Raw genomic sequence first — 57105 nt, forward strand, 5'->3', positions numbered from 1 at the left:
GGCGCCAAGCGTCGGCGGGTGGTACGCCGGCAGGAACAGCTCCGGCAGCACCACGACGCGGGCGCCGGCGCGCCCGACCAGGCGCGCGGCGGTGCGGGCGTTGCCGGCGACGTCGCCGGGCACGGGTTCGGCCTGCACGGCGGCGACGGTCAGCGGACGGGAGGGGAGCGACACGACCGGGATGTTAGCGAACCCTCTCCCAAGCCGTACGTACGGTTTGCGTCGACCGTCTCCACCTGCGACGATCGTTCCCGTGCCCAGAGTAAGTCAGGACCAGCTCGACGCGCGCCGACAGGAGATCCTGGGCGCCGCGCGGGCGTGTTTCGCCCGGCACGGCTACGAGGGCGCGACCGTGCGACGGCTGGAGGAGGCCACCGGCCTGTCCCGGGGCGCGATCTTCCACCACTTCCGGGACAAGGACTCGCTCTTCCTCGCCGTGGCCGAGGACGACGCCGCCGCCATGGTCGAGACCGTCGCGCGCAACGGCCTGGTCCAGGTGATGCGCGACCTGCTCGCCCGGGCCGTCTCCCCGGACACCACCGGCTGGCTCGGCAGCCAGTTGGAGGTCTCCCGCCGCCTGCGCACCGACCCGGCCTTCGCCCGGCGCTGGGCGGAACGCTCGGCCGCCATCGCCGAGGCGACCCGGGAACGCCTGCTCCGCCAGCGCGAGGCCGGCGTGCTCCGCGACGACGTGCCGATCGACGTGCTGGCCCAGTTCCTGGAGCTGGCCTACGACGGGCTGGTGCTGCACCTGGCGATGGGCCGCCCGGCCGGCGACCTGAGCCGGGTGCTCGACCTGGTCGAGGAGGCCGTCCGCCGGCACTAAGTCTCGGTCCGGTAACTCGGCCCTCCGCGGAGATCGACACTGGCGCTCCTGCTCCACAATGAGCCGCGACCCCCTCGCGACAGGAGCAGCCCATGACCGTCCTCGCGGCCGACACCTGGGGCATTCCCGGTCCCGTCTTCCTGCGCTGGTACCTCGTGGCCGCCGTCGTCCTGGTCGTGGGCACGGCGGTGTACCGGTTCCGGGCGCTCGCCGGCACCCCGGTCACCGACCACGGCGCGCTCGGACCGCAGCAGGTCGCGTACCTCAACGGCGGCGACCAGCTCGCGATCTGGACCTCGCTCGGCGGGCTGCGCCGGGCCGGCGCGGTTGGCGCGCACCCGGACCGGCGGCTCGCCCCCGGTGGGCCGCTGCCGGCCGGCGTCACCCCGCTCGACCAGGCCGTCCACCACGCCGCCACCCGTGGCCTGCGCACCCGCGAGCTGGCTCGCGACGAGTGGGTCCGGCGCGCGCTCGACGAGCTGCGCGACGGCCTGGTCCGCCGGGGCCTGGCCCTGGACCCGGACCGACGCCGGGCACTGCGGCGCGGCGCCGTGCTGATCGGCGTCCTGCTCGCGATCGGCTTCCTGCGCGCCTTCGTCGGGCTCTCCCACAGCCGGCCCGCCGGCTTCCTGATGCTCGCCCTGGTCCCGCTGTTCATCGCGTTCCTTCTGTTCAACCGCGTGCCCTGGCGCACCCGGGCGGCCACCGCCGCGCTGCGCGACCTGCGTCGCCGGCACGCCTGGCTGCGGCCCGCCGCCGCACCGGCGTACGCGACGTACGGCCCGTCGGACGCGGCCCTGGGCGTGGCCCTGTTCGGCACCGCCACGCTCTGGACGATGGACCCGGGCTTCGCCGAGCAGGCCGAGATCCAGCGACAGGCGATGGGCTCGGCGGGCAGCACGGGCACCTCGTGCGGCGGCGGCAGCTCCTGCTCCGGGGGCGGCTCCTCCTGCTCCGGCGGCAGCTCCTGCGGTGGCGGCGGGGGTTGCGGCGGCGGTGGGGGGTGCGGCGGATGAGCGGCCCGTCCGGGGTCGGCATCGGCTGGCGTCCCGAGATCGCCGGCTTCGTCGCCGGGCTGCCGGGGCTGCGCTTCGTCGAGGTGGTCGCGGAGGCGGTCGCCCCGACCGGTCCGCTCCCGGCCGGCCTGGCCGAGCTGCGCGAACGCGGCGTCACCGTCGTACCGCACGGGGTGCGGCTGTCCCTCGGCGGCGCGGAACCCGTCGACCCGGCCCGGGTGGCGCACCTGGCCCGGGTGGCGGCGGCGCTGGAGGCGCCGCTGGTCAGCGAGCACATCGCGTTCGTGCGCGCCGGCGGGTTGGAGGCCGGACACCTGCTGCCGCTGCCGCGCAGCCGGGAGGCGGTGGCCGCGGTGGTGGCCAACGTGCGGCGGGCGCAGGCGGAGCTGCCGGTGCCGCTGGCGCTGGAGCCGATCGCGGCGCTCTTCGACTGGCCCGACGACGAGCTGGACGAGGCCGACTTCCTCACCGAGATCCTCGCCGCCACCGACGCGCTGCTGCTGCTCGACGTCGCCAACGTGCACGCCAACGCCCGCAACCGGGCCGGCGACCCGACCGCCCTGCTCGACCGGCTGCCGCTGGACCGGATCGCCTACGTGCACGTGGCCGGCGGCGCCGAGGCCGGCGGCTTCTACCACGACACGCACACCGACCCGGTCCCCGCCGAGGTGCTCGACCTGGTCCGTGAGCTGTGCGCCCGACGCCGCCCGCCGGCGCTGCTGCTGGAACGCGACGGCCACTACCCGCCCGCCGCCGAGCTGCGCGGCGAGCTGGACGCGCTCGCCACCGCCTCCGGGTATCCGGTGGTCACGTGAGCGGCGACCTGGCGGCCCGACAGGCCGAGCTGGTGGCGGCGCTGGTCGCGGGCGGGCCGCTGCCGCCCGGCTTCGCCCCGACGCCGGTCGACGCCGCGCGCCGGGCGCTGCTGCGCAAGCGGGCCGGCGACGTGGCCCGGCACTGGCCGTTGCTCGCCGCCGGCCTCGGCGCCGACTGGCCGGCCACGTTCACCGGCTGGGCGGACGGCCGGCCCACCAACGGCTCGCTGCGCGACGGCTGGGACGTGGCCCGCGAGCTGCGCGACCGGGGCGCCCTGCCGCCGCTCGGCGCGGAGGAGCTGGCCGCGCGCGAGGCGGCCAGCCGCTACGACGGCCGCACCGCGCCCCGGCCCCGCCGCCTCCCGGCCGTCGCCCGGGCCGGCGGCGCCGTCGCCGCCCAGCTCGCCGGCCGGGTACGCCTGCTGCGAGCCGCCCCGCGCTGACACGCGCCCTGCGGTACGGCAGGATCGCAGGCATGGATCTCGGACTCGCCGACCGGGTGTACGTGCTCACCGGCGCCTCCGGCGGCCTCGGCTTCGCCACCGCCGAACAGCTCGTCGCCGACGGCGCCCGCGTGGTGATCTCCGCTCGCGCCCCGGAACGGGTGGCCGCCGCGATCGACGCGCTCGGTGACCCGGAGCGGGCGATCGGGCTGACCGCCGACCTCACCGACCCGGGCACCCCGGAGCGGCTCGTCGCGGCGGCCCGGGAGCACTTCGGCCGGCTCGACGGCGCGCTGGTCTCGGTCGGCGGCCCGCCCCGGGGCACCGCCGCCGAGATCACCGACGCGCAGTGGCGGGAGTCCTTCGAGACGGTCTTCCTGGGCAGCGTCCGGGTCGCGCGCACGGTGGCCGGCGCGCTCGGCGACGGCGGCGCGATCGGGCTGGTGCTCTCCACCTCGGTCCGGGGCCCGCTGCCCGGCCTCGGCATCTCCAACGGCCTGCGGCCCGGCCTGGCCGGCGTGGCCAAGGACATGGCCGACGAGTACGGCCCACGCGGCGTGCGGGTGTTCAGCCTGCTGCCGGGGCGGATCATGACGGACCGCAACCGGGAGCTGCTGGCCGCCGCCGGCAACGCCGACCGGGCCCGCGCCGAGGCCGAGGCGGCGATCCCGCTGCGCCGCATCGGCGACCCGGCCGAGTTCGGCCGGGTGGCCGCGTTCCTGCTCTCCCCCGCCGCCGGCTACGTCACCGGGGTGAGCGTCCCGGTCGACGGCGGCGCCCTGCGCGGCCTGTGAGGGCGTCCGGGGTGGCCTCGCGACCGGTGGGGGCGGTTCGGTGAGCGATCGACGCCGTCCGGCCGGCGGCCGGCCGGAACCCGCGCCCGGTCCGGGCACGCCGGCCCGGCGCCACCCCCGACCCAGCCGGGAACAGCTCGCCGCCGCGGCCGACCGGCTGCTGCCCGACGTGATCGCGCCCGGGCTGGACGTGCTCTTCGTCGGCATCAACCCCGGCCTGTGGTCGGCGGCCACCGGCTGGCACTTCGCCCGCCCCGGCAACCGGTTCTGGCCGGCGCTGCACCGCGGCGGCTTCACCCCGCGCCAACTGCACCCCAGCGAGCAGGACACGCTGCCCGCCCTGGGACTGGGCATCACGAACATGGTGGCCCGGGCCAGCGCCCGCGCCGACGAGCTGACCGCCGATGAGCTGGTCGACGGCGCCCGCGCGCTGACCGCGAAGGTCGAGCGCTACCGGCCACGCTGGGTGGCGGTGGTCGGGGTGACCGCGTACCGGATCGGGTTCGTCCGGCCGAAGGCCGGGTTCGGGCCGCAGCCGGAACCGCTCGGGCCCGCCCGGCTCTGGGTGCTGCCCAACCCGAGCGGGCTGAACGCCCACTTCACCCCGGAGACGCTCGGCGCCGCCTTCGGCGAGCTGCGCGCCGCGGTCGCCGGCGGATAGCCGGGAACGGCGACTATGCCAGCCGTTCCATGCGGTTCCAGCCGGACCAGCCGCGCTCGCGCATCAGCTCCACCAGACGCCGCACGCGCGGATCGGATTCGACGGCGAGCGCGTCCAGGAGATCGTGCGGCATGTCCTCGTAGTCGGCGTGGACCTCGCCGCCGGTGTCGGCCTGCTCGGCCAGGCAGGCCATGACGTCGGCGGCCTCCGCCAACCGCGGATCGTCGCCGTCCCCGTCACCGTCGAAGACCTCCGACAGGATCCGGTAGAGCCGGACGACGTGCGGGTCGTCCAGCTGCGCGATCTTGCCGGGGATGAACTCGCGGACGCGATCGGGCCAGCGGGCCGCGAGCAGGATCCACCCGTCCCGCTCGCCCTTCAGCACCCGCTCCGACACTCCGATCTCCCGCAGCCGATCGAGATAGGCGGTCACCTCCGCCGGGAGTGCCAGCGCGTCCCCGGCGGCGAGTCGGGCGATCTGCCGGCGGCTGGTTTCGAGCCGTTCGATCTGGTCGCGGAGGTGGCTGTCGATCCGGTGGATCCCTTCGGTGAATGTCGGCTCGTCGGCGTCGAGCAGCCGGCCGACCTCCGACAGCGGCACCCCGGCACTGGCGAGCGTGCGGATCTTGATGAGCGACACCACCGCCGTCGGGCCGTACCGCCGGTAGCCGGAAGCGTCCCGTTCCGGCTCGGGCAGCAGCCCGACCTGGTGGTAGTGCCGCACCGTCCGCACCGTGACGCCGGCGTACGCCGCGAGTTGCCCGATCGTCAACATGCTCTGATCCTGCCCTCGACGTGCCCGGCCCCGTCGCCTCGACTCAGGAGGTCCGCCGACGGTAGGAGACGGTGGCGGACACGTAGGCCACGAGCAGGAGGCCGACGCACCAGGCGAGGGCGGTCCAGATGCCGGAGCCTACCGGCCGTTGGTCGAACAGGGCCCGGATCGTGTCGACGATGGAGGTCACCGGCTGGTTCTCGGCGAACGTGCGGACCGGGGCGGGCATGGTGTCGGTCGGCACGAACGCCGAGCTGACGAACGGCAGGAGGATCAGCGGGTAGGAGAACGCGCTCGCACCGTCCACGGATTTCGCGGCCAGGCCGGGCAGCACGGCGAGCCAGGTCAGCGCCAGGGTGAACAGGGCCAGGATGCCGGCGACCGCGAGCCACCCCCGCACATCCGCCCCGGTGCGGAAGCCCATCACCAGGGCGACGAGGACGACCACCGCGATCGAGACCAGGTTCGCGACCAGCGAGGTCAGGACGTGCGCCCACAGGATGGCCGACCGTGCGATCGGCATGGACCGGAACCGGTCCACGAGACCGCCCCGCAGGTCGAGGAAGATCCGGAACGCGGTGTACGAGATGCCCGACGCGATCGTGATGAGCAGGATGCCGGGCAGCAGGTAGTTCACGTACGAGTCGGTGCCGGTGTCGATCGCGCCGCCGAAGACGTAGACGAACAGCAGCATGAAGGCGATCGGCATGATCGCGGTCGTGATGATCGTGTCCGGGCTGCGGGCGATGTGGCGCAGCGACCGTCCCAGGAGAACGGCGGTGTCACCGAGCACGTGCCTGTTCATCGCTGTGCCCCCTGGGCGTCGGCACCGACCAGGGCGAGGAAGACGTCCTCGAGGGTCGGCTGCTTCTCGACGTACCGGACCTCGGTGGGTGGGAGGAGCCGCTTGAGTTCGGGCACGGTGCCGTCGACGATGATCCGGCCCTCGTGGAGGATCGCGACCCGGTCGGCGAGTTGCTCGGCCTCGTCGAGGTACTGCGTGGTGAGCAGCACCGTGGTGCCCCGCGCCGCCAGGTCCTTGACCGCCTGCCACACCTCGATGCGGGCCTCGGGGTCCAACCCGGTCGTCGGCTCGTCGAGGAAGATGACCGGTGGATCCCCGATGAGACTCATCGCGATGTCCAGACGGCGGCGCATCCCACCGGAGTACGTCGCCACCCTCCGCGCGCCCGCCTCGGTCAGCGCGAAACGCCGCAGCAGGTCGTCCGCGATCGCGCCGGGTTCCCTGAGGTGTCGCAGCCGGGCGACCAGGACCAGGTTCTCCCGCCCGGTGAGGACCTCGTCGACCGCGGCGAACTGCCCGGTGAGACTGATGGACTCCCGTACGTCGGCGGCTCGCGTCCCGACGTCGAAGCCGTTGACCCGGGCGGTCCCCGCGTCGGCCCGCAGCAGCGTGGCGAGGATCCTCACCAGCGTGGTCTTGCCCGCCCCGTTCGAGCCGAGCAGCGCGAAGATGCTGCCCGGCGCCACGTCGAAGTCCACGCCGCGCAGCACCGTGACCTGCGCGAACGACTTCTCCAGGCCCCGGACCTCAACGGCGGGGCGTTCCGTCTGGTTGCTCATGACGCTCAGCATGAGCGGTTGACGCTGCGTCAGGGTCAAGCCCGCGAAGCGGACGGTCCGACGGCAGCCAGTGCGGTGAACCGGGCCTCGATGCGGTTGAGCCAAGAGCTGTTTGGTCGGGGTGTACGCCGGCTCGACGTCGTTGGCGGCGGCCCGGTCGCCCACCCGGGGTTGTCCCGCATGCCCTGCGCGCAGGGCAGCACCATCTGGGCCCGCCGTCACGTCACCACCGACCCGGGGCCGCTGCGGTCGATCCGCAGCAGGCGCTGCCCCTCGTCGTCGATCTCCCGAACCTGGACGTGGTCGGCCACGCCGACCAGTGTTCGCTGAACGCGCCGATCGGGAGCTGATCCCGATCGGCGCGTCGCGGGCTGCGGGTGGCGGTATCAGCGGAGGTGCCGGGCGAAGAACCGTAGCGTGCTGTCCAGCTCGAATGCCGGGATCTCCCCGTGCTTGCCCGGGTTGGCGTGCAGCGTCTTCTCGGCTGAGGCCAAGGCGTCGAACAACGCCAGGCCCTGGGCCTGCGGCACCCGCTCATCGTCCCACTGCAGCAGGAACTCCACCGGGACCGTGATCCGCGCGGCGGCCTCGGCTGAGGCCAGCGCCCCGCCCAGGCCCAGCACTGCCGCGCGGACCCGGGGTTCGGCGGCAACGAATGGAACGCCGAGTCCGCAACCCAACGACACGCCCCAGTAGCCCACCGCGCCAGCACCGACGTGCTCGAGTTGCTGGACCGCATCGAGGACCGCCCGCCATTCCGGGACGGTCTGGCGGGCTACGAGCGCCTGGAAACCAGCGATCAGCGGAGCCAACTCTTCCCCGGCATCCACGCGAGCCTGGTTCTCGGTGGCGATCCGGTTGTACTCCTCGACCTTCGGCCGGTCGCCGTGGCCGGGCACGTCGACGGCCGCCACCGCGAAGTCGCACTCGGCCACGAAGCGGCGCGCACGGGCCACGATGCCAGGGTCCTTCTTGTGTTGACCGCCGCCGTGTCCCATGAGGACAAGAGGGCGAGTACCGGCGGCACCTTCCGGCGTCCACAGCACGCCGGGAATCTCACCGAGGACAAAGAGCTGTTCGGAGACACCGTCGGACGACGTCTCAGAGGTGAAGCGCATAGCGTTCAAGCCTTCCGGAATGCCTTCTGCGGGCACTCCCTAGGCCGTGCGAGGGAGGGAGGCCCGACCTGTCATAGCGTTGATCGGTCTCACCTCCTCAGTTCGCGCAGCAGCGCACAGCGAGGGCGAACGTACCACAGAGGGCTTCACCCATGTCTGGGCAAGGATGTCGCCAGGGCGAACGTCGCCGGAGGCGGCACTAGTTCGCGGTGGCGGGCGGCATGCTCTCCTGGGCGACGTAGGTGCCCATCGGCACCGTGGTCACCACCGGCTCGGGCTGCTCCGGCTCGGCGTAGGGCGCCGGCGAGTCGGCGACCGCGAACTGGGTGCGGTAGAGCTCGGCGTAGAGACCGCCGACCGCCACCAGCTCGTCGTGCCGGCCACGCTCGACGATGCGCCCCTCGTCGAGCACCAGGATCTGGTCGGCGTCGCGCACGGTGGAGAGCCGGTGCGCGATCACCAGCGCGGTGCGCCCGGTCAGCGCCACCGACAGGGCCCGCTGCACCGCCGCCTCGCTCTCCGAGTCGAGGTGCGCGGTGGCCTCGTCGAGGATCACGATCGACGGGGCCTTCAGCAGCAGGCGGGCGATCGCGATGCGCTGCTTCTCGCCGCCGGAGAAGCGGTAGCCCCGCTCGCCGACGGTGGTGTCGAGCCCGTCGGGCAGCGCCCGCACCAGGTCGGCGACCTGCGCGCCGGCAAGGGCCGCCCAGATCTCGTCGTCGGTGGCGTCGGGCTTGGCGTAGCGCAGGTTCTCCCGGATCGTCTCGTGGAACAGGTGCGAATCCTGCGTCACCACACCGATCTCGTCGCGCAGCGAGGCGAGCGTCGCGTCGCGCACGTCGACGCCGCCGACCAGCACCTGGCCGTCGGTGACGTCGTAGATCCGGGAGATCAGCATGGACAGCGTCGACTTGCCGGCGCCGGACGGGCCGACCAGGGCCACCATCTGCCCCGGCTCGACGGCGAACGAGACGCCCTTGAGCACCGGCTCGTTGACCGTGCGGTCGAGCGTGGTGACCTCCTCCAGCGAGGCCAGTGACACCTCGGCGGCGGTCGGGTAGCGGAAGCGCACGTCGCGGAACTCGACCCGACCGTTGCGGGGCGGGACCGGCACCGCATCCGGCTTCTCCTCGATGCCGGGGCGCAGGTCGAGCACCTCGAAGACGCGGTCGAAGGAGACCAACGCGCTCATCACGTCGACCCGGACGTTGGACAGCGCGGTGAGTGGACCGTAGAGACGGGTGAGCAGCAGGGCCAGCTTGACGACGGTGCCCGCGCTGACCGCGCCGGCGACCGCGAGCCAGCCGCCCACACCGTAGGTCAGCGCCTGGGCCAGCGAGGCCACCAGCAGCATCGCCACGAAGAACGTGCGCGAGTACATCGCGGACTGGATGCCGATGTCACGGACCCGTTCGGCCCGGCGGGCGAACCGGTCGGCCTCCACCTCGGGCGCGCCGAACAGCTTGACCAGCAGGGCCCCCGCGACGCCGAACCGCTCGGTCATGGTGGCGTTCATCTTGGCGTCGAGGTTGTAGGACTCGCGGGTGATCTCGGCCAGCCGCCGGCCGACCCGGCGGGCCGGAATGATGAAGATCGGCAGCAGCACCAGCGCCAGCACGGTGATCTGCCAGGACAGCACGAGCATCGCCCCGGCCGTGAGCACGAGCTGGATGACGTTGCTGACCACCCCGGACAGCGTCGAGGTGAACGCCCGCTGGGCGCCGAGCACGTCGTTGTTGAGCCGACTGACCAGCGCACCGGTCTGGGTGCGGGTGAAGAACTGCAACGGCATCCGTTGGACGTGGTCGTAGACCCGGGTGCGCAGGTCGAGGATGATGCCCTCGCCGATGCGGGCGGAATACCACCGCTGGGCCAGGGAGAAGAGCGCGTCGGCCACGGCCAGCACGGCGATGATCAGGGCGAGCCGGACGACGGTGGACTGGGCGGCCGGGCCGCCGCCGGCGATCGCGTCGATGACGTCACCGGCGAGCAGCGGGGTGGCCACGCCGATCACGGCGGCCACGATCACGGTGAGCAGGAAGACGACGATGTCGCGCCGGTAGGGCCCGGCGAAGGCGACGATCCGCCGGGCGGTGCCGCGCTTGAGCTGGTGGGCGGAGACCTCGTCGCGGTTGCGCAGCGACCGGAGCATGCTCCAGCCGCCCATGCCGCCGCCGGCCATGTGGTTGGACATCCGTCACCTCCGGGTCGTCGGGCAGCATGAACCGTCGGGTTCAATTCTCCCGACGCCTGTGACAACCTCGCGAGTAACCCGGATCTTCCCGAACGGTCCTTACTATTCGCCCCGCCCGGCCAGGTCCCGGATCCGCCGCGTCTGCGCCTCCCGCTCGGCCCGCTGCTGCTCGGCGTGCGAGCGTCCGACCGCGCCGGCGAGCAACGCCTTGATCTCCACGATCGCGTCCCGGTTGTTGGCCAGCAGCCCGGCCGACAGGTCGCGGACGGCGGCGTCCAGCTCGTCGTTGGGCACCACCAGGGTGGCCAGGCCGATCCGGTCCGCCTCGGCGGCGTCCATCCGGCGGCCGGTGGCGCAGATCTCCAGCGCGCGGGAATAGCCGACCAGCTCGACCAGGCGGCGGGTGCCGGCCAGGTCGGGGACCAGACCGAGGGTCACCTCGGCCATGGACAGCTTGGCGTCGGCGGCGAGCACGCGCAGGTCGCAGGCGAGGGCGAGCTGGAAGCCCGCGCCGATGGCGTGGCCCTGCACGGCGGCGATCGAGATGACGTCCGGCCGGTGCAGCCAGGTGAAGCCGCCCTGGTAGTCGGCGATCCGGTCGGCGCACTCCGCCTCGGACAGCGTGGCCAGCTCGGCGAAGGAACCGGGCCCGGTGGCGCCGGCGACCGCCAGGTCCAGGCCCGCGGAGAACGCCCGGCCCTCCCCGCGTACGACGACGACGCGGACGTCGCCGGGCAGGTCCCGGGAGAAGTCGCTCATCGCGCGCCACATCGCCGGGGTCTGGGCGTTGAGAACGTCGGGCCGGCACAACGTCACCGTCGCGACCGGCCCGTCGCAGTCGAGTCGCACTCCGGTCGTCTCGGCGGTCACCGGACCACCCGGAGCGCGGCGCTGATGGACGACGCTGGGGGGCGGGTCACGCCTTCTTGCGGCGCCGGGCGCCGCCGCGCTGCCGCAGCTGCACCCCGGACTCGGTGAGCACCCGGTGGATGAACCCGTAGGAACGGCCGGTCGAGGCCGCCAGAGCACGGATGCTCTCTCCGCCGGTGTACCGCTTTACCAGGTCTTTGGCGAGCGTCTGACGCTCGGCCCCGACGATCCGGCGACCCTTCTCAGTGCTGGTGGCTGTGCCGGTGGCTGCCATGCTGATTCCTCACGTCCCAGACTGTGCGGTTCGGATACGGTCCCACCTATTAGACCGCCTCGGACGATCATGCGCCAGATATCAACTATTCGCCAACCGACACGCTACGCAATGTCAGCTTCCCGATAGAGTGATCCTTCCGACCGGCTGATCCGTACCGACCCCGAGCGGAACGGACGTGGCGGGGGCTCAGGCCAGCTCGACCAGTTCCAGCAGGTCGTCGGACCAGGCGTCCTCGTCGCCGTCGGGCAGCAGGATGGCGCGGTCCGGCTTGAGCGCGGTGACCGCGCCCGGATCGTGGGTGACCAGCACGATCGCGCCCGGGTAGCGGGCGATGGCGTCGAGCACCTGCTCCCGGCTGACCGGGTCGAGGTTGTTCGTCGGCTCGTCGAGCAGCAGCACGTTGGCGCCCGAGCAGACCAGCGTGGCCAGCGCCAGCCGGGTCTTCTCCCCGCCGGAGAGGACACCCGCCGGCTTGTCCACGTCCTCGCCGGAGAACAGGAACGCACCGAGGATCTTCCGCAGGTCGGTGTCGGTCTGGTCCGAGGCCGCGCTGCGCATGTGCTCCAGGATCGTCCGGTCCACGTCCAGCGTCTCGTGCTCCTGGGCGTAGTAGCCCAGCCGCAGCCCGTGCCCGGGGCGCACCTCGCCGGTGTCCGACTCCAGCAGGCCGCCGAGCATCCGCAGCAGGGTGGTCTTGCCGGCGCCGTTGAGGCCGAGGATGGCCACCCGGGAACCCCGGTCCACCGCCACGTTCACGTCGGTGAAGATCTCCAACGACCCGTACGACTTGGACAGGCCGGTGGCGGTCAGCGGCGTCTTGCCGCACGGCGCCGGGTTGGGGAACCGGACCTTGGCCACCTTGTCGGCGTGGCGTACCTCCTCCAGCCCGGAGATCAGCTTCTCGGCCCGGCGGGCCATGTTCTGCGCGGCGACGGTCTTCGTGGCCTTGGCCCGCATCTTGTCCGCCTGCGCCATCAGCGCGCCGGCCTTCTTCTCCGCGTTGGCCCGCTCCCGGCGGCGGCGCCGCTCGTCGGTCTCGCGCGCCTCCAGGTACGCCTTCCAGCCGAGGTTGTAGGTGTCGACCACGGACCGGGTGGCGTCCAGGAACCACACCTTGTTGACCACGGACTCCAGCAGCGACCCGTCGTGGGAGATCACGATCAGGCCGCCCTTGTGGTTGGCGAGGAAGCCGCGCAGCCAGGTGATCGAGTCGGCGTCGAGGTGGTTGGTGGGCTCGTCGAGCAGCAGGATGCCGCCGCCGTTCTCGCCGGCGTCGCGGAACAGGATCCGGGCCAGCTCGATGCGGCGGCGCTGACCGCCGGAGAGCGTGCCGATGGTCTGCGCCAGGGCACGGTCGGGCAGGCCGAGGTTGGCGCAGATCCGGGCCGCCTCGGCCTCGGCCGCGTAGCCGCCGAGAGAGGCGAACTGGTCCTCCAGCGCGCCGTAGCGGCGGACCAACCGCTCGTCGTCGGCGCCCTCGGCGAGCTTGTTCTCCAGCTCCTTCATCTGCGCCATGAGGACGTCCAGCCCGCGCGCGGAGAGCACCCGGTCGCGGCCGGTGACGTCGAGGTCGCCGGTACGGGGGTCCTGCGGCAGGTAGCCGATGGCGCTGCGCCGGTCGATCTGCCCGGCGTACGGCTGCCCCTCCCCCGCGAGCACCTTGAGGGTGGTCGTCTTGCCGGCGCCGTTGCGGCCGACCAGGCCGATCCGGTCGCCCGGCTGCACGCGCAGGGTGGTGTCGGACAGCAGGATCCGGGAACCGGCGCGCAGTTCCAGGCCGGTGGCAGTGATCATTTCGGAGTACTCGCTCTCGGGTCCGGAAGGGCTGACTCAGGGCACGCGAAAGCGCCGGCGGGTGGTGATTTCCCGTCGGCGCGGGGCCGTTCAGCCTTCGCAGCGCAGCACGGGGCCAAGTGTACCGGGCGGCCGGTGCCCACTCCGTCGGATTACCGGGCAAGATCATCGGGTACCGAATCCGCCGTCCGGACCCGGTCCGGTACCGCAACCACCACACACGGACACATCGGTGATCGGGGTCAACATGGAGCTGAATGAGAACGCGCGGGTCGACACCAGTCAGGTGGACGACCGGCGAGGGTCCGGCGGCGGAGGCGGCGGGATGGGCATCCCGATCCCCGGCGGCGGCGGCCGGGGCGGGATCGTGGGCATCATCATCGCCGTACTGGTCGCCCTGGTGGGCGGCGGCTTCGGCCTGAACGCCGCCACCAACGGCGGCGGCTCCGAGCAGGGCGACAACACCTCCCTGGAGCAGAAGTGCTCGGCCGAGGACGCGCTGAAGCAGCTCGACTGCCGCAACACGCTGTACGTCAACTCGATCCAGGCCTACTGGCGCACCGCCATGCCGGAGGTCTTCGGCGAGCAGTACCAGCCGTCCAAGACGGTCTTCTTCAGCCAGAACGTCAGTACCGGCTGCGGCGCCGCCGACTCCGGGGTGGGCCCGTTCTACTGCCCCGCCGACGACCTGGTCTACATCGACCTCACGTTCTACCGGCTGCTCGCCGACCAGCTCGGCGCCGAGGGCGAGTTCGCCCAGCCGTACGTGCTGGCCCACGAGTACGGCCACCACGTGCAGGACCTGCTCGGCACCGAGGCGCAGATGCGCCGCCAGCAGCAGCGCGACCCGCAGAACGCCAACGCGCTGTCGGTCAAGCTGGAGCTGCAGGCCGACTGCTACGCCGGCGCCTGGGCGAAGAACGCCACCGGCACCGCCGACGAGGGCGGCCAGAAGATCTTCAAGAGCATCACCGACCAGGACATCCAGCAGGCGATCGACACCGCCGAGAAGATCGGCGACGACGCCATCCAGCAGCGTTCGGGTCGGCCGGTGAACCCGGACGAGTTCACCCACGGCTCGTCCGAGCAGCGCAAGCAGTGGTTCACCAAGGGCTTCTCCACCGGTGACCCGAAGTCCTGCGACACCTTCGGCTCCAGCCAGTGACGCCGGACGCCTGACCGGCTCCACGCCCGGGCCGCCGGCCCGCACCGCTGACCTCGACAGCGGGCGGGCGGCGGCCCGGCTCGTGCCCCGACCGGTCAGGCCGGCACTGCCACCTGCGCCGGGGTGGACCGCTCGACGGTGGTCCCGTCGCCCAGCTGCCCGCCGCTGTTGTCGCCCCAGCACCACAGGCCGCCGTCGGTACGGATCCCGCACGCGTGGTCGGCCACCGCGAGGCCGCCGGTCCAGGTGGTGGCGTCACCGACGCGGGTCGGTGCGGACCGGTGGGTGGTGGTGCCGTCGCCCACCTGACCGGTCGTGTTCTTGCCCCAGCACCACAGGCTGCCGTCGGCGCGGGACGCGCACGTCGCGTCGCCGCTCGCCGCGACCGTGCTCCAGGTGGTGGTCGTGCCGACCTGGACCGGCGCGGTCTGGAAGGTGCCGCTCACGCCCAGCTGCCCGTACCCGTTCTCGCCCCAGCACCACAGCGCGCCGGACCGGATGCCGCAGGTGTGTGCGTACCCGGCGGTGACGCCGGTCCAGGTGGTCGCGGCGCCGACCTGCGCGGGCGTCGTCTGGGAGCCCAGGAAGCCGAGGCCGAGCTGCCCGTCCGAGCTGAGACCCCAGCACCAGAGCGTGCCGTCGGTGCGGACGCCACAGGTGTGCCCGAAGCCGGTCGAGACGCTCGCCCAGGTGGTCGCGGTGCCGACCTGCAGCGGGGTGTTCGCGACCCACGGCGAGGTGCCGACGCCCAGCTGCGAGGTCCGGTTGAAGCCCCAGCACCAGAGCGTGCCGTCGGTCCGCACGGCGCAGGTGTGCTGCGGGCCGGCGCTGACCCGGGCCCAGGTGGTGGCGGTGCCGACCCGCACCGGCGCGCTCCGGCTGGTGGTGGTCCCGTCACCGAGCTGGCCCCGGAAGTTCGAGCCCCAGCACCACAGCGTGCCGTCGGTCCGGATCCCGCAGGTGTGGCCGGAGCCACCGTCGACGGCGGCCCAGGTGGCGGTGTCGACCCGCGCCGGTGCGCCCCGGTTCGTGGTGGTCCCGTCACCGAGCTGGCCGGCGTAGTTCGAGCCCCAGCACCACAGGCCCCCGTCGGCGCCGATCGCACACGTGTGCGCGCCGCCCGCGGTGACGGTGGTGACCGTCGGCGCGGCCGACGCGGCGGTGCCGGCACCCGCGGCGGCCGGGCCCGCCGTGAACATGACGCCCGCGGCGCACATCGCCGCCACGGCGGCGAGGAGCCGCGTCGCACGGTGGCGCCACCGGGCGTTTCGATATCCGCTCATGAAGTTCCTGTCTCCCAACGATGTCGGTGCCTGACTGGCGGAGGTGACGCTGCCCTGGCGGGTCGCCCGGAGACCCGCCACGTCACGACACCGACCCTATGCATCGTCGTCGTTCGATGCACCGCTGGTGACGTCGATTGACCGCACTTGATGCGATCTTTCCCGTTCAGCGGACCAGGATGTGGACCGCCCGGGCGGCGGAGACGGCCGCGACCAGCACCGCGTGGCGGGGCTCCGGCACGTCGAGCAGCCGCTCCGCCCGCAGCGCCGCGAGCGGCGCCAGCCGCCGGTCGGCCAGCACCGTGTCCACCGCCCGCCGGTCACCGCCGCACACCAACGCCGCGAGCGTCCCGACCGCCGGCAACAGCAGGCGTACGGCGAGATCGGCCGCGTCGCCCAACGCCGCCTTCGCCTGGTTGTCCCGCCGCCGGGCGAACCGCTGCTGGGACCAGCCCCCCGCGGCGGTGCGCCCCTGCACGTAGCGGGTGTCCACCTTGGAGACCACCAGCTCGGTGCCGTCGGCCACCCCGACCGCCACCGCGCCCTTGCGGGCCAGCAGCAGCCCGAGCCGGCGGGGCGCGGCGGCCACTCCGGCGAACGCCGCCAGGTCCGGCGCGGGGCGCGCGCCGGGCGGGGTGTGCAGCTCGGCGGTGGCCCCGTCCGGGGCGGTGAGCAGCAACCCGTACCCCAGGGCGGTGGTGGTGGGCGGCCCGTGCCGCTCGGCGAAGCCCTCGACCCAGCGCACGACGCGGGCCGGGTCGACCTCCACCCACCGGCCACCTCCGGCTGCGGGTCGGCTGCTCATGGCACCGACCCTACCCAGCGGTGGAACTCAGCCGGCGACGTCCACCGTCACCCACGGCCCGTCCTCACCGGTGGCGGTGCGGCAGGCGTACGTGAGCGCGGGCGCGTCCGCCGGGAGCAGACCGGGCGGCACCAGGAAGATGCCGTCGGAGACGTCCTCGACAACCGTCCGCCGAGCGGCGTCCCCGACCGCCACGGAAGGCGCGCCCGAACAGCCGGTGACCACCACGACGACGCCCAGCACGCGGGAGGCCGCCGTCGCGGGCAGGCCGTGGCACGCGCTGACCGCTCCCGTCTCCGTGCCGTCGGACCGGACCTCACTGACCCGCCAGCAGCCCGGCGCGCCGGTGCGCAGCGCCACCGTGTGTCCGGTGAGAGCGGACACGGTCGTCACCGGGGTCGACCAGTCCACAGCGACGTCGTCGACCCGGGCGTCGCCCCGGCCGCGCCCGTCGTCACAGGCCACGAGCAGGCCGAGCACCAGCGCGAATCCCGCGGTCAGAACTCGGGTGCCCCCCATCGCACACCTCCTCGCCCTCCACAGGCTAGTCAGCCGGGCCGCAGCGTGGTGACCGCGAGGGCGGCGATCAGGGCGCTGGAGACCAGCCCGGTGACCAGGCGACCACGGGGACCGGACAACGCGCGCCCCACCACGGAACCGCCGCCGGCGACCAGCAGCTGCCAGCTCGCCGAGGCCAGGAACGCCCCGGCGACGAACAGCGCGGCGGCTGCCGGGTCCGGGTCGGCGGCATCACGGCGGCCCAGCACCAGCGCGGCGAAGTAGAGCACCGTCGCCGGGTTGAGCAGGGTCAGACCGAGCACCGCCGCGTACGCCCGGGTCGGCGTGTGCAGCCCGCGCCCGACCGGGGCCCTCGCCACCTCCCGCCGCGCGGACCAGGCCCGCCACAGGCCGTGCGCGGCGATGCCGAGCAGCACCAGCGCCGCGACCACCCGCAGCGGCCCGGCGGCCGGGGCCAGGAAACCGGCCAGCCCGGCGCCGCCGAGCGCGGCGGCCGCGGCGTAGAGCCCGTCGGCGGTGGCCACGGCCAGCGCCGCGGCCGCCCCGACCCGGAACCCGGCGCGGGCGCTCAGCCCGAGAATGAGGATCGCGATCGCGCCGACCGGGATGGCGACGCCGTAGCCGGCGACCAGCCCGGCGAGGAACGCGCTGGTCACGAGGGCGGGCGACCGGTCGAGGCGGCCGGCAGGTCACGCTGTCGACGCGCGGCGGTGGCCGCACGGACAGGAGCCTGCTTCGGGTACGCCTCGATCACCCGCTCATCCTGCAACCCCGCTCCCCCGCCCCGCCATCGGATTTCCCCCCGTGTCCGCCCGGCTCGCGCCCAGCTTGCCGGCGTCACTCGGCTCGGCTCGGCTCGGAGATCTTGGTAGGAAATGGCCCCTATAGGGGCCGTTTCCTACCAAGATCTACTGCTGTCCTGACTGGCGGTCGCGGGCTCCCGGATTTCGGGACGTGGGGGGCGACGAGGTGAGTGGAGTGGGGCGCGCGGCAGACCAGGCCGACGCGGAAGGGGCCGGAGCGAGGCGAAACGCTAGCCGGGGGGACAACGAGCCGGGCGCGCCACCCCGGAAGGGGTGACGCGCCCGGAACCGTGACCGTGGAGCGGTCAGACGTTGAAGCCGAGGGAGCGGAGCTGGTCGCGCCCCTCGTCGGTGATCTTGTCGGGGCCCCACGGCGGCAGCCAGACCCAGTTGATCCGGATGTCGTTGACCAGGCCGCCGCCGGGACCGGTGGTCAGCGCCTGCCGGGCCTGGTCCTCGATCACGTCGGTCAGCGGGCAGGCCGCCGAGGTCAGCGTCATGTCCAGCGTGGCGACGTTCTCGTCGTCCACGTGCACGCCGTACACCAGGCCCAGGTCGACCACGTTGATGCCCAGCTCGGGGTCGACGACGTCCTTCATCGCCTCCTCGATGTCACCGATCGCGGCCTTGCCGCCGGCCGGCGCCGCCGCACCCGCGGCCGCACCGTCGGCAACAGCCCCGTTGACGGCAGTGCCGTCCGTCGCCACCGCGCCGGCCTCGGGGGTCATGTTCTCGTCGCTCATGCCTTCACCTCCGGGCTCACGCCCACCCCGGCGCGTGCCGCGGCGTCCTTGAACGCCATCCACGACAGCAGCGCGCACTTGACCCGGGCCGGGTAGCGCGCGACACCCGCGAACGCCACCCCGTCTCCGAGCACGTCCTCGTCCGGCGTGACCTGGCCACGCCCGGACATCAACTCGACGAACGCCTCGTGCACCACGGCGGCGTCCTGTGCGGCCCGGCCGCGCAGCAACTCGTGCAGGATGCTCGCCGACGCCTGGCTGATCGAGCAGCCCATCCCGTCGTACGAGATGTCGGTGAACACGCTGCCGTCGGTCGCCACCCGCACGGTGATCTCGTCACCGCAGGTCGGGTTGACGTGGTGCGCCTCGCCGACCTGGGCCGCCGGGTCCGCCTCCCGCAGGCCACGGCCGTGCGGATGCTTGTAGTGGTCCAGGATGATCTCCTGGTAGAGCGACTCAAGCTGCATCAGTTGAAGACCTTCCGCACCTTGTCCAGGCCCGCCACCAGGGCGTCGATCTCCGCCGTGGTGGTGTAGAGGTAGAAGGACGCCCGCGTCATCGCCGGCACCCCGAAGCGGGCGCACACCGGCTTGGCGCAGTGGTGCCCCACCCGCACCTGCACACCGAGCGAGTCGAGCACCTGCCCGACGTCGTGCGGGTGCACGTCACCGAGGGCGAAGGAGATCGTCCCGCCCCGGCCGACCGGCACGGTCGGGCCGAAGATCCGCAGCCCCGGCACGGTGGCGAGGGCGTCCAGCGCGTACGCCGTCAGCTCCTTCTCGTGCCACTGGATGGCCGGCATGCCGATGCCGGTGAGGTAGTCCACCGCCGCGCCCAGCGCGACCGCCTCGGCGATCGGCGGGGTGCCCGCCTCGAACCGGGCCGGCGGCGCGGCGAACGTCGAGCCGGCCATCGTCACCGTCTCGATCATCGAGCCGCCGCCCATCACCGGGGGCATCGCGGCGAGCAGCTCGCCCCGGCCCCAGAGCACGCCGATGCCGGTCGGGCCGCACATCTTGTGCCCGGTGAAGACGATGAAGTCGGCGTCGAAGTCGACCACGTCCATCGGCAGGTGCGGCGCCGACTGCGAGCAGTCGAGCAGCAGCAGCGCGCCGACCTCGCGGACCCGCGCGGTGATCCGCGAGGTGGCGTTGACGGTGCCGAGGATGTTCGACATGTGCACCAGCGAGACGATCTTCGTCCGCTCGGTGACCAGGTCGTCCAGGCCGGACTCGTCGAGCCGGCCGTGGTCGGTGACCGGGAACCAGCGCAGCGTCGCGCCGGTGCGCTCCGCGAGCAGCTGCCACGGGACGATGTTCGAGTGGTGCTCCATCTCGGAGATCACGATCTCGTCGCCGGGCCCCAGCCGGAACCGGGGGTCGGCGTCCGCGCGCAGCGAGGCGTTGGAGAACGCGTACGCCACCAGGTTGATCGCCTCGGTGGAGTTCTTGGTGAACACCACCTCGTCGACGCTGGGGGCGTTGATGAACGCGGCGATCTTCGCCCGCGCGCCCTCGTACGCGTCGGTCGCCTCGGTGCCCAGCGTGTGCACCGAGCGCGACACGTTGGCGTTGTGCCTCGCGTAGTGCTCGGCGAGCACGTCCAGCACCTGCCGCGGCTTGTGCGAGGTGTTCGCGCTGTCCAGGTAGACCAGCGGGTGGCCGTTGACCTCCCGGTCCAGGATCGGGAAGTCGGCCCGCACCGTCGCCACGTCGAAGCGGGGCACGTCGTCGTACTGCGGCATGCCCGCCGGGATCGCGATCGAGGTCATGTCAGGTCAGGCCCGCGCCGCGCCGGCCCCGGCGACGTACCGCTCGTAGCCCTCTTCCTCGAGCTTGTCGGCCAGCTCACGGCCGCCCTGCTCGACGATCCGGCCGGCCACGAAGACGTGCACGAAGTCCGGCTTGATGTAGCGCAGGATCCGGGTGTAGTGGGTGATCAGCAGCATCCCCGTGTCGCCGGTGTCGCGGACCCGGTTCACGCCCTCGCTGACCACGCGCAGCGCGTCCACGTCGAGACCGGAGTCGGTCTCGTCCAGGATGGCGATCTTCGGCTTGAGCAGCTCCAGCTGCACGATCTCGTGCCGCTTCTTCTCGCCGCCGGAGAAGCCCTCGTTGACGTTGCGCTGGGCGAACGCCGGGTCCATCTGGAGCTTCTCCATGGCGCCGCGCAGCTCGCCGGCCCAGGTGCGCAGCTTCGGCGCCTCGCCGTCGATGGCGGTCTTGGCGGTACGCAGGAAGTTGGCCACCGACACGCCGGGGACCTCGACCGGGTACTGCATGGCCAGGAAGAGGCCGGCGCGGGCGCGCTCGTCGACGGACATGGAGAGCACGTCGGAGCCGTCGAGGGTGACCTCGCCGCCGGTGATCTCGTACTTCGGGTGGCCGGCGATCGAGTAGGCGAGCGTCGACTTGCCGGAGCCGTTCGGGCCCATGATGGCGTGCGTCTCGCCGGAGCGCACGGTCAGGTCGACCCCGTGCAGGATCGGCTTGAGCTCACCCTCGGGCAGCTTGACCGACACCTTCAGGTCGCGGATCTCCAGGGTGCTCATCGGGTCACTCCATTGCTCGGCGTCATGCTGACGTAGATCTCGCCGTCGCGGACTTCGACGGGGTAGACGGGTACGGGTTCGGTCGCGGGCAGCCCGGTGGGCTCACCGGTACGCAGGTCGAAACGGGATCCGTGCAGCCAGCATTCCAGCGTGCAGCCCTCGACCTCGCCCTCGGAGAGCGCGACGGCGGCGTGCGAGCACTCGTCGCGCACGGCGTAGAACGCGTCGTCCTCGCCGTGCACGACCGCGATCTGCACGCCGTCCACGTCGGCGCTGATCGCGGTGCCCTTCGGCACGTCCTCGGTCGAACAGATCCTGATCATCAGGCCCCGGCCTTCGCCAGGCGCGCCTCGATCGCGTCGCCGAGCCGCTCGCGCAGGTCCTCGACCGGGATCTTGTTGATCATCTCGGCGAAGAAGCCACGCACCACCAGGCGCCGGGCCTCGGCCTCCGGGATGCCCCGGGCCATCAGGTAGAACAGCTGCTCGTCGTCGAACCGGCCGGTCGCGCTGGCGTGCCCGGCGCCGGCGATCTCGCCGGTCTCGATCTCCAGGTTGGGCACGGAGTCGGCCCGGGCGCCGTCGCTGAGCAGCAGGTTCCGGTTGATCTCGTACGTGTCGGTGCCGGTCGCCTCGGCCCGGATCAGCACGTCGCCCACCCAGACGGTGTGCGCGTCGTCGCCCTGCAGCGCGCCGCGGTAGCCGACGTTGCTGCGGCAGTCCGGCACGGTGTGGTCGACCAGCTGCCGGTGCTCCAGGTGCTGGCCCGAGTCGGCGAAGTAGAGGCCGTACAGCTCGGCCTCGCCGCCGCGCTGCGTGTACTCCACCGAGGTGTACTGCCGGACCAGGTCGCCGCCGAGGCTGACCTGCACGTGCACGATCTTGGCGTCGCGACCCAGCTTGACCCTGAGGTGCTGGGCCTGGACCGCGTCGTCGGCCCAGTCGGCGACCGTGACCAGGGTCAGCTTCGCCCCGTCCGCCACGGTCACCTCGACGTTGTCGGCGAGCGTGGCCGAGCCGACCTGCTCCAGCACCACGGTCACCTCGGCGAAGCGGCCCACCTCGAGGAACGTGTGGCCGAACGCGAGCGCCTCGGCGGTCTCGCCGACCACCCGCAGGCGCACCGGCTCCGCCACCACGGCGTCCCGGGCGACCTGCACCAGCAGCGCGCCGTCGGCCCCGCCGTACGCCAGCGCGCTGACCCGGTCGAACGGGGTGAGCACGCTGCCCACCCGCGGGTCGTCCCGGCCGATCCGGTCGACGGTGACGCCCTCGGGCAGGTCACCGTGCTCGTGCCGGACCGCGCCGGTGGCGACCTGGGCCGACGAGGCCAGCCCACGCAGGCGCTTGAGCGGGGTGAAGCGCCACTCCTCCTCCAGGCCGGTCAGGGCCGGGAAGTCGGCGACGTCGTACGAGCGGAGCGCCTGCGACTTGGTCGTGGGCGGCGCGGAAGCCTGGGTAGTCATCTCTTCCTTGGTCTGTTCTGCGACGACGGTGTCAGTGGATGCGGAGGGCCGCGGTCAGCCGACCGCACCTTCCATCTGCAGCTCGATCAGGCGGTTGAGCTCCAGCGCGTATTCCATCGGGAGCTCCTTGGCGATCGGCTCGATGAAGCCGCGCACGATCATCGCCATCGCCTCGTCCTCGCTCAGGCCCCGGCTCATCAGGTAGAAGAGCTGGTCGTCGCTGACCTTGGAGACGGTCGCCTCGTGCCCCATCGACACGTCGTCCTCACGGATGTCGACGTACGGGTAGGTGTCGGAGCGGGAGATGGTGTCGACCAGGAGCGCGTCGCACTTGACCGTGCTCCTGCTGCTGGTCGAACCCTCCAGCACCTGCACCAGGCCCCGGTAGGAGGTGCGGCCGCCGCCCCGGGCGATCGACTTCGACACGATGGTCGAGGAGGTGTGCGGCGCGGCGTGCACCATCTTGGCGCCGGCGTCCTGGTGCTGGCCCTCGCCGGCCATGGCCACCGAGAGCACCTCGCCCTTGGCGTGCTCGCCGGTCATGTAGACCGCCGGGTACTTCATGGTGACCTTGGAGCCGATGTTGCCGTCGACCCACTCCATGGTCGCGCCCTCGTGGCACACGGCGCGCTTGGTGACCAGGTTGTAGACGTTGTTCGACCAGTTCTGGATGGTCGTGTAGCGGCAGCGCGCGTTCTTCTTCACGATGATCTCCACGACCGCGCTGTGCAGCGAGTCGGAGGAGTAGAGCGGCGCGGTGCAACCCTCGACGTAGTGCACGTACGCGCCCTCGTCGACGATGATCAGGGTCCGCTCGAACTGGCCCATGTTCTCCGTGTTGATCCGGAAGTAGGCCTGCAGCGGGATCTCCACGTGCACGCCCTTCGGCACGTAGATGAACGAGCCGCCGGACCAGACGGAGGTGTTCAGCGCGGCGAACTTGTTGTCGCCGACCGGGATGACCGTGCCGAAGTACTCCTTGAAGATGTCCTCGTGCTCGCGCAGCGCGGTGTCGGTGTCGAGGAAGACGACGCCCTGCTCCTCGAGGTCCTCACGGATCTTGTGGTAGACCACCTCGGACTCGTACTGCGCCGCGACGCCGGCGACCAGCCGCTGCTTCTCCGCCTCCGGGATGCCCAGCCGGTCGTAGGTGTTCTTGATGTCCTCCGGCAGGTCCTCCCAGCTGGTGGCCTGCTTCTCGGTGGACCGGACGAAGTACTTGATGTTGTCGAAGTCGATCCCGGTGAGGTCGGCGCCCCAGGCCGGCATCGGCTTGCGGTCGAACAGCCGCAGGCCCTTCAGGCGCAGGTCGAGCATCCAGGCCGGCTCGTTCTTCTTGGCCGAGATGTCCCGGACCACCGCCTCGTTGAGGCCGCGCTGGGCGGACGCCCCGGCGACGTCGGGGTCGGCCCAGCCGTACTCGTAACGACCGAGGGCAGCGAGCTGCTCCTCCTGGGTCAGGGGCTGGACGATCTGCTCGGTCATCTATCTGTCCTCACAGTGGTGACGGTGGAACCGGACTGGGCGGGAATGTGCGTGGTGCACACGCCGTCGCCGTGCGCGATGGTGGCCAGGCGCTGCACGTGGGTGCCGACCAGACGGGAGATCACCGCGGTCTCGGCCTCGCACAGCTGGGGAAACTCGGCGGCCACGTGCGCCACCGGGCAGTGGTGCTGGCAGAGCTGGCCGCCGGACGCGATCGTGGACGCGTTCGCAGCGTAGCCCTCGGCGGTGAGCGCCTCGGCGAGCGCCTCGGCCCGCGCGAGCGGGGCGTCGCCGTCGGCGTCCTCCACGGCCGCCCGGCAGCGGGCCTCCAGCGCGGCGACCTGCTCGGCCGCGAACGCCGCGACGGCCTCGGCGCCGCCGGTGCGGGCGATCCACCGCAGCGCCGCGGTGGCCATGTTGTCGTAGTGGTGGGTGCCGCAGCGCACCCGGGCCGCGTCGGTCAGCACGAACACCTTGGCCGGCCGGCCCCGCCCCCGGCTGCCCCGCACGGTCTGCTCACGGGCGACGACGTCACCGTCGGCGAGCATGGCGTCGAGGTGCCGGCGGATCGCGGCCGGGCTCAGGCCCAGCGCGGAGCCGAGCTGCGCGGCCGTGGTGGCGCCCCGCTCCAGCAGGAGCTGGGTCACCCGATCCCGCGTCGACAGGTCGGCGGACGCCGTCGCGCTGGTGACCGAACTGGTCACCGGCTCTCCGGACAGCGCTGCCGCGTTTTTCACAACGGCAACGTTACGTAATTCGTCGGAGCCCCGCAAACCCGGGGTCCGGTGATTCCGACCACCGGGTCGGCGGAGTCACCCGATCGGGATCAACTACGGTGCGTAGGATTCGCTCCGTGAAGCGTTCCGTCCGGTTCCCGGTCTCCCCCACGCTGCTGCGCCGCCTCGCGTTCGCCTCGATCATCGCGAACGTCGCGATCGTGGTCACCGGCGGGGCCGTCCGACTCACCGCGTCCGGCCTCGGCTGCCCCACCTGGCCCCGGTGCACCGACGAGTCGTACACCACCACGTCGGAGATGGGCGTGCACGGGGTGATCGAGTTCGGCAACCGGCTGCTCACCTTCGCCGTCGGGATCATCGCGCTGGCCGTGGTGCTGGCCGTGCTGGCCCAGGTGCCCCGCCGTCGCGGGCTGCTGCCGCTGGCGGTCGGCGTGCTGTTCGGCATCCCGGCGCAGGCCGTCATCGGCGGCGTCACCGTGCTCACCAACCTCAACCCGTGGGTGGTCGGGCTGCACTTCCTCGCCTCGATGGTGGTGATCGCCGCCGCGTACGCACTCTGGCGGCGCACCGGCGAGCCGGACGGGCCGGTCACCCCGACCGTGCCGACGCCGCTGCGTACCCTCGCCCGGATCACCACGGTGGTGAGTGCCTCGGTGCTGGTGGTCGGCACCTGGGTGACCGGCAGCGGCCCGCACGCCGGCGACCAGGGCGCGGCCCGCAACGGCCTGGACCCGGAGTCGATCTCCCAGGTGCACGCCGACGGCGTGTTCCTGCTGATCGGCCTGTCCGTGGCGTTGTTCTTCGCGTTCCGGGCGGTCGGCGCGTCGCGCGCCGCGCGGGCCGCCGGGGTGCTCCTCGCGGTCGAGCTGGGTCAGGGCCTGATCGGCTTCGTCCAGTACTTCACCCACCTGCCCGCCGTGCTCGTCGCGGCCCACATGCTCGGGTCCTGCCTGGTGCTGCTGGCCACGCTGGGCGTGCTCTGGGCCACCCGGGAGCGCCAGCCGGTCAGCCCGCCGGCCCCGGCCGCGCCCGTCGCCGAACCGGTGGGCGCCGCGGCCTGACCCGGGCGTTACCGCCCGGCGGGAGCGGGAAAGCGGTCCGGACCACGGACCGTACGCCCGAGGGGAGCTCCCGGTGTCGCGCAAGGGCCTTGCCACGACCACCCCGCAGCGGATGACCCCGGTGGCCGGCGCCCCGCTGTGGTGCGACGCCCGCGAGTTCGGGCTCACCGGCGACGGGGTGACCAACGACCAGCCGGCCCTGGCCGCGCTGGTCGACCGCCTCGGCGCCGGCTACGACGCCGACGGCCGGGCCCGGGTGATCTACTGCCCGCCGGGCCTCTACTCGATCCGCGACGCCGGCACCGTCTGGCGCAGCGGAGTCTCCCTGATCGGCGCCGGCTCGGCGGCCACCCGGTTCCTGCTCAGCAACGAGGGCGACCGGGCCGCCCCGGTGCCGCTCGCCTACTGGACCACCGTGCAGCACGGCGCGGACCGGGACCGGCACATCGCGGACTGCACCTTCGCCGACTTCGAGATCGACGGTTCCGGGGTGGCCCAGACCGCGTACGACTACCTGGCCAAGGGCCTCGGCCTGCAGTACGTCGTCCGTGGCGTGTTCCGCAACCTCTACATCCACCACACCGGGGCCACCGGCCTGGGCTGCGACTTCCTCCAGGACAGCCTGATCGACGGGGTGGTCGTGGTGGGTTGCGGCCGACTGGACAACGGCCAGCAGTGGGGCGGCGCCGGGATCGGCGTCGGCATCGGCGGGTGGGGCGACGTGGAGCGGCTCACCATCGCCAACTGCACCACGCTCGGCAACGGCACCAACGGAATCTTCCTGGAGCTGCAGAAGGACTACTGGGAGCCGCCGCGCGGCATCCGCATCATCGGCTGCCACAGCCAGGCCAACCGGTTCGGCATCTCGGACTGGGGCGCGGACGGCCTGATCGTCTCCGGCTGCACCATGACCAACAACCTGGAGGCGGGCTTCGACGTCTCGGCCAACGGCACCGCCGGCATCGCCGGACGCGGCGGCCTGCTCACCGGCAACGTGATCGACTGCAACGTCGGCGACGGCATCAGCATGGGCAACACCCCCGGGCCGTACGCGGTGCAGGGCAACCGGATCAGCAACAACGGCGGGTACGGCTACCACGAGCACGACCTGGGCCACGGCTACCGGGGCGCGGCCGCGGACGTGGTGATCGAGGGCAACGACATCCGGGAGAACGCGCTGGACGGGATCCGGATCGACCGGCCGATGCTCGACGCGTCGATCGTGGGCAACCGCATCCGGGACAACGGCCGCCGCTCCGCGCCGGCCCATCGGGGCTCCGGCGACGCGGTGCGCTACGGCCCGCGCGAGGTCACCGACGGCGCGGCGGACTGGCCGGCCGGCGGCCACCGGGGCAAGGTCGTCCGGGTCGACTCCCGCGACGCGGTGGTGGCCGACAACACCGGCAACCGGCTCTCCCTGGCCGAGGTACGGCCGGACGGCATGACCGGGTGGAACGAGGCGATCCCGGAGCCCGGCGCGGCGTACGAGCTGCCCGACGGGCCGCCCGCCTGCGCCGGGATCACCATCGCCGCCCCGTTCGACTCCGCCACCGTGCGGAACAACCGGATCTGGCACCGGGACGCCGACAGCCAGACCTACGGGCTGTGGGTCACCGAGGCGGGCAGTTGCGTCTCCTGCGCCGTCGAGGACAACGACCTCGCCGGGACCCGGGCCGCCCTGCGGTTGGACACGCCGCCGATCGGCGGTCGGTGGGACCGGAACCACACCGACCGCGACTGACGGCCCTCGGGCGGCGGATCAGGGTCGGCGGGCGAGGTGGGCGACGACCGCCTCGGCGAGTCGCTCCGGCGCGCCGTCGGCGTGGCCGACGAACAGGCTGGGCTCGGTCAGCTCCAGCTCCACCAGCACGGGCGTGCCGGCCGGGCCGGGGATCAGGTCGACCCGGGCGTAGAGCAGCCGGTCGGCGCCGCCGGGGACGGCGGCCAGGACCTTCTCGGCGACCGCGCGCTGCTCCGGCGTGGCGGTGCGGGCGTCGATCCGCTCCTCCTTGTAGAGCGCGGCCTCGCCGAGGTCGGGGCCGGTCAACATCGGGCCCTTGCGGATCGCGTGGCTGAACGCGAGGCCGTCGGGGCCGGCCAGGAAGAGCAGCGCCGTCTCGCCGGCGGTGTCCACCGCGTCCAGGTAGGGCTGGACCATGGCGACCCGCCCGGCGTCGCCGAGACGCCGCACGTGCGCCGAGGCCAGCTCCCGGTGTTCCGGGTCGGTCAGGTCGTAGCGCCCGGTGTCCTGGCTGCCCGCGCTGACTGCCGGTTTGATCACGTGCTCGCCGTCGGCGGGCGGCGTCCAGCTCTCCCCCGGCGCCACCCAGGCGGTCGGCACGGTGGGCGCACCGGCGGCGGACAGCTCGGCCAGGTAGCGCTTGTCGGTGTTCCAGGCGACCACGTCGGCCGGGTTGGCCAGGGCCGGGACGGTGCGGGCCCAGGCCACGAACTCGTCCCGGCGCAGCGCGTAGTCCCACGGCGAGCGGAGGACGACCAGGTCGTAGCCGGTCCAGTCGACGGTCGGGTCGTCCCAGACCGCGATCTCCGCGGTGACGCCGCGGGCGCCGAGCGGGGCGAGCGCGAGCCGGTCGTCCGGGTCGAGGTCGGGCAGCGCGGCACAGGTGACGAGAGCGACCCGGGGTTTCCCCCGGGTCGACTGGTGGTGTGCGGTCATGCGGTTATGTCAACGGGCCATCGTGCGCCGGGCCATCGACCGCCAGAGGTCGTTGCTCGGACGCATCTGGTCCATCAGCTCACGCTCCCAGGCGTTCTCGACGTCGACTCCGGCCTTGGCGCAGGCCTGCCGCGCGACGTCCGTGCCGTCGGCGAACTGGTCGGCCCACACCCCGTCGGAACCCACGAGGACGATCCGTGCGCCGCGCTTGCCGACGTACTCGATGACCGCCTTCGCGCCGCCGTGTCCGGCGGCGAACGACTTGATGCCCGCGACCAGGCCGTTGGGGGCCTGCTCCGCGGTCTTGTCAGCCGTCAGCGTCGTATCGGAACCATCTGCCATGACGCGAAGCCTAAGCAGAGTTCCACCCGGATGTGCGAGAACGATGAACTGAATGTGATGCCAATTACCCATTGGTTTAAGGAGAACCACAGGTAATTTGAGCACTCTTGTCGCCTATATCCGGGCAAAACCGGCGGGCGAGATAGTCACACTCTGTCCCGGTTGGCCCCGTCCGGTGGACTCGGAAAAAATTTCTGATGAACCGCCTCACGTGCGGAAACCATCCACCCGGGTCAAAGAGCCGGACCCGTGCGGTGATCACGCGGTAAGGGTGGTGTCCCCAGCGGGACGAGAAGACGTGCCGGAAGCGCCGGGTCAGAGCAGGGCGTCGAGGGCCACGGCGGCGAAGAGGATGGTGAGGTAGGTGGTCGACCAGTGGAACAGCCGCATCGGCTTGACCGCCTCGCCGCGCGTCGCGCGCCGGCACAGCTTGTGCGCCTCGACCACGAAGATCCCGCCGACGACCAGCGCGGTCACGCCGTAGATCGGGCTCATGCCGAGCGGCCACACCGCCAGCGAGGAGAGCAGCGTCAGCCAGGAGAACCCGATGATCTCGGCGTTGACCCGCCGGACCGACGCGACCACCGGCAGCATCGGGATGCCGGCCCGCGCGTAGTCGTCCTTGTACTTGATGGCCAGCGCGTAGAAGTGCGGCATCTGCCAGAAGAAGACCACCGCGAACAGGCCCCAGGCGGCCGGGGACAGCGAGCCGGTGACCGCGGCCCAGCCGATCAGCACCGGCGCGGCCCCGCAGACGCCGCCCCAGAACGTGTTGGCGGCCGTCGTCCGCTTCAGCCAGAGCGTGTAGACCAGGTCGTAGTAGGCGATCGCGGCCAGCGTCAGGCCGGCCGCCAGCCAGTTGGTGGTCGCCGCCATCAGCGCCACCGAGACCGCCGCCAGCACCAGACCGAAGACCAGCGCGCTGCGCGGCGACACGGTGTGCGCGGGCAGCGGCCGACGCTTGGTCCGCCGCATCAACTGGTCGATGTCCCGGTCGATGTAGCAGTTGAGCACGCTGGCCGCGCCGGCGGCGAGCGAGCCGCCCACCAGCACCACGGCCACCAGCCACAACGACGGCATCCCGCCGTCCGCCAGCATCATCGCCGGCACGGTGGTGACCAGCAGCAGCTCGACGATCCGCGGCTTGGTCAGCGCCACGTACGCGGCCACCACGGCCCGTACGTCCCGCCGCCCGGTCGCCGGCGCCTCCGCCACCGTGCCCACCGGCGACTGCCCGGCAGGGTTGCTGACGGGGCGCTCGGTGATCATGCTCACGGATTGCCACCTTCCGGCATCGGCGGGGGAGGTCGGTCGGCCCGGACCCGTCCGGGCCCACACACCGCCCCACACACTACGCGTCGTCGTTTTGGCTGCCCCGCAGACCCGGCAACGGTGCGGGCCGTCACACCCGGGGTTGAACGCCCGATCGGGCCGGATCCGTAGAGAACAGCATGCCGAGATCCCCGGGCGGACGTTTAGCCACGCTCGATAGGGTCATCAGTGAGGGTTCCGCCCATCTGCCGAGGAGCACATCAACGTGGCTGCCAAACGACCCGAGCTTCCCGCTCTCCACTGGTCCGACCTCGACCGCAGGGCCGTCGACACGGTCCGCGTGCTGGCCATGGACGCCGTGGAGAAATCCGGCAACGGCCACCCGGGCACGGCGATGAGCCTCGCCCCGGCGGCGTACCTGCTCTTCAACCGGGTCATGCGGCACAACCCGGCCGACCCGAACTGGCCCGGCCGGGACCGGTTCGTGCTCTCCGCCGGGCACTCCAGCCTGACCCTCTACATCCAGCTCTTCCTCTCCGGCTACCCGCTGGCGCTGGACGACCTCAAGGCGCTGCGCCAGTGGGGCTCGCTCACCCCGGGCCACCCGGAGCACGGCCACACCCCCGGTGTGGAGACCACCACCGGCCCGCTCGGCCAGGGCCTCGGCAACGCGGTCGGCATGGCCATGGCGGCGCGCCGCGAGCGGGGCCTGTTCGACCCCGAGCCGGACCGCGCCGACTCGCCGTTCCGCCACGACATCTGGTGCATCGCCTCCGACGGGGACATCGAGGAGGGCATCACCCACGAGGCCAGCGCGCTCGCGGGCCACCAGCAGCTCGGCAACCTCTGCGTGATCTACGACGACAACGAGATCTCGATCGAGGACGACACCCGGATCGCCAAGAGCGAGGACGTGGCGGCCCGCTACGAGGCGTACGGCTGGCACGTGCAGACCGTCGACTGGCGCAGCGGCGACGCCGACCAGGGCGACTACCACGAGGACGTGGAGGCGCTCTACCAGGCGCTGCTGGCCGCCAAGGCGGAGACCGACCGACCGTCGTTCATCGCGCTGCGCACGATCATCGGCTGGCCCGCGCCGAACAAGCAGAACACCGGCAAGATCCACGGCTCGGCGCTCGGCGCGGACGAGGTCAAGGCCACCAAGGAGATCCTCGGCTTCGACCCGCAGCGCACCTTCGAGGTCGACGAGGAGGTGCTCAAGCACGCCCGCCAGGTGCTGGAGCGCGGCGCGCAGGCGCAGGCGGAGTGGACCACCGGGTTCGACGCCTGGGCGCAGGCCAACCCGGAGCGCAAGGCGCTGTGGGACCGGATGGCCACCCGTACGCTGCCGACCGGCTGGACCGACGCGGTGCCCACCTTCCCGGCGGACGCCAAGGGCGTCGCCACCCGGGCCGCCTCCGGCAAGGTCCTGGAGGCACTCGCCCCGGTGCTGCCCGAGCTGTGGGGCGGCTCGGCCGACCTGGCCGAGAGCAACAACACCACCATGAAGGGCGAGCCGTCCTTCGTCCCGGCGGCGCACGCCACCAAGGACTTCCCGGGCGACGAGTACGGCCGCACGCTGCACTTCGGCATCCGCGAGCACGCGATGGGCTCGATCCTCAACGGCATCGCGCTGCACGGCGGCACCCGTCCGTACGGCGGCACGTTCCTGGTGTTCAGCGACTACATGCGCCCGGCGGTGCGGCTGGCCGCGCTGATGAAGCTGCCGGTGACCTACGTCTGGACGCACGACTCGATCGGCCTCGGCGAGGACGGCCCGACGCACCAGCCGATCGAGCACCTGACCGCGCTGCGGGCCATCCCCGGCCTGGACGTGGTCCGCCCGGCCGACGCCAACGAGACCGCCTGGGCGTGGCGGCAGGCGCTGGAGCACACCGACCGGCCGACCGCGCTGGCGCTGAGCCGGCAGGCGCTGCCGACCATCGACCGCAGCGAGTTCGGCTCCGCCGAGGGCACCGCCAAGGGCGGCTACGTGCTGGCCGAGGCGTCCAACGGCAAGCCCCAGGTGATCCTCGTCGGCACCGGCTCCGAGGTGCAGCTCTGCCTCACCGCGCGGGAGCGGCTGGAGGCCGACGGCACCCCCACCCGGGTCGTCTCGATGCCCTGCCAGGAGTGGTTCTACGCGCAGGACGAGGCGTACCGGGAGTCGGTTCTGCCGCGCGGGGTAAAGGCACGGGTGAGCGTGGAGGCGGGCATCGCGATGTCGTGGCGGGCGATCGTCGGCGACAGCGGCGAGTGCGTGAGCATCGAGCACTACGGCGCCAGCGCGCCCTACACCGTGCTCTTCGAGCAGTTCGGGTTCACCCCCGACCGGATCGTGGCCGCCGCGCACGCGGCGCTCACCCGGGTGGGCGACATCACCGGTTTCACGACCGGCAACTGAGGGGAGCGTGGACGGCATGACGGACAGGCTGAGCGAGCTCCAGAACGCCGGGGTGGCGATCTGGCTCGACGATCTTTCCCGGGTACGACTGACCTCCGGCGGGCTGGACAAGCTGCGCCGGGAGAAGCACGTGGCCGGCGTGACCACCAACCCGACGATCTTCGCCAAGGCGCTGAGCGACGCCGACGAGTACGACTGGCAGCTGCGTGACCTGGCCGTCCGCGACGTGGACGTCGAGGAGGCGGTCCGCATGCTCACCACGTACGACGTGCGGTGGGCCTGCGACGTGATGCGGCCCTCGTACGACGCCAGCGCCGGCGTGGACGGCCGGGTGTCGATCGAGGTCGACCCGCGCTCGGCGCACGACGCGGACAAGACCGTCGCCGAGGCCAAGGCGCTGTGGTGGCTGGTCGACCGGCCGAACCTCTTCATCAAGATCCCGGCGACCGAGGAGGGCCTGCCGGCGATCACGAAGACGCTGGCCGAGGGGATCAGCGTGAACGTCACGCTGATCTTCGGCCTGGACCGCTACTCGCAGGTGATGGAGGCGTTCCTGGCCGGCCTGGAGCAGGCGCAGGCCAACGGGCACGACCTGTCGAAGATCGGCTCGGTCGCCTCGTTCTTCGTCTCCCGGGTCGACAGCGAGGTGGACAAGCGGCTGGAGAAGATCGGCTCCGACCAGGCGAAGGCGCTGCGCGGCAAGGCCGCGGTGGCCAACGCCCGGCTGGCCTACGAGCGCTACGGCGAGGTGTTCTCCTCCGCCCGCTGGCAGAAGCTGGCCGACGCCGGCGCCCACCCGCAGCGCCCGCTGTGGGCCTCCACCTCGACGAAGAACCCGGACTACCGGGACGTCATCTACGTCGAGGAGCTGATCGCGCCCGGCACGGTCAACACCATGCCGGAGCCGGTCATCCACGCCTACGCCGACCACGGCGAGACGCAGGCGGACACGATCACCGGCGCGTACGACGACGCGCGGCGGGTCTTCGCCGACCTGGAGTCCGTCGGCGTGGACCTGGCCGACGTGATCGCCACCCTGGAGAAGGAGGGCGTGGAGAAGTTCGAGGCCAGCTGGCTGGAGCTGCTCGAGGGGGTCAAGAAGTCCCTCGCCGAGGCGGCCAAGGGCGCGGACCGCCCGCACCAGGCCGCCGGGGACAACGCGCGGGCCGCCCAGCAGGCCGGCGGGAACGCGTGACCGACGGCGTCCGACGCGTCCCGGGGCCCCGCCCCGGGACGCGTCCCGCCGTACCGTGGAACGGGTGAGGTGGCACCCGTGAGCGCGAGGAGTGAGCCGGGCCTGCGAGCCCCGCAGTCGCGAGCTGAGGTAGCACCGTGAGCGACCTGTTGGCCGGGCCGGCGGACATCGCCGCCGGCCTGGCCGTGCACGGCGCGGACGCGGTCGACCGGTCCGCGCGCGCCGCGCTGGTCGCCCACGACGTCCCCGCGCGGCTGGCCGCCCAGGACCCGGCCCTCTGGGGCCCCGGGGCCGAAGCGGCGGCGCGCGCCCGGCTCGGCTGGCTGGACACCCACTGCCGCAGCCGCGACCTGCTCCCCCAACTCGCCGAGTTGACCGCCGAGCTGGGCGACCTGGACCACGTGGTGCTCGCCGGCGACGCTGACCTGACGCTCGCCGCCGAGGTGATCGCCGGCTGCCTGGACCGGCCGCTGACCGTCCTCGACACCGCCGACCCGGGCCCGGTCCGCGCGGCCGTGGCCGACCGGCCGGCGCGTACCGTGCTGGTGCTCGCCGCGCGGCACGGCCTGGACCGGACCGCCGACGCGCACCTACGGGTCTGGCGGGCGGCCTGGGACGACTCCGGGCCGGAGGCCGCCCGGCACGTCGTGGTGGTCACCGCGCCCGGCTCCCCGCTGGAGGCGCTCGCCGACGAGCTGGGCGCGGTGGTGATCCCGGCCGATCCGGAGGTGGCCGGGCCCTGGACCGCGCTCACCGCGTTCGGCCTGGTCCCGGCGGCGCTCGCGGGCGCGCCGGTGATCGAACTGCTGGACGAGGCGGCGGCGCTGGCCGGCGCGCTCGACCGGGACCGGGACAATCCCGGCCTGGCGCTGGGCGCGGCCCTGGCCGGGGCGGCGGAGCACGGTCGGGCCACCGTCGCGCTGGTGCCCGACGGCACCGGCCTCGACGGGCTGCGCCACTGGGCCGCCGCGCTGCTCGCCGCGGCGACCGGCGGGCGCGTGCTGCCGGTGGCGGCGGAGTCCCCCGACGCTCCCGGCGCCACCGGGGCGGGCGTGCTGACGGTCGGCCTCGGCGGGGCCCTCGGCGCGGGCGTCGGGCCCGGCGTCGACGCCGACGTCGCGGTCAACGGTCCGCTCGGCGCCCACTTCCTCACCTGGGAGTACGCCGCCGCGGTCGCCGCCGCGGCGCTGCGGGTCGACCCGTTCGCCGAGCCGGCGGACCCGGCCGGCGACGACGAGCCGGCGCCGGACGCCGGGCCGCCGTCGTCCGTCGAGGGCGCGATCGAGGTGTACGCCCCGACCGGCGCGCCCGCCGACCTGGCCGGCGCGCTCCGCTGGCTCTGCGCCGGGCTGGGCGAGGACGAGCACCTCGCCGTGACCGCCTACCTCGACCGGCGGGCCGACGCGGCGGTGACCGGGCTGCGCCCGCTGCTGGCCCGTGCCACCGGTCGACCGGTCACCCTCGGGTGGGGGTCGCGTCGCCCGGGCGTCACCGACGCGCGCGGCCGGCACCTGCTGATCACCGGTGCGGTCACCGATGATCTGCCGGTGCCCGGTCGCCCGTACACCTTCGCGGAACTTCAGGCGGCCCGGGCCGCCGGGGACCGGCGGGCCCTGGCCGGCCGGGAGCGACCGGTGCTGCGACTGCACCTGACCGAGCGGGCGGCGGGCGTCGCCCAACTGCTGGATACGGCCGGACGGACACGCACGTGACGATCAATGACCTGGAATCGACCGACCGAGATGCAGGAGGAGGTGGCCCGGTGAACCCACTGCGCGACCCCCAGGACCGGCGGCTGCCGCGGATCCCCGAGCCGTGCGCCCTGGTGATCTTCGGGGTCACCGGGGACCTGGCCCGGAAGAAGCTGCTGCCGGCGGTCTACGACCTGGCCAACCGGGGGCTGCTGCCGCCCGGTTTCGTGGTCCTCGGCTTCGCCCGCCGGGACTGGGGCGACGGGGACTTCGAGTCGGTCGCCCACGACGCGGCCAAGAAGCACGCCCGCACCCCGTGGCGGGAGGAGGTGTGGGCCCGCCTGGCCGGCAACATCAAGTTCGTCGGCGGCTCGTTCGACGACGACGCCGCGTTCGACCAGCTCGCCGGCACGCTGGACGAGCTGCGCGACTCGCACGGCATCGCCGGCAACGCCGCCTTCTACTTCTCCATCCCGCCGGCGGCCTTCCCGGTGGTGCTCAAGCAGCTCGCCCGCACCGGCATGGCGGACAACGCGAAGTCCGGCGGCTGGCGTCGGGTGGTGGTGGAGAAGCCGTTCGGCAACGACCTGCCGTCGGCCAAGGCGCTCAACGACCTGGTCGACGACGTCTTCACCAGCCAGGACGTCTTCCGGATCGACCACTACCTGGGCAAGGAGACGGTCCAGAACATCCTCGCCCTGCGGTTCGCCAACAACCTGTTCGAGCCGCTGTGGAACTCCAAGTACGTCGACTCGGTGCAGATCACCATGGCCGAGGACGTCGGCATCGGCACCCGGGCCGCGTTCTACGACTCCGTCGGCACCGCCCGCGACGTGCTCCAGAACCACCTCCTCCAGCTGCTCGCGCTGGTGGCCATGGAGGAGCCGACCAGCTTCGACGCCGACGAGATCCGGGCCGAGAAGCTCAAGGTGCTCAAGGCCATCACGGTCCCCCGGGACGTCTCCCGGGACACCGTGCGCGGCCAGTACCTGCCCGGCTGGGTGGGCGGCGAGCGGGCCAAGGGCTACCTGGAGGAGGAGGGCGTCCCGGAGGGTTCCACCACCGAGACGTACGTGGCGGTGAAGCTGGGCATCCAGAACCGGCGCTGGGCCGGGGTGCCGTTCTACATCCGGGCCGGCAAGCGGCTCCCCCGCCGGGTCACCGAGGTGGCCATCATGTTCAAGAAGGCGCCGCACCTGCCGTTCAACGCCGCGGACATGGAGTCCCTCGGCCCCAACCAGCTCGTCATCCGGGTGCAGCCGGACGAGGGCGTGGTGCTGAAGTTCGGCTCCAAGGTGCCGGGCACCACGATGGAGGTCCGCGACATCGCGATGGACTTCCAGTACGGCGAGGCGTTCACCGAGTCCAGCCCGGAGGCGTACGAGCGGCTGGTGCTGGACGTGCTCATCGGCGACCGGACGCTGTTCCCCGACGCCGCCGAGGTCGAGCAGAGCTGGCAGGTGGTCGACCCGCTGGAGCACGCCTGGGAGGGCACGAAGCCGGAGCCGTACCGGGCCGGCGAGTGGGGCCCCCGGGCCGCCGACGAGATGCTGGCCCGCGAGGGCCGGGCTTGGAGAAGAGCATGATCGGGTTGTGGGACACCACCGGCAACGAGGTGGTCAAGGCGCTGGCCGCGGAGCGACGCAGCGCGGGCGGGGTGGCCAGCGGCATGGCGCTCACGCTGATCGTCGTGGTGGACGAGAAGCGGGTCCGGGAGGCCGAGGCGGCAGCCACCATCGCCGCCGCCGCGCACCCCTGCCGGCTGCTCGTGGTGGTCCGCTCCGACGTCGAGCGGGACCGCAACCGGCTGGACGCGGAGATCGTCGTCGGCGGCCGGCTCGGGCCGTGCGAGGCGGTGGTGACCCGGATGTACGGCCGGCTCGCGCTGCACGCCGAGTCGGTGGTGATGCCGCTGCTGGTGCCGGACGTGCCGGTGGTGACCTGGTGGCACGGCGAGCCGCCGGAGGAGATCGCCACCGACTTCCTCGGCGTGGTGGCCGACCGGCGGATCACCGACTCGGCGCAGGCCGCCGACCCGATCGCCGCGCTGAAGCAGCGGGCCCACGACTACGCCCCGGGCGACACCGACCTGGCCTGGACCCGGATCACCCCGTGGCGCACGCTCGTCGCGGGCGCGTTCGACACCACCCAGGCCCGGGTCACCGAGGCGACGGTGGTGGCGCCCCGCACCGACCCCACGGCGGCACTGATGCGCGGCTGGCTCAACGCCCGCCTCGGCATCGACCCGGCCTGGGAGCACACCGACGAGTTCCCGCGGATGCGGGAGGTGCAGCTGCGCTGCGCCAACGGCGACGAGCTGACGCTGACCCGGGACGACAGCATCGCCGTCTTCCGCCGCACCGGGCAGGAGGACCGGACGCTGCCGCTGGTCCGTCGGCCGCTCGGCGACGAGCTGGCCGAGGAGCTGCGCCGGCTCGACGCCGACCAGGTGTACGCCGAGGCGCTCGGCGCGGCGGCCGGCCTGGCCGGGCTGGACCAGCGCCCGGCGCAGCGGGTGCACGTGTGGAAGGACCCGGCGACCGCGCGACGGGCCGAGGCCGGCGTGACCGCGCACGCGGGCGCGACCGCGAACGAGTGACCGCCCGGACCGGGCGGTCGGACAGCACAGGTGACCGCCGCGGGGCGGTCGGACAGAGAGCACACGGATGACTGAGGCGAGTGTCGCCGTACACGCCGACCCCGACCTGCTGGCGCAGGCGGTGGCGGCCCGGTTGGTGGTGAAGCTGCTCGACGCGCAGGCCGAGCGGGGCCAGGCGTCGGTGGTGCTGACCGGCGGGCGGATCGCCGCGGCGGTCTACCGGGCGGTCGGGCAGCTGCCCGCCCGGGACGCCGTGGACTGGTCCCGGGTCGACGTGTGGTGGGGCGACGAGCGGTTCCTGCCGGCCGGCGACCCGGAGCGCAACGAGACCCAGGCCCGGGCGGCGCTGCTGGACGCGGTGCCGCTGGACCCGGCCCGGGTGCACCCGATGCCGGCGTCGGACGGTCCGGCCGGCGACGACCCGGAGGCGGCCGCCGCCGGGTACGCGCGGGAGTTGGCCGCCGCCGCCCGGCCGGGGCACGCCACCCTGCCCCACTTCGACGTGCTGATGCTCGGCGTGGGCGAGGACGGGCACGTGGCGTCGGTGTTCCCGGAGCACCCGGTGCACCACGACAACCGCCCGGTCAGCGCGGTGCGGGGCAGTCCGAAGCCGCCGCCGGTGCGGACCACGCTGACGCTGCCGGCGATCAACACGGCCGAGGAGGTGTGGCTGGTCGCCGCCGGGGCGGACAAGGCGCGGGCGGTGGGCATGGCGCTGGCCGGGGCCGGGTCCCGGCAACTGCCGGCGGCGGGGGTGCGGGGTGTCTCCCGTACCCTCTGGCTGCTGGACCGGGCGGCGGCGGCCGACGTGCCGCCCCGCGCGCGCAGCCTCCGCTGAGCGGTAAGGAAGGGCCCCTTCTTAACGCCTCCGGTAGAGAAGGGGCCCCTTCTTAACACCTGGGCTCAGGCGCGGCCGCGACGGCGGCGCAGCGCGGCGAGGGCCTCGGCGAGCAGCGCCTCCCCCTCCTCCGGCGTGCGCCGCTCCTGCACGTACGCCAGGTGGGTCTTGTAGGGCTCGGCGCGGGTGCGGCCCGGCGGGTTGCCCGGGTCGGGGCCGGCCGGCTCGCCGCAGCGGGGGCAGTCCCACGAGGCGGGCGTCTCCGCCTCGGCGGCGATCAGGAACTCGACCCGGTGCCCGTGGCGGCACCAGTAGACGACCGGCCGGCGCGGCGCCGGTTCGGTGCGCTGGTCGAAACGCTCGGGGGCGGACCCGATCCGGGTGCCGCGGATGACGTTGTTGCTGGGCACGGTTGCTCGCTCCCTGTCGTCGGAGGGGACCGGCGCCGGAGGGGGTCGGCGCCGGGCGACGGGCGGAGAAACAAAACTGCGCGCGGTCCGTGACGGACCGCGCGCAGATTGTACGCTTCTCGGCGCTCGCTCAGGTGCCGCTGCTCATCTGGAGCCGGAGCCAGAGCCCGATCCCGACGATGCACGCGAACCAGACGATCCCCACCAGGACGGTGTAGCGGTCGAGGTTCTTCTCGGCCACGGACGAACCGGCCAGGCTGGAGCTGACGCCGCCGCCGAACATGCTCGACAGACCGCCGCCCTTGCCACGGTGCAGGAGGATCAGCAGGGTGAGCAGGACGCTCGTGATGACCAGCAGCGTGATCATCGTGTAGGCGAACCAGATCGGCATGGCGGGGGTCAGTCCTCTCGTTACGATCACTGCCCGGACCTGTCGGGCACGGCGGCACCGACCACTGGACGGGCAGCGTCAAGGATAGCGAGCGATCAGCGGGCGGTGTGCTCCGGGAACCGGCAGATCTTCGCGAACTCCTCGGCGTCCAGGCTGGCGCCCCCGACCAGGGCCCCGTCCACGTCCGGCTGCGCCATGATCGCGGCGACGTTCGAGGACTTGACCGACCCGCCGTAGAGGATCCGGACCTGCTGCGCGGTCGCCTCGTCGTAGGTCTCGACGAGCCGCTTGCGCACCTCGCCGCACACCTCCTGGGCGTCCTCCGGCGTCGCCGTCTTGCCGGTGCCGATCGCCCAGACCGGCTCGTACGCCACGACGACCTTGGTGACCTGCTCGGCGGTGAGCCCCTTCAGCGCGCCGTCGAGCTGGTCGCAGCAGTGCGGCACCTGACGGAGCTGCTCGCGCACCTCCAGGCCCTCGCCGATGCACAGGATCGGGGTGAGCCCGTTCGCCAGCGCCGCCGCTACCTTCGCGTTGACCAGCGCGTCGTCCTCGTAGTGGTACTGCCGCCGCTCGGAGTGGCCGACCACCACGTAGCCGCAGCCCAGCTTGGCCAGCATCGGCCCGGCGATGTCACCGGTGTAGGCGCCCGACTGGAACGGCGACAGGTCCTGCGCGCCGTAGCCGATCAGCAGCTTGTCGCCGTCCACCGCGGTCTGCACGGTGCGCAGGTCGGTGAAGGGCGGCAGCACCACGCACTCGACGTCGGTGAGCTGCTTCTCGTTGAGGCTCGCGGCCAGCTTCTGCACCAGCAGGTTGGCCTCGAGGTGGTTCAGGTTCATCTTCCAGTTGCCGGCCATCAGCGGCCGGCGGGTGGTGCTCGCCATTCAGTTCTCCAGGGCCGCGATGCCGGGGAGGGTCTTGCCCTCCAGGTATTCCAGGGAGGCGCCACCGCCGGTGGAGATGTGCCCGAACGAGGACTCGTCCAGGCCCAGCGCCCGCACCGCCGCCGCCGAGTCACCGCCGCCGACCACGCTGAACGCGTCGGCCTTGGTGATCGCCTCGGCCACCCCGCGGGTGCCGTTCGCGAACGCCGCCATCTCGAACACGCCCATCGGGCCGTTCCAGAAGATGGTCTTCGCCTGCGACAGCGCGGCGGCGAAACCGGCCACCGTCTCCGGGCCGATGTCCAGCCCCAGCCGGTGGCTGGGGATGCCGTCGGCCGGCACGGTGTCGTGCGCGGCGTCCGGGGCGAAGGCGTCCGCGGCCACCACGTCGACCGGGAGCATGATCTTGCCCGGGGCGCGTTCCATCAGGTTGCGGCAGGTGTCCACCATCTCCGCCTCCAGCAGCGAGGTGCCCACCTCGTGGCCCTGGGCCTTGAGGAAGGTGAAGCACATCCCGCCGCCGATGAGCAGCCGGTCGACAGTGGGCAGCAGCGCCTCGATCACGGCCAGCTTGTCGGAGACCTTCGAGCCGCCCAGGACCACCACGTAGGGCCGCTCCGGGTCGCCGGTGAGCCGGCTGAGCACCTCCACCTCACGCAGCACCAGGCGGCCGGCGACGTGCGGCAGCCGCGCCGGCACGTCGTGCACACTGGCGTGCTTGCGGTGCACGGCGCCGAACGCGTCGTCCACGTACACGTCGCCGAGCGCGGCGAGCTGGTCGGCGAAGGCGCCCCGCTCGGTGTCGTCCTTGCTGGTCTCGCCCTTGTTGAAACGCAGGTTCTCCAGCAGGGCGACCTGGCCGTCGGCCAGCTCCGCCACGGTCGAGCGGGCCGAGTCGCCGACGGTGTCCTCGGCGAAGTGCACCGGGGCGCCGAGCAGCTCACCGAGCCGGCCGGCGACCGGACGGAGGCTGAACTGCGGGTCCGGCGCGCCCTTCGGGCGGCCCAGGTGCGAGCAGACGACCACCTTCGCGCCGGCCTGCACCAGCGCGCTCAGCGTCGGCAGGACGGCGCGGATCCGGCCGTCGTCGGCGATCCTTACTCCGTCCGGAGCGCCGCCTTGCGGCGCGGAGGCGGAGTCATGATCGTTTATCTCACCGGTCTGCTTGTCGAGCGGGACGTTCAGGTCGGCGCGCACCAGCACGCGCCGACCCGACACCCCCTCGGCGAGCAGGTCGTCGAGGTTGCGGATCCCTGTCACAGCGAGGAACCGACCAGCTTGACCAGGTCGACGAGGCGGTTGGAGTAGCCCCACTCGTTGTCGTACCAGCCGACGACCTTGACCTGGTTGCCGATCACCTTGGTCAGCGGCGCGTCGAAGATGCACGACGCCGGGTCGGTGACGATGTCGGCGGACACGATCGGGTCCTCGTTGTAGACCAGGACGCCCTTGAGCGGGCCCTCCGCGGCGGCCTTCAGCGCGGCGTTGACCTCGTCCACGGTGGTCTCCCGGCCGACCTCGACGGTCAGGTCGGTGGCCGAGCCGGTCGGGATCGGCACCCGCAGCGCGTAACCGTCCAGCTTGCCCTTCAGCTCCGGCAGCACCAGGCCGATCGCCTTCGCGGCGCCGGTCGAGGTCGGCACGATGTTGAGTGCGGCGGCCCGGGCCCGACGCAGGTCCTTGTGCGGCGCGTCCTGCAGGTTCTGGTCCTGCGTGTACGCGTGGATGGTGGTCATCAGACCCTTGGTGATGCCGAACGTGTCCTGCAGGACCTTGGCCATCGGGGCCAGGCAGTTCGTGGTGCAGGACGCGTTCGAGATGATGTTGTGCTTGGCCGGGTCGTACTGGTCCTGGTTGACGCCCATGACCACGGTGACGTCCTCGTTCTTCGCCGGCGCGGAGATGATGACCTTCTTGGCCCCGCCGTCGATGTGCGCCTTCGCCTTGGTGGCGTCGGTGAAGAAGCCGGTGGACTCGATGACGACGTCGACGCCGACCTCGCCCCACGGCAGCTTGCCGGGGTCCTTCTCCTCGAACACCTTGATGGCCTTGCCACCCACGGTGATCTCGTCGGCGCTGGCCTTCACCTCGTGCGGGAGACGGCCCAGGATGCTGTCGTACTTGACGAGGTGCGCGAGCGTCGCGTTGTCGGTCAGGTCGTTGACCGCCACGATCTCGATGTCAGCGCCGGACGCCAGCACTGCCCGGAAGAAGTTACGGCCGATCCGGCCGAAGCCGTTGATGCCAACCCGGATGGTCACAGGTCCCATCTCCTCGCGTTCTGGTCCGCCGGCGTCGGAGCCCGGCCGGCGGAGATTGTTCGCCGACCGGTGGAGCCGGCCGTTGACGGTTCATCTCGGCCACCCCGCCGCGGTCCCAGGAGACCAGACCGCCCGAGGCGGTGAGCACGGCGAGGGATGCCTTTGCCGGCCCCCTTGCCGTACGCAGCGACCTTATCCGAGCGCGCGCCGCCGTGCTGCGCCGGGTGGTGATCCCCCTCGCAGCTCGACGCCTCACCGGTCCTATCAGACCACGAGCATGTCGGGCGTGACGGCCGCTTCCGTATCCGGGATGCCCAGGTCGCGGGCCCGCTTGTCGGCCAGCGCGAGCAGCCGGCGGATCCGGCCGGCGATGGCGTCCTTGGTCAGCGGCGGCTCGGCGAGCGCGCCCAACTCCTCCAGGGAGGCCTGACGGTGCTCCAGCCGCAGCCGCCCGGCCGAGGTCAGGTGGTTGGGGGCGTCGTCGGCGAGGATCTCCAGCGCCCGGGTGACCCGGGCGGCGGCGGCCACCGCGGCACGGGCCGAGCGGCGCAGGTTCGCGTCGTCGAAGTTGGCCAGCCGGTTGGCGGTGGCCCGCACCTCCCGGCGTACCCGACGCTCCTCCCAGGCCAGCACGCTGGAGTGCGCGCCGATGCGGGTGAGCAGCGCGGCGATCGCGTCGCCGTCCTTCACCACCACCCGGTCCACGCCGCGCACCTCGCGGTTCTTCGCGGTGATGCCGATCCGGCGGGCGGCGCCGACCAGCGCGAGCGCCGACTCCGGCCCCGGGCAGGTGATCTCCAGCGCGCTGGAGCGGCCCGGCTCGGTCAGCGAGCCGTGCGCCATGAACGCGCCCCGCCAGGCCGACACCGCACAGCACACGTTGGCCGCCACCACGTGCGGCGGAAGGCCCCGCACCGGGCGGCCGCGCACGTCCAGCAGGCCGGTCTGCCGGGCGAGCGCCTCGCCGTCCTTGACCACCCGCACGATGAAGTGGCTGCCCTTGCGCAGGCCGCCGGAGGCGAGCACGTGGATCTCGCTCGGGTAGCCGTAGACCTCGGCGATCTCCCGCCGCAGCCGGCGGGCCACCGCGCCGGTGTCCAGCTCCGCCTCGACCACGACGCGACCCGACACGATGTGCAGGCCGCCGGCGAAGCGCAGCAGGGCCGCCATCTCCGCCCGGCGGCAGCAGGGCTTGGGCACGTCGACCCGACTCAGCTCGTCCTTGACCGCAGCCGTCATCGCCATTCCAGCGCCCCCTCAGGACCGGTTCCGGCGTGTCGCCGGTGATTACGTACGTGTCTAACGATCGGCGCCCAGGACAGGCACCAGTGCGGCGCCGAGTGCGGCCGGATCATGACGGGGCGTGCCGTCGGTGACGGCGACGGGGGCGAGGACCAGCCGGGCACCCAGCGATTCTGCCGCACGTTCGACCGCCGCGGGGTCACCCACCGCCGTGGAGTCGGCCAGCACCATGTCCACCTTCAACTCGGGCAGATAGCGCCGCAGGGTGTCCAGATGGTCGGGCAGGGAGAGCCCGGAGGTCTCCTTCTCGGCCACCAGGTTCAGCGTCACCAGCCGGCGGGCCGGGCTGGACACGATCGCGTCGGCCAGGCCCGGCACCAGCAGGTGCGGCAGCACGCTGGTGTACCAGCTGCCGGGCCCGAAGATCAGCCAGTCCGCGGCGCGTACCGCGGTCACCGCCTCGGCGCACGCGGCCGGCGCGGCCGGGGTCAGTCGCAGCGACTCCACAGTGCCCGAGGTGACCGCCACCTGGTGCTGGCCGCGCACGGTGCGCACCTCGTCCGGGTGGGCCGGGTCGACGCCGCGCACCCGGGCCTCGATGCCGACCGGCTGGCGGGACATCGGCAGCACCCGGCCGACCGCGCCGAGCATGGCGCCGGCGTGGTCGAGCGCGGCCACCGGGTCGCCGAGCAGTTCGGTCAGCCCGTGCAGCAGCAGGTTGCCGACCGCGTGGCCGACCAGCGGATCACCCGCGCCCGACGCGACCGGCGCGGCGGGTGTCGGCGCCGGCGCGCTGGCGGCGAAGCGGTGCTGGAAGAGCGCCGCGCTGCGCCGGGTGGCCGGGTGGTCCCCGGCCAGGGCGACCAGCGCCTGGCGCAGGTCGCCCGGGGGCAGGCCGCCGCGCTCGGCGCGCAGCCGGCCGCTGGAGCCGCCGTCGTCACCGACCGTGACCACCGCGGTGATGTCCAGGTCCAGTCCGGGTACGCAGTGCCGCAGCGCCCGCAACGACGCCGAGAGACCGTGCCCGCCGCCGAACGCGACCACCCTGGTCGGGGTCATTCCCGCCCCAGGTCCCGGTGCTGCGCGTTGGCGGCGATGCCGGAGCGGCGCAGCCGGGCGGCCAACTCCTCGGCGATCGCCACGCTGCGGTGCTTGCCGCCGGTGCAACCGACGGCCACGGTCAGGTAGCGCTTGCCCTCCCGCTCGAACCCGGCCGTGGTGGCGTTGACCAGGTCGGCATAGCCGGCGACGAACGCGTCCGCGCCCTCCTGGCCCAGCACGTACGCGCTGACCGCCTCCTCCCGGCCGGTGTGCTCCCGCAGCTCCGGCACCCAGTACGGGTTCGGCAGGAAGCGCGCGTCCATCACGAAGTCGGCGTCGGGCGGGAGGCCGTACTTGAAGCCGAACGACAGCACGGTGATCCGCAGCCGGCGGGCGTCCTCCCCGCCGAACAGCTCCTCCACCCGGCGGCGCAGCTGGTTGACGTTCAGGTGGCTGGTGTCGATGATCACGTCGGCCTGGTCGCGGGCCTCCTCCAGCAGCGCCCGCTCCACCGCGATGCCGTCGGCCAGCCGCCCGTCGCCCTGCAACGGGTGCGAGCGGCGCACGCTCTCGAACCGCCGGATCAGCACCTCGTCGTCGGCGTCCACGAAGACCACCCGGGGAGAGAAGCCACGCTCGCGCAGCTCCCGGATCGCCCCGGCCAGGTCGGTGGAGAAGGCGCGCGAGCGCACGTCCAGCACCATCGCCGTACGCCGGGCCGCGCCGCCGGCCTTGAACGCCAGCTCGGCCATGTCGAGCAGGAGCGCCTGGGGCAGGTTGTCGACCACGTAGTAGCCGACGTTCTCCAGCGCCCGCGCCACCGTGCTGCGCCCGCCGCCGGACAGGCCGGTCACCACCACCAGGGAGGTGTCCGCCTCGGTCGGCGCCGGCCGCACCGGCACCGTCTCCGTGTCGGTCGGCACCAGCTCTCCCGCCGTTCGCGCCTCGCTCACCCGCTACCCCCAGCCGTGGCGCCGCGGCCGAGCGGCCGCGCATGGTCAGTCGCCGACTCTAACGGCTACGACCCCGCCCGGGATTCCACGGGGTGACCACCGGAACAGGCGGTTGCCCGATTTGTCGGGGTACCCGTACCCGCCACACGCCCGCGCGGGACGAGGCGTTGTCGGCGGGCGCTCGTAGACTGCGCGGATGGTCTCCCCCACCGACGAGCGGACCGAGGACGCGCTGCGGGTGTTGCGCCGGGTCTTCGGCTACGACGCCTTCCGCGGCTTCCAGCAGGAGGTCGTCGAGCACGTGGTGGCCGGCGGCGACGCGCTGGTGCTCATGCCCACCGGTGGCGGCAAGTCGCTCTGCTACCAGATCCCGGCGCTGGTCCGCGACGGCGTGGCGGTGGTCGTCTCCCCGCTGATCGCGCTCATGCAGGACCAGGTCGACGCGCTCACCGCGGTCGGCGTCCGGGCCGGCTTCCTCAACTCGACCCAGGAGCCCACCGAGCGACGCCGGGTCGAGGCCGCCTACCTCGCCGGCGAGCTGGACCTGCTCTACCTCGCGCCGGAGGGGCTCGCGGTGCGGTCCACCCTCGGCCTGCTGGAGCGCGGCCGGATCGCCCTGTTCGCGATCGACGAGGCGCACTGCGTCTCGCAGTGGGGGCACGACTTCCGTCCCGACTACCTCAACCTGTCGATGCTGCACGAGCGGTGGCCGGACGTGCCGCGGATCGCGCTCACCGCCACCGCGACCCGGGCCACCCGCACCGAGATCGCCACCCGGCTCCGGCTCACCGAGGCACGGCACTTCGTGGCCAGCTTCGACCGGCCCAACATCCAGTACCGGATCGTGCCCAAGCGGGAGCCGCGCCGCCAGCTGTTGAGCCTGCTGCGCGACGAGCACCCGGGCGACGCCGGCATCGTCTACTGCCTGTCCCGGGCCTCGGTGGACAAGACCGCCGAGTTCCTGGTCGCCAACGGCATCCCGGCGCTGCCCTACCACGCCGGCCTGGACGCGCGCACCCGCGCCGTCAACCAGCAGCGCTTCCTGCGCGAGGACGGGCTGGTCATGGTCGCCACGATCGCGTTCGGCATGGGCATCGACAAGCCCGACGTCCGCTTCGTCGCCCACCTCGACCTGCCCAAGTCGGTCGAGGGCTACTACCAGGAGACCGGCCGCGCCGGCCGCGACGGGCTGCCCTCGACGGCCTGGCTGGCCTACGGGCTGCAGGACGTGGTGCAGCAACGCAAGATGATCGAGACGTCGGAGGGCGACCTGGCGCACCGGCGCAACCTCGCCGCCCACCTCGACGCCATGCTGGCGCTCTGCGAGACGGTCCGGTGCCGCCGCGCCCAACTGCTCGACTACTTCGGCGAGTCCGGCGCGGCCACCTGCGGCAACTGCGACACCTGCCTCGACCCGCCGGAGTCCTGGGACGGCACGGTCGCCGCGCAGAAGCTGCTCTCCACCGTCTACCGGCTCGACCGCGAACGCAACCAGCGGTTCGGCGCCGGGCACAGCATCGACATCCTGCTCGGCAAGCACACCGACAAGATCGACCAGCACGGCCACGACACGCTGAGCACCTTCGGCATCGGCACCGAGCTGCGCGACGCCGAGTGGCGCGGCGTGGTGCGTCAACTGCTGGCCGAGGGCCTGCTCGCGGTGGAGGGCGACTACGGCACGCTGGCGCTGACCGAGGCCAGCGCCGACGTGCTCGGCCGACGGCGCACCGTCACCCTGCGCAAGGAGCCGGAGCGGCCGCTGTCCGGCCGGGCCGCGAAGCCCCGGGGCGCGGCCACCGTCGTCGCCGACCTCTCCCCCACCGCCGCGCCGGTCTTCGAGCGGCTCCGCGCGTGGCGCGCGGCCACCGCCAAGGAACAGGGCGTGCCGGCATACGTGATCTTCCACGACGCCACCCTGCGCCAGATCGCCGCCGAGCCGCCGGCCTCGCTGGCCGAACTGTCCCGCGTCAACGGGGTCGGCGAGAACAAACTCGCCAAGTACGGCGAGGGAATCCTCGCGGTACTCGCCGACGGATGAGAAAGGGCCCGGCCCCGTGGTGGGGTCGGGCCCTTTGCTGTGTTGGTGGGTCAGCTGGTGCTGTAGCCGCGGGTGGCGATCCAGTCGGCGAGGTTGTCGATGCTCATCCGGTAGGTGGCGGTGTTGGGGTTGGCGCTGTCGGCGATGGTGACGGTGGTGCCGTTGTCGCGGTAGCCGATGACGCTGATGTAGTGGCCGCCTTCGAAGGAGTGGGTGGTGCCGTCGGTGTCGGTGGCGGTGCCGGCGATGTTGGCGACGATGGCGCGGCCGTCGTCGATGGTGCGCACGATGTCGGTGCGCAGGGTGTCGGTCTGCTTGTCGTCGGCCTTACCGCTCTTGATTTCGACGGAGCGGTAGGGCTTGCCGGTTTCCTTGTTCAGGACGGGGGTGATGTCGTTGATGCTGTTGGTGCCGGCTTCGGTGGTGCCCATTTCGCGGGCCATGGCGTCGACGTCGATGTTCTTGCCCAGGACGCTGATGGCGTTGCGGGCGGCGGCGGGGCCGCAGTAGTAGAAGTTGGGCTGGGCCTCGTAGCGCACGTCGAGTTCCCGCTCACCGTGTCCGCTCTTGGCGGCCATGGTGGTGGTCTTCTCGGCCGGGCTGGCGTGGGCGGCGATCGCGGGGCCGGCGATGCCACCGGCGGTCGCGGCGATACCGGCAGCGGTCAGGACGGTCTTACGCAGCAGGGTGGTAGCCATGATGGTGCCTCCCAAGGGGGGGTTGGGGGGACACGGCACGGGGGTGCCGTGCGAAGAGGGGGAAGTCTGAAAGCCCGGCGGCCCGGGGGCGCCTGTCCGGCGGCCAGCGGGTGGCCTGCACGGGCGGCTCAAGGGGGATGTAACCACCGGCCGGGGGCCGGTCATTCCAACCGGGCGGCCTGCCGGGGTCGGGGTGTGTAACCACCAGTGGCGGCCGATCCATTCCGACCGGGCCTGGCCTGCCGACGCGACGGTCGGGGGGCGCGCGGTCTACCCGGTACAACGCCTGACCCCCGGCACCGATTCCACGCTCACGGTGGCGCCGACCACGGCCGAACCGGACAAACGGCTCCTGGCACGCAGCCCCGCACGCGGCGGCTCGCCCGAACCGGACATCACGGGTCACATCGCCGTCGACGACCTCCGCGCCCGACGCCCGCTTCTGGTCGGCGGTTCCCGAGATCGGTAGGGAGCGGCCCCCGATCGGGGCCGTTTCCTACGAGATCTCGGGTGTGCCGGAGGGTGGAGCGTTGATCCTGGGGCAAGGCGTCAGCTCACCCCACCCGACGCAGTTGAGGGCCGGCGGGCACCACCGACGGGGGCGTCTGGTGACCACCCGGCACGGGCGGGCAGCGCCCTGTCACGGTGCCTCTCGAGCTGATGCCGTCAACGACTCACGCTCTCCTCGCGGGCAGGCACCAACGCCCCGAAGCAACTCACGCTCCCATCGCGGGCACCGACGCCCCGAAGCAACTCACGCTCTCGGCCGCGGGCGGGCACCGGCCCCCCGAGTCGTTTCTGATATCAGGTCGAAAGGCGTTGCGGAGGGCGAGTGCTGCGGGCGCCGGGCTGTGCCCGATCCGTCCTCGGTACGCGGGCGGCGATCGAGCCACCGGCTCGATCACACCCCGGGTCGCAGCCATTCGACGGCCGGCTGGCGGGAGAGCGGATCGCGCCGCGCGACGCCACCGACAGCAGGCCACCTCACACCGCGTGTCCCACCCAGGGGCATGTCTCCTCTTCGCCGACATGACTGAGCGTCAGAGATATGCCTCTCTGAGGTATCCGTGTCAGCGCATGCCTCCTGGTCAGGCCGACACACCCGGCAGCCAAGGGGAGAGCCGACCAACCGACCCCAACGCCGCGCGCCACGACAACCACGCCCACCACGACCATGCCGCCACCGGCGTCCGCCCGCGCGCCATCCGCCGTACCGCGTCGCCAGGCAGCGCGGAACGCGCCGCACCGGTGTCCTCGTGCGGCCGGTGGTGCTCCCGTCTACGTCACCCGGCCGGGGTGGCGGCGTCGGAGCCGTCGAGCGCGGCCAGGATCGCCTCGGCCGTACGCCGGCCGACCCCCGGCACCTCGGTGATCTCCTCGACCGTGGCCGCGGACAGCCGCTTCAACGAGCCGAAGTGCCGCAGGAGCGCCTTGCGCCGGACCTCGCCGAGGCCGGGGACGCTGTCCAGCGCCGACTCGGTCATCCGCTTGGAGCGTCGCTGGCGGTGGAACGTGATGGCGAAGCGGTGCGCCTCGTCGCGTACCCGTTGCAGCAGGTACAGCGCCTCGGACGTGCGGGGCAGGATGACCGGGAACTCGTCGTCGGGGAGCCAGACCTCCTCCAGCCGCTTGGCCAGCCCGCACAGTGCCACGTCGTCGATGCCCAACTCGGCGAGCGCCTGCGCGGCGGCGGCCACCTGGGGCGGACCGCCGTCGACCACCACGAGCTGCGGCGGGTACGCGAACCTGCGCGGCCGCCCGGTGGTCGGGTCGATGCCGGGCCGGTCAGGGTCGGCGGCGGTCTCCTCGCCCAGCTCCCCGGTCTCGGCCCGGGCGTCCAGGTAGCGGGCGAACCGTCGACGCAGCACCTCGGACATGGCGGAGAGGTCGTCGGTGGCGCCGCGCACGATGAACCGGCGGTATTCGCTCTTGCGGGGCAGCCCGTCCTCGAACACGACCATGCTGGCGACCACGTCGGTGCCCTGGATCTGGGAGACGTCGAAGCACTCGATCCGCAGCGGCGAGGTGCGCATGGCGAGCGCGTCGGCGATCTCGTCGAGCGCCTGGCTGCGGGTGGTCAGGTCACCGGCCCGCTTGAGCTTGTGCCGGGCGAGCGCGTCCTTGGCGTTGCGCTCGACCGTCTCCAGCAGCGATCGCTTGTCGCCCCGCTGCGGCACCCGCAGCGACACCCGGCTGCCCCGCCGGGCGGAGAGCCAGTCGGCCAGCGCCTCCGCGTCCCCCGGCAGCTCGGGGACGAGCAGCTCGCGCGGGACGTCGGCCTCGCCCTGCTCACCGCCGTAGACCTGGGTGCAGAAGTGGTGCACGAGGTCACCGGTGGTCAGCTCCTCGGTCTTCTCCACCACCCAGCCGCGCTGGCCCCGCACCCGACCGCCGCGGACGTGGAACACCTGCACCGCCGCCTCCAGCGGGTCGTCGGCGAAGGCGACCACGTCCGCGTCGGTGCCGTCACCGAGCACCACGGTCTGCTTCTCCATGGCCCGGCGCAACGCGGCGACGTCGTCGCGCAACCGGGCCGCCCGCTCGAACTCCAGTTGCTCGCTGGCGTCGAGCATGTCTCGCTCCAGCCGGCGGACCATGGTGTCGGTGCGGCCGGCCATGAAGTCGCAGAAGCCGTCGACGATCTCACGGTGCCGCTCGGCGCTGACGCTGCCGACGCACGGCGCCGAGCACTTGCCGATGTAGCCCAGCAGGCACGGTCGACCGACCTGGCCGGCCCGCTTGAAGACGCCCGAGGAGCAGGTCCGCGCCGGGAAGACGCGCAGCAGCAGATCGAGCGTCTCGCGGATGGCCCAGGCGTGCGAGTAGGGCCCGAAGTAGCGCACGCCCTTGCGCTTGGCGCCACGCATCACCTGCAGGCGGGGATATTCCTCGTCGAGGGTGACCGCCAGGTAGGGGTAGGACTTGTCGTCGCGGTAGCGGACGTTGAACCGGGGGTCGTACTGCTTGATCCAGGTGTATTCCTGCTGGAGCGCCTCCACCTCGGTGGCGACGGTGATCCAGTCCACCGACTCGGCGGTGAAGACCATCTGCCGGGTGCGCTGGTGCAGGTTGACCGGGTCGGCGAAGTAGGAGTTGAGCCGGCTGCGCAGGTTGCGCGCCTTGCCGACGTAGATCACCCGGCCGGTGCCGTCCCGGAAGCGGTAGACCCCTGGCAACTCCGGGATGGTGCCGGTCGCGGGACGGTAGGTTGAGGGGTCAGCCACGGACCAAGCCTAGTCCGCACCCCCGACACCCGGCCGCCGCCGCGCCCCCGCCCGCGAGCGGCGGGCGGGAGGGCGGGATGCCGGTCAGGCCAGCGTGATCTGGTCGCCCTCGACCTTGATCTCCTTTGCGGCCAAAGGCTTGGTGGCGGGGCCCTGCTTGACCGAGCCGTCGCTGATCGAGAACCGGCTGTTGTGGCAGGTGCAGTTGATGGTGCCACCGTCGACGTTCGACACCGGGCACCCCTGGTGCGTGCAGATCGGGTCGAACGCCTTGAACTGGCCGGCCTCGGGCTGGGTGATCACCACGCCCTTGCTGGCGTAGATCGCGCCGCCGCCGACCGGGATGTCGGTGGTGCGGGCCAACGGCGCGCTGCTGTCCCGGTCGCCACCGCCCGCGTCGCCGGTCGCGGTGGCGCCGGGTGGGCCTCCGCTGGTCGGGGCCAGCCCCGGGGTCGCGTCGTCGTCGCCGCATCCCGCGAGCACCACGGCCGCGCCGACGGCTCCGGCACCGGCGAGCAGGGTCCGACGGGTCTGGGTGACCGGTCCGGTCCGCACCTGGTCGTCACTCATCTCCGGCCTTTCTCTCGGCTGTCGCCACCGGTCATGCTCCGGGGCCACAGTGTGCAACACGCACCAGGATCCGGCACGGTTCATACTGTCGCGTCACGAAACGGGCGTCTGTGCGGATGACGGACGGGGCCGGACCGCCGGCCCCGTCCGTCGTGCCCGTGGGTCAGCGCGCCCCGGCCGGCACCTTGCGGGCGCGGGTCTTGGCCCCGCCGTTGGCCTTGGCCGCCCGGGTGGTGGCGGCCTTGGCGCCCTTGGCCGCGCCGTCGAGCTTGAGGATCGGCCGCAGGAACTCGCCGGTGTGGCTCTCCGCAACCTCGGCGACCTCCTCCGGGGTGCCGGTGGCGAGCACCGTGCCACCCCGGTGACCGCCCTCGGGGCCCATGTCGATGAGCCAGTCGGCCGTCTTGATCACGTCGAGGTTGTGCTCGATGGTGATGACCGTGTTGCCCTTGTCGACCAGGCCCTCCAACACCATCAGCAGCTTGCGGATGTCCTCGAAGTGCAGGCCGGTGGTGGGCTCGTCGAGCACGTAGACGGTGCGGCCGGTGGAGCGCTTCTGCAGCTCGGAGGCGAGCTTGACGCGCTGCGCCTCACCGCCCGACAGCGTCGGCGCGGGCTGGCCGAGGCGGACGTAGCCGAGGCCGACGTCGACCAGGGTCTTCAGGTGCCGGTGGATGGCCGGGATGGCGGAGAAGAACTCGGCCGCCTCCTCGATCGGCATGTCCAGGACCTCGGCGACCGTCCGGCCCTTGTAGTGCACCTCCAGCGTCTCCCGGTTGTAGCGCGCGCCCTTGCACACCTCGCAGGGGACGTAGACGTCGGGCAGGAAGTTCATCTCGATCTTGATCGTGCCGTCGCCGGAGCACGCCTCACAGCGCCCGCCCTTGACGTTGAACGAGAACCGGCCCGGGCCGTATCCCCGGACCTTGGCCTCGGTGGTCTCGGCGAAGAGCTTGCGGACGTGGTCCCAGACCCCGGTGTAGGTGGCCGGGTTGGAACGCGGGGTGCGCCCGATCGGCGACTGGTCGACGCCGACGACCTTGTCCACGTGCTCCAGGCCGGTGATCCGGGTGTGCCGGCCGGGCACCAGCCGGGCACCGTTGATCTGGTTGGCCAGCACCGTGTAGAGGATGTCGTTGACCAGCGTCGACTTGCCCGAGCCGCTGACCCCGGTGACCGCGATGAGCTGGCCGAGCGGGAAGCTCACGGTGAGGTTGCGCAGGTTGTGCTCGCGCGCGCCGTGCACCACCAGCTCCCGGCCGGGCGTCTGCGCCCGGCGGGTGGCCGGCGTCGGGATGACCTTGCGCCCGGACAGGTACGCCCCGGTGACCGACTCGGCGTTGTCGAGCAGCGCCGGCACCGAACCGCTGTGCACGATCTTGCCGCCGTGCTCGCCGGCGCCCGGACCGATGTCGACGATCCAGTCGGCAACCCGGATGGTGTCCTCGTCGTGCTCGACCACGATCAGCGTGTTGCCCAGCCCGCGCAGCCGCAGCAGCGTCTCGATGAGCCGGTGGTTGTCCCGCTGGTGCAGGCCGATCGACGGCTCGTCGAGCACGTAGAGCACACCGACCAGGCCGGAGCCGATCTGGGTGGCGAGCCGGATGCGCTGCGCCTCACCGCCGGAGAGAGTGCCCGCGGGGCGGTCCAGGGAGAGGTAGTCGAGGCCCACGTCGAGCAGGAACTTCAGCCGGGCGTTGATCTCCTTGAGGACCCGCTCGGCGATCATCTTCTGCCGGTCGGTCAGCTCGATGCCGGCCAGCAGGTCGGCCGCCTCGCCGACGGAGAGGTTGCAGACCTCGGCGATGCTCTTGCCGGCCAGGGTGACCGCGAGCACCTCCGGCTTGAGCCGGGCGCCGCCGCACGCGGCGCAGGGCACGTCCCGCATGTAGCCCTCGTACTTGTCGCGGGACCACTCCGACTCGGTGTCGGTGTGCCGGCGCTCGATCCACTGCACCACGCCCTCGAAGCCGGTGTAGTAGGAGCGCTCGCGGCCGTACTTGTTGCGGTAGCGGACGTGCACCTGGTCGTCGGAGCCGTGCAGGATCGTCTTCTGCGCCCGCGACGGCAGCGCCCGCCACGGCGTGTCGATGTCGAAGTGCTCGGCCTCGCCGAGCGCCTCCAGCAGGCGCAGGAAGTATTCCAGGTTGTGCCCGGTGGCCCAGGGCTGGATCGCGCCCTCGCGCAGCGAGCGCTCCGGGTCCGGGATGACCAGCTCGGGGTCGACCTCCTTCTTGGTGCCCAGGCCGGTGCACTCTGGGCACGCGCCGTAGGGCGCGTTGAAGGAGAAGACCCGGGGCTCCAGGTCCTCGATCGCCAGGGGGTGGTCGTTCGGGCAGGCCAGGTGCTCGGAGTAGCGGCGCTCGCGGGCCGGGTCGTCCTCCGGCAGGTCGACGAAGTCGAGCAGCACCAGGCCGCCGGAGAGGCCGAGCGCGGCCTCGACCGAGTCGGTCAGCCGCTGCTTGGCGCTCGGCTTGACGCTGAGCCGGTCGATGACCACCTCGATCGTGTGCTTCTCCTGCTTCTTGAGCTTCGGCGGCTCGGTCAGCGGGTGCACCACGCCGTCGACCCGGGCCCGGGCGTAGCCCTTGGCCTGCAGCTCGGCGAAGAGGTCGACGTATTCGCCCTTGCGGCCGCGCACCACCGGCGCGAGCACCATGAACCGGGTGCCCTCGGCCATGGCGAGCACCCGGTCGACGATCTGCTGCGGGCTCTGCTTGGAGATCCGCTCACCGCAGATCGGGCAGTGCGGCTCGCCGATGCGGGCGAAGAGCAGGCGGAGGTAGTCGTAGACCTCGGTGATGGTGCCGACGGTGGAGCGCGGGTTGCGTGAGGTCGACTTCTGGTCGATGGAGACGGCGGGGCTGAGGCCCTCGATGAAGTCGACGTCGGGCTTGTCCATCTGACCGAGGAACTGCCGGGCGTAGGACGACAGCGACTCGACGTAGCGGCGCTGCCCCTCGGCGAAGATGGTGTCGAACGCCAGGCTCGACTTGCCCGAACCGGACAGCCCGGTGAAGACGATCAGGGCGTCCCGGGGCAGGTCGAGACTGACGTCACGCAGGTTGTGCTCGCGCGCGCCACGGATGATCAGACGGTCGGCCACGGTGCGTGTGCTCCCGGAAGAAGAATGTGCGGCGGATCTGTCCGCCAGACGTCAGGTCTGGGCGGTTCTCACAGGTTGTCGAGGCGCAGGGAAGGCGCCCCGGCAACTCTAGCCCCGAGGTGTGACAACTTCCGTCGGGCGCACATTCCCCCAGCTCAGACCGGTCGGGCGGGATGCGGCCAACCCCGCCCGGCCGGTCCGGGCCGACTCAGAATGCGCCGGGCGCGGGCGGGGTCGCCGGACGCCCGGTGCGCCGCCGCCCGCCACGCCACCCGCCCCGCCGCTCGGCGGCCAGCCGGGCCGCGCGACGCCCGCCCTCGTACGCGACCTCCCGCTGCAACCGGCGCCAGCTCTCCCAGCGGCGCGCCGGCAGCTCGCCGCTGTCCAGCGCGTCCCGCACCGCGCAGGCCGGCTCGGCGTCGTGCGCGCAGTCGGCGTACCGGCAGCCGGTGGCCAGCTCGGCGATGTCGGCGAAGGCCCGGTCCAGGCCGGCCACGCCGTCCAGCAGGCCGACCGCGCGTACCCCGGGGGTGTCCAGCACCGCTCCCCCACCCGGCAGCGGCACCAGCGACCGCCAGGTGGTGGTGTGCCGGCCCTTGCCGTCCACCCGGCGGATCGCCTGGGTCCGCATCACGTCCGCCCCGGCCAGCGCGTTGACCAGGCTCGACTTGCCGGCCCCGGAGGGGCCGAGCAGGCCCAGGGTGCGTCCCGGGGCGACGTGCCGGCGCAGCGGCGCCAGGCCGGTGCCCCGCTCGGCGCTGACCGCCAGCACCGGCACCCCGGGCGCCAGGTCGGCCAGTTGCCGGGCCACCGCGGCCGGGTCGGCGGCCAGGTCCGCCTTGGTGAGCACCACCAGCGGCTCGGCGCCGGACTCGTGCGCGAGCGAGAGCAGCCGCTCGATCCGCGCGGCGTCCGGCGCCGGGTGCACCGGCTCGACCACCGCGGCGGCGTCGAGGTTGGCGGCCAGCACCTGCCCGCTGGCGTCCTTGCCGGCGGTGCGCCGCACCAGCGCGGTCCGTCGCGGCAGCACCGCCTCCACCGTGACCGCGCCGTCCGGCCAGGTGGCGAGCAGCACCCAGTCGCCCGCGCAGGGCAACGCGGTCAGGTCGCGGGCCGCGGCGGCGAGGACGCCGCCGCCGAGGCTCGCCCGCACCGGCCCCTCCGGGCGGAGCACGGTGCACACGCCCCGGTCCACCCGGGCCACCCGCCCGGGTCGGTGGTCGGCGCGTCGATCGAGGTGGGTCGCCCAGTCGGCGTCCCAGCCGAGGGCGGTCAGGTCCAGGTTCATGGTGTCCTCATCGGTGTCGAGGGGGTTCACGGCGGAACACGCGTGCTTCGACCGGCATGCTCACCACCTCCGCTCCGACTCCCGGCGCCCGCGTCCGGCACGACGTCGACCCGGCGCGTTCCCGCCGCGAGCCGCTGTCGTTCGCCCCGACGGTAGGGGCCGCGCCGACGCGCCGAAAGCGATTTCCCCGGCGG

At 72.8% G+C, this 57105-nt stretch carries 53 protein-coding genes (1 of these 53 only partly in view); 16 read left to right on the forward strand and 37 right to left on the reverse strand.

Going from position 1 to position 57105, the window contains the following annotated elements; translation table 11 throughout:
• Positions 1-174: the beginning of a carbon-nitrogen hydrolase family protein gene (locus ACN27B_RS30930; protein WP_422742865.1), read on the reverse strand. It extends 666 nt beyond the left edge of the window; the window shows 174 of its 840 coding nt (coding positions 1-174); its start codon is at positions 172-174; its stop codon lies beyond the left edge, outside the window.
• 79 nt (positions 175-253) lie between these two features.
• On the opposite strand from ACN27B_RS30930, the gene ACN27B_RS30935 reads away from it, so the two are divergent.
• From ACN27B_RS30935 to mug, 6 genes are all read left to right on the forward strand, one after another.
• Complete coding sequence (locus tag ACN27B_RS30935; RefSeq protein WP_091573431.1) at positions 254-826, forward strand: TetR/AcrR family transcriptional regulator; 573 nt, start codon at positions 254-256, stop codon at positions 824-826.
• Positions 827-918: 92 nt separating this feature from the next.
• A complete protein-coding gene (locus ACN27B_RS30940; protein ID WP_422742867.1) occupies positions 919-1842 on the forward strand; it encodes a TIGR04222 domain-containing membrane protein in 924 nt (307 codons plus the stop codon).
• Positions 1839-2657: a DUF692 domain-containing protein gene (locus ACN27B_RS30945; protein WP_422742869.1), complete on the forward strand. Its 819-nt coding sequence runs from the start codon at positions 1839-1841 to the stop codon at positions 2655-2657. The genes ACN27B_RS30940 and ACN27B_RS30945 overlap by 4 nt, the downstream gene beginning before the upstream one ends.
• Positions 2654-3100 carry a hypothetical protein gene (locus ACN27B_RS30950; RefSeq protein ID WP_422742871.1) on the forward strand — a complete coding sequence of 149 codons (447 nt, stop codon included), beginning with the start codon at positions 2654-2656 and terminating at the stop codon, positions 3098-3100. Before ACN27B_RS30945 ends, ACN27B_RS30950 begins: the two co-directional genes overlap by 4 nt.
• 32 nt (positions 3101-3132) lie before the next feature.
• Positions 3133-3894: an SDR family oxidoreductase gene (locus tag ACN27B_RS30955; protein ID WP_422742873.1), complete on the forward strand. Its 762-nt coding sequence runs from the start codon at positions 3133-3135 to the stop codon at positions 3892-3894.
• Positions 3895-3934: 40 nt separating this feature from the next.
• Positions 3935-4555, forward strand: a complete 621-nt coding sequence (mug, locus tag ACN27B_RS30960) for a G/U mismatch-specific DNA glycosylase (RefSeq protein WP_396824687.1) — start codon at positions 3935-3937, stop codon at positions 4553-4555.
• 13 nt (positions 4556-4568) lie between these two features.
• On the opposite strand, the gene ACN27B_RS30965 is transcribed toward mug, so the two are convergent.
• From ACN27B_RS30965 to ACN27B_RS31000, 8 genes are all read right to left on the reverse strand, one after another.
• The gene (locus tag ACN27B_RS30965) at positions 4569-5330 is read right to left on the reverse strand and encodes a MerR family transcriptional regulator (RefSeq protein ID WP_396824686.1); all 762 of its coding nucleotides are present in this window, start codon (positions 5328-5330) and stop codon (positions 4569-4571) included.
• A gap of 43 nt (positions 5331-5373) precedes the next feature.
• Positions 5374-6135, reverse strand: coding sequence for an ABC transporter permease (locus ACN27B_RS30970; RefSeq protein ID WP_422742876.1), 762 nt, complete (start codon positions 6133-6135; stop codon positions 5374-5376).
• The gene (locus ACN27B_RS30975) at positions 6132-6926 is read right to left on the reverse strand and encodes an ABC transporter ATP-binding protein (RefSeq protein WP_396824684.1); all 795 of its coding nucleotides are present in this window, start codon (positions 6924-6926) and stop codon (positions 6132-6134) included. Before ACN27B_RS30975 ends, ACN27B_RS30970 begins: the two co-directional genes overlap by 4 nt.
• A gap of 374 nt (positions 6927-7300) precedes the next feature.
• The gene (locus ACN27B_RS30980; RefSeq protein WP_422742878.1) at positions 7301-8032 is read right to left on the reverse strand and encodes a dienelactone hydrolase family protein; all 732 of its coding nucleotides are present in this window, start codon (positions 8030-8032) and stop codon (positions 7301-7303) included.
• Between the two features lie 199 nt (positions 8033-8231).
• Positions 8232-10214, reverse strand: a complete 1983-nt coding sequence (locus ACN27B_RS30985) for an ABC transporter ATP-binding protein (protein WP_281594101.1) — start codon at positions 10212-10214, stop codon at positions 8232-8234.
• 114 nt (positions 10215-10328) lie between these two features.
• The gene (locus tag ACN27B_RS30990; protein ID WP_091573423.1) at positions 10329-11096 is read right to left on the reverse strand and encodes an enoyl-CoA hydratase/isomerase family protein; all 768 of its coding nucleotides are present in this window, start codon (positions 11094-11096) and stop codon (positions 10329-10331) included.
• A gap of 46 nt (positions 11097-11142) precedes the next feature.
• Complete coding sequence (locus ACN27B_RS30995; protein ID WP_007072022.1) at positions 11143-11370, reverse strand: helix-turn-helix domain-containing protein; 228 nt, start codon at positions 11368-11370, stop codon at positions 11143-11145.
• A 189-nt stretch (positions 11371-11559) separates the two neighbouring features.
• Positions 11560-13167: an ABC-F family ATP-binding cassette domain-containing protein gene (locus ACN27B_RS31000; RefSeq protein ID WP_098748201.1), complete on the reverse strand. Its 1608-nt coding sequence runs from the start codon at positions 13165-13167 to the stop codon at positions 11560-11562.
• A 247-nt stretch (positions 13168-13414) separates the two neighbouring features.
• On the opposite strand from ACN27B_RS31000, the gene ypfJ reads away from it, so the two are divergent.
• Entirely contained in the window at positions 13415-14332 is a 918-nt protein-coding gene (ypfJ, locus tag ACN27B_RS31005; RefSeq protein ID WP_091577241.1) for a KPN_02809 family neutral zinc metallopeptidase, read from the forward strand.
• A gap of 95 nt (positions 14333-14427) precedes the next feature.
• On the opposite strand, the gene ACN27B_RS31010 is transcribed toward ypfJ, so the two are convergent.
• The 12 genes from ACN27B_RS31010 to ACN27B_RS31065 all read right to left on the reverse strand — a co-directional run bounded on the left by ACN27B_RS31010 (position 14428) and on the right by ACN27B_RS31065 (position 24723).
• Positions 14428-15615, reverse strand: coding sequence for an RCC1 domain-containing protein (locus tag ACN27B_RS31010; RefSeq protein WP_422742883.1), 1188 nt, complete (start codon positions 15613-15615; stop codon positions 14428-14430).
• Between the two features lie 166 nt (positions 15616-15781).
• Positions 15782-16420: an acVLRF1 family peptidyl-tRNA hydrolase gene (locus ACN27B_RS31015; RefSeq protein ID WP_099164396.1), complete on the reverse strand. Its 639-nt coding sequence runs from the start codon at positions 16418-16420 to the stop codon at positions 15782-15784.
• Positions 16421-16447: 27 nt separating this feature from the next.
• Positions 16448-16939, reverse strand: a complete 492-nt coding sequence (locus ACN27B_RS31020; protein WP_422742885.1) for a hypothetical protein — start codon at positions 16937-16939, stop codon at positions 16448-16450.
• A 29-nt stretch (positions 16940-16968) separates the two neighbouring features.
• Positions 16969-17595 (reverse strand): LysE family transporter, encoded by a 627-nt coding sequence (locus tag ACN27B_RS31025; RefSeq protein WP_099164394.1) that lies wholly within the window; start codon positions 17593-17595, stop codon positions 16969-16971.
• A gap of 452 nt (positions 17596-18047) precedes the next feature.
• Positions 18048-18485, reverse strand: coding sequence for a metal-sulfur cluster assembly factor (locus ACN27B_RS31030; protein WP_172967963.1), 438 nt, complete (start codon positions 18483-18485; stop codon positions 18048-18050).
• On the reverse strand, positions 18482-18952 hold the full coding sequence (gene sufU, locus ACN27B_RS31035) for a Fe-S cluster assembly sulfur transfer protein SufU (protein WP_091577238.1): 471 nt from the start codon (positions 18950-18952) through the stop codon (positions 18482-18484). Before sufU ends, ACN27B_RS31030 begins: the two co-directional genes overlap by 4 nt.
• On the reverse strand, positions 18952-20256 hold the full coding sequence (locus ACN27B_RS31040) for a cysteine desulfurase (protein WP_422742888.1): 1305 nt from the start codon (positions 20254-20256) through the stop codon (positions 18952-18954). The genes sufU and ACN27B_RS31040 overlap by 1 nt, the downstream gene beginning before the upstream one ends.
• Before the next feature lie 6 nt (positions 20257-20262).
• Entirely contained in the window at positions 20263-21036 is a 774-nt protein-coding gene (gene sufC / locus ACN27B_RS31045) for a Fe-S cluster assembly ATPase SufC (protein ID WP_091573415.1), read from the reverse strand.
• Positions 21033-21359: a non-heme iron oxygenase ferredoxin subunit gene (locus ACN27B_RS31050; protein ID WP_091573414.1), complete on the reverse strand. Its 327-nt coding sequence runs from the start codon at positions 21357-21359 to the stop codon at positions 21033-21035. The genes sufC and ACN27B_RS31050 overlap by 4 nt, the downstream gene beginning before the upstream one ends.
• Positions 21359-22501, reverse strand: a complete 1143-nt coding sequence (sufD, locus tag ACN27B_RS31055; RefSeq protein WP_091573413.1) for a Fe-S cluster assembly protein SufD — start codon at positions 22499-22501, stop codon at positions 21359-21361. Before sufD ends, ACN27B_RS31050 begins: the two co-directional genes overlap by 1 nt.
• 54 nt (positions 22502-22555) lie before the next feature.
• Positions 22556-23986 (reverse strand): Fe-S cluster assembly protein SufB, encoded by a 1431-nt coding sequence (gene sufB / locus ACN27B_RS31060; protein WP_091573412.1) that lies wholly within the window; start codon positions 23984-23986, stop codon positions 22556-22558.
• Positions 23983-24723, reverse strand: coding sequence for a helix-turn-helix transcriptional regulator (locus ACN27B_RS31065; RefSeq protein WP_371682254.1), 741 nt, complete (start codon positions 24721-24723; stop codon positions 23983-23985). The genes sufB and ACN27B_RS31065 overlap by 4 nt, the downstream gene beginning before the upstream one ends.
• A gap of 98 nt (positions 24724-24821) precedes the next feature.
• Here ACN27B_RS31065 and ACN27B_RS31070 point away from each other — a divergent pair, with 98 nt between their 5' ends.
• Together ACN27B_RS31070 and ACN27B_RS31075 are read left to right on the forward strand one after the other, a co-directional pair.
• Positions 24822-25784: a COX15/CtaA family protein gene (locus ACN27B_RS31070; protein ID WP_172967962.1), complete on the forward strand. Its 963-nt coding sequence runs from the start codon at positions 24822-24824 to the stop codon at positions 25782-25784.
• A 73-nt stretch (positions 25785-25857) separates the two neighbouring features.
• Positions 25858-27525, forward strand: a complete 1668-nt coding sequence (locus ACN27B_RS31075) for a right-handed parallel beta-helix repeat-containing protein (RefSeq protein ID WP_099164391.1) — start codon at positions 25858-25860, stop codon at positions 27523-27525.
• A gap of 18 nt (positions 27526-27543) precedes the next feature.
• On the opposite strand, the gene ACN27B_RS31080 is transcribed toward ACN27B_RS31075, so the two are convergent.
• From ACN27B_RS31080 to ACN27B_RS31090, 3 genes are all read right to left on the reverse strand, one after another.
• Positions 27544-28461: an ATP-grasp domain-containing protein gene (locus ACN27B_RS31080; protein ID WP_422742892.1), complete on the reverse strand. Its 918-nt coding sequence runs from the start codon at positions 28459-28461 to the stop codon at positions 27544-27546.
• Between the two features lie 9 nt (positions 28462-28470).
• Positions 28471-28803, reverse strand: coding sequence for a hypothetical protein (locus ACN27B_RS31085; RefSeq protein WP_013287454.1), 333 nt, complete (start codon positions 28801-28803; stop codon positions 28471-28473).
• Positions 28804-29118: 315 nt separating this feature from the next.
• Positions 29119-30078 carry a heme o synthase gene (locus ACN27B_RS31090; RefSeq protein WP_091573408.1) on the reverse strand — a complete coding sequence of 320 codons (960 nt, stop codon included), beginning with the start codon at positions 30076-30078 and terminating at the stop codon, positions 29119-29121.
• Between the two features lie 262 nt (positions 30079-30340).
• On the opposite strand from ACN27B_RS31090, the gene tkt reads away from it, so the two are divergent.
• The 6 genes from tkt to pgl all read left to right on the forward strand — a co-directional run bounded on the left by tkt (position 30341) and on the right by pgl (position 38802).
• Positions 30341-32479: a transketolase gene (tkt, locus tag ACN27B_RS31095; protein WP_099164389.1), complete on the forward strand. Its 2139-nt coding sequence runs from the start codon at positions 30341-30343 to the stop codon at positions 32477-32479.
• A gap of 16 nt (positions 32480-32495) precedes the next feature.
• Positions 32496-33674, forward strand: coding sequence for a transaldolase (gene tal / locus ACN27B_RS31100; RefSeq protein ID WP_099165013.1), 1179 nt, complete (start codon positions 32496-32498; stop codon positions 33672-33674).
• Between the two features lie 137 nt (positions 33675-33811).
• Positions 33812-35386, forward strand: coding sequence for a glucose-6-phosphate isomerase (locus ACN27B_RS31105; protein WP_422742895.1), 1575 nt, complete (start codon positions 33812-33814; stop codon positions 35384-35386).
• A 50-nt stretch (positions 35387-35436) separates the two neighbouring features.
• A complete protein-coding gene (gene zwf, locus ACN27B_RS31110) occupies positions 35437-36951 on the forward strand; it encodes a glucose-6-phosphate dehydrogenase (RefSeq protein ID WP_099164387.1) in 1515 nt (504 codons plus the stop codon).
• Positions 36948-37964, forward strand: a complete 1017-nt coding sequence (locus ACN27B_RS31115) for a glucose-6-phosphate dehydrogenase assembly protein OpcA (RefSeq protein WP_091573404.1) — start codon at positions 36948-36950, stop codon at positions 37962-37964. The genes zwf and ACN27B_RS31115 overlap by 4 nt, the downstream gene beginning before the upstream one ends.
• A gap of 67 nt (positions 37965-38031) precedes the next feature.
• Positions 38032-38802 (forward strand): 6-phosphogluconolactonase, encoded by a 771-nt coding sequence (pgl, locus tag ACN27B_RS31120; protein WP_098748183.1) that lies wholly within the window; start codon positions 38032-38034, stop codon positions 38800-38802.
• A gap of 65 nt (positions 38803-38867) precedes the next feature.
• Here pgl and ACN27B_RS31125 read toward each other — a convergent pair whose 3' ends face one another.
• From ACN27B_RS31125 to rapZ, 8 genes are all read right to left on the reverse strand, one after another.
• Positions 38868-39212, reverse strand: coding sequence for an RNA polymerase-binding protein RbpA (locus ACN27B_RS31125; protein ID WP_091573402.1), 345 nt, complete (start codon positions 39210-39212; stop codon positions 38868-38870).
• Positions 39213-39342: 130 nt separating this feature from the next.
• Positions 39343-39603 (reverse strand): preprotein translocase subunit SecG, encoded by a 261-nt coding sequence (secG, locus tag ACN27B_RS31130; RefSeq protein ID WP_099164385.1) that lies wholly within the window; start codon positions 39601-39603, stop codon positions 39343-39345.
• 95 nt (positions 39604-39698) lie between these two features.
• Positions 39699-40490, reverse strand: coding sequence for a triose-phosphate isomerase (gene tpiA, locus ACN27B_RS31135; protein ID WP_098748182.1), 792 nt, complete (start codon positions 40488-40490; stop codon positions 39699-39701).
• Positions 40491-41741 (reverse strand): phosphoglycerate kinase, encoded by a 1251-nt coding sequence (locus tag ACN27B_RS31140; protein WP_099165012.1) that lies wholly within the window; start codon positions 41739-41741, stop codon positions 40491-40493. It abuts the gene before it with no gap.
• Between the two features lie 5 nt (positions 41742-41746).
• Positions 41747-42751 (reverse strand): type I glyceraldehyde-3-phosphate dehydrogenase, encoded by a 1005-nt coding sequence (gene gap / locus ACN27B_RS31145; protein ID WP_099164384.1) that lies wholly within the window; start codon positions 42749-42751, stop codon positions 41747-41749.
• 264 nt (positions 42752-43015) lie between these two features.
• Positions 43016-43996, reverse strand: a complete 981-nt coding sequence (whiA, locus tag ACN27B_RS31150; RefSeq protein WP_018788213.1) for a DNA-binding protein WhiA — start codon at positions 43994-43996, stop codon at positions 43016-43018.
• A gap of 54 nt (positions 43997-44050) precedes the next feature.
• Positions 44051-45052, reverse strand: a complete 1002-nt coding sequence (locus tag ACN27B_RS31155) for a gluconeogenesis factor YvcK family protein (protein ID WP_281593175.1) — start codon at positions 45050-45052, stop codon at positions 44051-44053.
• Positions 45049-45957 carry an RNase adapter RapZ gene (rapZ, locus tag ACN27B_RS31160; protein ID WP_371682253.1) on the reverse strand — a complete coding sequence of 303 codons (909 nt, stop codon included), beginning with the start codon at positions 45955-45957 and terminating at the stop codon, positions 45049-45051. Before rapZ ends, ACN27B_RS31155 begins: the two co-directional genes overlap by 4 nt.
• 226 nt (positions 45958-46183) lie before the next feature.
• On the opposite strand from rapZ, the gene recQ reads away from it, so the two are divergent.
• Positions 46184-48025 carry a DNA helicase RecQ gene (recQ, locus tag ACN27B_RS31165; RefSeq protein ID WP_099164382.1) on the forward strand — a complete coding sequence of 614 codons (1842 nt, stop codon included), beginning with the start codon at positions 46184-46186 and terminating at the stop codon, positions 48023-48025.
• A 50-nt stretch (positions 48026-48075) separates the two neighbouring features.
• Here recQ and ACN27B_RS31170 read toward each other — a convergent pair whose 3' ends face one another.
• The 5 genes from ACN27B_RS31170 to rsgA all read right to left on the reverse strand — a co-directional run bounded on the left by ACN27B_RS31170 (position 48076) and on the right by rsgA (position 56911).
• Positions 48076-48723, reverse strand: a complete 648-nt coding sequence (locus ACN27B_RS31170; RefSeq protein ID WP_422742851.1) for a C39 family peptidase — start codon at positions 48721-48723, stop codon at positions 48076-48078.
• A gap of 1283 nt (positions 48724-50006) precedes the next feature.
• Positions 50007-51947, reverse strand: a complete 1941-nt coding sequence (uvrC, locus tag ACN27B_RS31175) for an excinuclease ABC subunit UvrC (protein WP_099164381.1) — start codon at positions 51945-51947, stop codon at positions 50007-50009.
• A gap of 84 nt (positions 51948-52031) precedes the next feature.
• Complete coding sequence (locus ACN27B_RS31180) at positions 52032-52517, reverse strand: Rieske (2Fe-2S) protein (protein WP_099164380.1); 486 nt, start codon at positions 52515-52517, stop codon at positions 52032-52034.
• A gap of 163 nt (positions 52518-52680) precedes the next feature.
• Positions 52681-55623, reverse strand: a complete 2943-nt coding sequence (gene uvrA, locus ACN27B_RS31185; RefSeq protein WP_099164379.1) for an excinuclease ABC subunit UvrA — start codon at positions 55621-55623, stop codon at positions 52681-52683.
• Between the two features lie 208 nt (positions 55624-55831).
• Positions 55832-56911, reverse strand: a complete 1080-nt coding sequence (gene rsgA / locus ACN27B_RS31190) for a ribosome small subunit-dependent GTPase A (protein ID WP_422742903.1) — start codon at positions 56909-56911, stop codon at positions 55832-55834.
• Positions 56912-57105 lie beyond the last annotated feature (194 nt).

It is taken from the genome of Micromonospora sp. WMMD754, from assembly GCF_049315235.1.
Classification (GTDB): domain Bacteria; phylum Actinomycetota; class Actinomycetes; order Mycobacteriales; family Micromonosporaceae; genus Micromonospora; species Micromonospora sediminicola.

Coding starts and splice junctions, on each gene's coding strand:
- ACN27B_RS30940 (WP_422742867.1), top strand. CDS start 919: ATGACCGTCCTCGCGGCCGACACCTGGGGCATTCCCGGTCCCGTCTTC.
- ACN27B_RS30945 (WP_422742869.1), top strand. CDS start 1,839: ATGAGCGGCCCGTCCGGGGTCGGCATCGGCTGGCGTCCCGAGATCGCC.
- ACN27B_RS30955 (WP_422742873.1), top strand. CDS start 3,133: ATGGATCTCGGACTCGCCGACCGGGTGTACGTGCTCACCGGCGCCTCC.
- ACN27B_RS30965 (WP_396824686.1), bottom strand. CDS start 5,330: ATGTTGACGATCGGGCAACTCGCGGCGTACGCCGGCGTCACGGTGCGG.
- ACN27B_RS30970 (WP_422742876.1), bottom strand. CDS start 6,135: ATGAACAGGCACGTGCTCGGTGACACCGCCGTTCTCCTGGGACGGTCG.
- ACN27B_RS30975 (WP_396824684.1), bottom strand. CDS start 6,926: ATGCTGAGCGTCATGAGCAACCAGACGGAACGCCCCGCCGTTGAGGTC.
- ACN27B_RS30980 (WP_422742878.1), bottom strand. CDS start 8,032: ATGCGCTTCACCTCTGAGACGTCGTCCGACGGTGTCTCCGAACAGCTC.
- ACN27B_RS30985 (WP_281594101.1), bottom strand. CDS start 10,214: ATGGCCGGCGGCGGCATGGGCGGCTGGAGCATGCTCCGGTCGCTGCGC.
- ACN27B_RS30995 (WP_007072022.1), bottom strand. CDS start 11,370: ATGGCAGCCACCGGCACAGCCACCAGCACTGAGAAGGGTCGCCGGATC.
- ACN27B_RS31000 (WP_098748201.1), bottom strand. CDS start 13,167: ATGATCACTGCCACCGGCCTGGAACTGCGCGCCGGTTCCCGGATCCTG.
- ypfJ (WP_091577241.1), top strand. CDS start 13,415: ATGGAGCTGAATGAGAACGCGCGGGTCGACACCAGTCAGGTGGACGAC.
- ACN27B_RS31010 (WP_422742883.1), bottom strand. CDS start 15,615: ATGAGCGGATATCGAAACGCCCGGTGGCGCCACCGTGCGACGCGGCTC.
- ACN27B_RS31015 (WP_099164396.1), bottom strand. CDS start 16,420: ATGAGCAGCCGACCCGCAGCCGGAGGTGGCCGGTGGGTGGAGGTCGAC.
- ACN27B_RS31020 (WP_422742885.1), bottom strand. CDS start 16,939: ATGGGGGGCACCCGAGTTCTGACCGCGGGATTCGCGCTGGTGCTCGGC.
- ACN27B_RS31030 (WP_172967963.1), bottom strand. CDS start 18,485: ATGAGCGACGAGAACATGACCCCCGAGGCCGGCGCGGTGGCGACGGAC.
- sufU (WP_091577238.1), bottom strand. CDS start 18,952: ATGCAGCTTGAGTCGCTCTACCAGGAGATCATCCTGGACCACTACAAG.
- ACN27B_RS31040 (WP_422742888.1), bottom strand. CDS start 20,256: ATGACCTCGATCGCGATCCCGGCGGGCATGCCGCAGTACGACGACGTG.
- sufC (WP_091573415.1), bottom strand. CDS start 21,036: ATGAGCACCCTGGAGATCCGCGACCTGAAGGTGTCGGTCAAGCTGCCC.
- ACN27B_RS31050 (WP_091573414.1), bottom strand. CDS start 21,359: ATGATCAGGATCTGTTCGACCGAGGACGTGCCGAAGGGCACCGCGATC.
- sufD (WP_091573413.1), bottom strand. CDS start 22,501: ATGACTACCCAGGCTTCCGCGCCGCCCACGACCAAGTCGCAGGCGCTC.
- sufB (WP_091573412.1), bottom strand. CDS start 23,986: ATGACCGAGCAGATCGTCCAGCCCCTGACCCAGGAGGAGCAGCTCGCT.
- ACN27B_RS31080 (WP_422742892.1), bottom strand. CDS start 28,461: ATGACCGCACACCACCAGTCGACCCGGGGGAAACCCCGGGTCGCTCTC.
- ACN27B_RS31085 (WP_013287454.1), bottom strand. CDS start 28,803: ATGGCAGATGGTTCCGATACGACGCTGACGGCTGACAAGACCGCGGAG.
- tal (WP_099165013.1), top strand. CDS start 32,496: ATGACGGACAGGCTGAGCGAGCTCCAGAACGCCGGGGTGGCGATCTGG.
- ACN27B_RS31115 (WP_091573404.1), top strand. CDS start 36,948: ATGATCGGGTTGTGGGACACCACCGGCAACGAGGTGGTCAAGGCGCTG.
- pgl (WP_098748183.1), top strand. CDS start 38,032: ATGACTGAGGCGAGTGTCGCCGTACACGCCGACCCCGACCTGCTGGCG.
- secG (WP_099164385.1), bottom strand. CDS start 39,603: ATGCCGATCTGGTTCGCCTACACGATGATCACGCTGCTGGTCATCACG.
- tpiA (WP_098748182.1), bottom strand. CDS start 40,490: ATGGCGAGCACCACCCGCCGGCCGCTGATGGCCGGCAACTGGAAGATG.
- whiA (WP_018788213.1), bottom strand. CDS start 43,996: ATGGCGATGACGGCTGCGGTCAAGGACGAGCTGAGTCGGGTCGACGTG.
- ACN27B_RS31155 (WP_281593175.1), bottom strand. CDS start 45,052: ATGACCCCGACCAGGGTGGTCGCGTTCGGCGGCGGGCACGGTCTCTCG.
- recQ (WP_099164382.1), top strand. CDS start 46,184: ATGGTCTCCCCCACCGACGAGCGGACCGAGGACGCGCTGCGGGTGTTG.
- ACN27B_RS31170 (WP_422742851.1), bottom strand. CDS start 48,723: ATGGCTACCACCCTGCTGCGTAAGACCGTCCTGACCGCTGCCGGTATC.
- ACN27B_RS31180 (WP_099164380.1), bottom strand. CDS start 52,517: ATGAGTGACGACCAGGTGCGGACCGGACCGGTCACCCAGACCCGTCGG.
- rsgA (WP_422742903.1), bottom strand. CDS start 56,911: ATGAACCTGGACCTGACCGCCCTCGGCTGGGACGCCGACTGGGCGACC.